Consider the following 57,671-nt stretch of genomic DNA (forward strand, 5'->3'; position numbering starts at 1 on the left):
AGCCCTGCTTTGCAGGGCTTTTTTTATATGCATTTTCTATTTGTTTGCTCACCGCTATACTGGGCTATTTACCGTTTCGCCAAAGGAAACCATATGACCTGTGTGAACGCTCAGCAACTGCTTGAGCAATACCCTTTACTCAAGCAACTTATAGCACTGCAAGAAACCAGTTGGTTCAATCCTAACATTACCAACGCTGAGCAAGGCCTACCTCATGTGGGGCTAAACGAAGCAGACCTATTAGATGCCCAAGCTCGACTTACAAGGTTTGCCCCTTATCTTGCAAAGGTGTTTCCTGAAACGGCTAAAGATCATGGGCTTATTGAGTCAGACTTAGTGCCCATTAGTGCTCTTCAAGAAGCATTAAGCGATCAATACCAAACCCCATTAGCAGGTAAACTCCTTCTGAAAAAAGACAGTCATCTACCCATTTCTGGCTCAATTAAAGCGCGAGGCGGCATTTATGAAGTGCTTGCTCACGCTGAGAAGCTGGCCTTAAATGCAGGCTTAATCAAGCTAACAGACGACTATAGCCAACTTGATCTGCCGTCCTGCCGAACCTTATTCCAACAACATAGTATTGCTGTTGGGTCGACGGGTAATTTGGGCTTATCCATTGGAATAATGAGTGCCAAGTTAGGCTTTAAAGTGAGCGTGCATATGTCTGCTGACGCTCGACAATGGAAAAAAGACAAGTTGAAGGAGCATGGAGTACAAGTAATAGAGTATCCACAAGACTATGGTGTGGCCGTTGCTGAAGGGCGCAAAGAAGCTGAATCTGACCCTCGCTGTTTTTTCATTGACGATGAAAATTCAACAACGCTATTTTTAGGCTATGCCGTCGCCGGCTTACGCTTAAAAGACCAGCTAGAGCAACAAGACATTCAAGTAAACGAAGAGCATCCATTATTTGTCTATTTACCTTGCGGTGTAGGCGGTGGCCCTGGTGGTGTGGCCTTTGGCCTCAAAATCGCCTTTGGCGATCATGTGCATTGTATTTTTGCCGAGCCAACTCACTCTCCTTGCATGTTACTTGGTGTACACACAGGACTACATGATGACATTTGTGTTCAAGATTTAGGTATAGATAACATCACCGCAGCGGATGGCCTTGCAGTAGGACGCGCCTCTGGATTTGTTGGCCGAGCAATGCAAAGGCTAATTGATGGCTATTACACCATCAGTGATGATCATATGTACCAATTGCTGGCAAGCATGGCAGAAATAGAAAAAGTACACCTAGAACCCTCCGCCCTAGCTGGCTTGTATGGGCCTTTTGTCTTACAACAACAGTCAGAGTATCTTACTAGAATGGCCTTAACGGCCAGTAAAATGCAGCAGGCTAGCCACATAGTTTGGGCAACGGGTGGTGGCATGGTTCCCGAGCAAGTCATGTCAGAATACTTAAATAAAGCCAGCCAAGAAGTACTTTAGCGACCATATAAAATATCGTCTCCTAAGGCTTTGCCAATGCTAATCGCACAATGGGCATCGTTAGCAGCATAGCGGATTTGACGCTCAGACAGAGGGTAACGCCCCCAGTTTGAGCGCTGTTCCGCTTTTGACAGACGTTTATTTAAAACCATTGCCACCCCAGCACGAGCGCCAATTGGGTTTCGATCACGAGCCAGCCGTTTCAATAATAATGACAAGTCCAACGCATTATTTAATTCAATTTGAAAACGCGATAGAGACTGGCGATCCCCTTTTAAGCCAAAGCCTAGCTTAACTAAGTCAGGATCAGACAGTAATGATTGCGCCACCCTAATCGCAGCGCCAAATTGAGTGGGTAATAAATACACCCTATCTTGGCTCGCAATCTGAATCAGTTTCGGCCCACCTGAACGCTGACCTTTTTCAAATACCGGTTTGCTTTCTGTATCAAAACCGACTAACTCTTGAGCGTGTAAATAACTCAGTGCGGCTTCGACCTGTGACTGAGCCTCAACAATATGAATATTCTCAAGGCTTACCCCTTCATAGGGAGAAAGTTGATTAATCTCATCCTTACTTGGACGACGCATTGGTTACCTCAGACACTCAAACAAAAAAACCAGTATAGGACTATACTGGTTTTGGGTCTCTGGGCATAAAGCTTTTAGCAGATTATAGTGTTTTTAATAGCTCAACCACTTCTGCAGGTTCTTGACGAGCCGTGTAGTCAGCGTCAACAAAAGCGCCTGCTATTTTACCGTCTTGAGCAATCACGAAAGTGGCCGCCAATGGCAAATCAAATTGCCCGCTACCATTATGCTGCTCCACATCGATACCAAAAGATAAGTAAATTGGGCGAAGTTCTTCTGGCAAAGAGAAAACCAAGCCTAGATCACGTGCATAGTTTGCACCTTCATCTGTTAACACCTGAAACTCTAAGGCATTTTTCTCAGCCGTTGAAAGAGAAGCATCAGGTAACTCTGGAGTAATAGCAACCAGGCTGGCATTGCTCGCTTTAATATTAGCAAGCTGATCTTGGTAAGCTTTTAGCTCAAGGTTGCAATATGGGCACCAGCCACCACGGTAAAAAGTCAGTACTACTGGCCCTTTGGCAAGTAAGTCAGCTAGCTCAACTTGGTCGCCATTTTGGTTCGGTAAAGAGAATGCTGGAAGCTCCTCACCAACTTTCGGCGCTTTATCGACAATACCAGATTCAGCTAGATTCTGAGTAGCCTGTTTCATTAGAGCCTGTACTTCTTGTGGTGCTTTTTGCACGAAACCCGCTTTGTAATCTGCAATTTGATCTTGTAATGACATGGTAAACCTCTTCGTTAATAAATACACAATACGTGCATTTAAGCAGAGCATGAACGATCGTTCAACCCCCATTTTGAACGATCGATCAAAAAAAGTATGCCCCCCCCTCTCAACCCAATAAAAATAAGGCTTAAGAAAAGTTTGCAATAATTAGGGAAGAGCAATGTGGGGGAACTTCCCCCCACATCACAGAGGCAAGTTAATGGCTTAAAGAAGGAAGATAGCTAGCGGGAGCCGGCAGAGTATCAATGAGCCCTTGGGCATGCATAAATTTCGCGTAATCCCTGTAGCGCTTTCTATCCAATGCACTTGGGCGCAAGGCAAAGCGGCGTAAGGTATCTTGCCAAGCACGTTTGTTAAGCTCATTATCAAGCGTATCTGGCGCGTATTGAACAAACTGCAACCAAGACTCTTGCGGGTGGTTTAGAATATAGGTTACTCCCTTTTCAATAGCTTGGTTAAACGCTTGTAGGGTACCTTTATCGTAAGATTGACTGTTGGCAACAAACACCAGCTCATCATAAATCGGTACTTGATGCTCCTCAGGGAAGTAGGCCTTTGCTTTAATCCCTTCTAGCTCTAACTGATTGGCTTCGAAGTTACGAAAACCGCCCCAAGTTGCGTCTACTCGTCCAGAGGCCAGTGAACTTGACAGCGCCCAACCAATATTAATTACGGTGACTTCATCGTACGCAACACCGTGGGCTTTCAGCATGGTACCCACTATGGCTTCTTCATTTCCCGAAACCGAGATACCAATTGTCTTACCGCGCAAATCAGCAATGCTGTTAATTTTGCCATTATCCAACACGGTTAGAGTATTCAGCGGTGTAGCAATCAGTGTTGCCGCACGAATCAACGGTAAACCTGCTGCGACGTCCATAATCAAATTAGGTTGGTAGGAAACAGCCAAATCCACTTTGCCAGCAGCCACTAGTTTAGCAGGCGTACTTGGGTCAGATGGCTCTTGTATCACCAGATCGATACCTTGTTCAGCAAAATAACCTTGTTGCTGAGCTATAATAATGGGTCCATGGTTAGGGTTAACGAACCAATCTAGCATCAGAGTCATTTCGTTCTCTTGTGCTTGTATATTGGCACTCATCAAGCCCATGACGGTAACCAGCGCAGCATACCATTTAGTGATCTTCATTGTGTTTCCTTTAGTTTAAGACTCCCAAGTGAGTCGTTTTTTGATGATAAAATCTGTTAAGAAGTACAAGCCAACCGTTATGCAGGAGAGCACAGTGAGTGCTGCAAACATTAAGTCAATTTGCATACGCGCATTCGCTTGTAACATCAGATAGCCTAAGCCTTCACTAGACCCAACCCATTCCCCAACCACAGCGCCAATAGGAGCAACCACAACTGCTACTCGTAACCCCGACGCTAAAGCAGGTAAGGCTTGCATAAGCCGAACATGCCTAAGCTCTTGCCAGCGAGTCGCTCCTAATGTTCGAGCTAAGTCAAGATAACCTTGTGGGGTTTGACGTAAGCCATCGAAGAAACAAGTCGTAATGGGGAAGAAAATAATAATGGCCGCCATGACCACTTTTGATGCCATACCATAACCCAGCCACAGCATAAAAATCGGAGCCAAGGCGAACACCGGAATCGCTTGACTGGCAATCAGCAAAGGCAACAGCCAACGCCTTAAAGGTGCAAATAGTGCCATTTGCAAAGCAAAGAGAACCCCAAAGACAAGGCCAAGCAACAACCCCAATAGAATCTCTTGTAGGGTAACTAGCGTATGCTTGAACAATATATGTACATCATTCATTAAGACATTCAAGACCCGTAAGGGGGACGGCAAAATGTAATTGGGCAATCCAAAAACACTCACTATGCTGTGCCAAGCAAGAGCAAAAACCACCAAAGTACAGGCTAGGCGAACAAGCTTTGAGTCGAGACATTTCTTTAGCTTGTTGACACTCAACCATGAACCAGAAGGAGACTGAACACTCATGGGTACCCCCCTTCAAGGTCGTCTTGCAGTACCGACAAAATATGCTCATAACAAAGAGCCGTTGTGGCATCCTGTGTTCGCGGGGGGGGACTAATAGGCACCTCAACCTTACGAGCACAACTGGGATTGCCAGATAAAATGTAAACTGTATCGGCAAGGCGTACCGCTTCTTGTGGGTCATGAGTAATCAGGACGACAGCTTTATGCTTGAGCATCTGATGAGCCAAAGATTGTAAGTGGTGGCGGGTAATGGCATCTAACGCCGAAAAAGGCTCATCCATTAAAATAATTGGCTTATCTTGCAGCAAGGTTCTAGCAAGAGCAGCACGTTGCCGCATTCCGCCAGACAACTGTTGAGGATAATAGCTTGCGTATTGTGCTAGTCCGACGGCTTTTAGTACCTCTCGTGCGGGTTCAGAAAAGGCTTTCGTTTTGGACTGTTTACCCCCTTTAAAACGCTCTGCTATGCACACATTCTCCATGACGGTTAGCCAAGGATAGAGTAAATCTTGCTGAGCCATATAAGCAATTTTACCAGAGAAATATTCAGCAAAGGCGTGCTTATTTGGCTGTCCGCGAACCGTCACTTGGGTATTCAGTAAACCCGCCAAGTAACGCAACAAACTACTTTTACCACAACCACTACGCCCAAGAATGCAGGTCCAGCCATGCTGTTTTATGGTCATGGATAAGCCATCGATAACGGGACGCTCAGTGCCGTTATAAAGCAAACTAAATTGCTCTAACTGAAAGTCCACGCTTGCGAGTTCTTGTTTAAGAGAGGTCATACTGATGGCCAGCATAGAAATGATGTACAGGCCCGTGCCCCTGCCCAACAGATAATCGATCAGCGTGTTGCAAAGCGTTAGAAATGTAACCTTTTGCGGCCTGAACTGAACCTGCTAGCGAGTGACCTTGGGCTAAGAAAGAAGCAATAGCCGCAGATAAAGTGCAGCCTGTTCCGTGCGTATTCTTAGTAGACACCCTTGGTGCGCTAAAGGTTTGCACCTTATCAGCCAATATTAAAAAGTCGCTACTCAGTGGCTCTTGGTCAAAGTGTCCTCCTTTCAACAGCACGGCTTTGGCGGGCAATAAACGCAACTGTTCTTGTAATAAGACCAATTCAGAAGCACTTTTTGGCATAACCTCTCCCACTAAAGCCACCGCTTCGGGTAAGTTAGGGGTGATTAGATCAGCAAGGTGAAAGAGTTCATTTTTTAAGGTCTGGATGGCCGTCTCGGGAAGCAATAAATCTCCGCTAGTAGCCACCATAACAGGGTCTATTACCACAAAGGGAGGCTGATATTGACACAATTTTTTCGCTACCAGACGGATAATTTCTGGGTCAGCTAACATGCCAATTTTGACTGCAGCAATATTGAGATCACTGAACACAGCATCTAATTGCTGCTCCACAAACTCAAGTGGAATAGCAAAAATGCCTGATACGCCTAAGGTATTTTGAGCCGTGACAGCGGTAATCACAGAGCAGGCATAACCACCTGTTGCACTAATCGCTTTAATATCTGCTTGAATACCAGCACCACCACCACTGTCAGAACCGGCAATGGTTAGCACAATAGGGCAAGAAGGTTGAGAGGTTGGTGACGCCAAGTTTGACATAGTAGCTCCATAGCGAGCGTAAAAAACTACATCAATTCGCGCGATGCGAAACCTTGGGTGTATAAAGCTACAAACAAGAAGAATAGTTCCCTACGCCAGTGTTAACTGAATCAGGTTCAACGGGTCTGCAACTTTGTGCACTCTCAGCCAATATTAGGCCCCCCGACTATATGCCAACATAGTAGCAAGTCTTGCTTAAAGATCAACTGCTTATAAAATGAAAAAGCCGCCTTTGTTGCTTCAACAAAGGCGGCTTTAGTATGTTTTTAACGCTAGCGGTACAAACGCGCCTCAAGTAAACGAGTTTGTTTCAGCCCAGCAAGCCCTTTTGCGCCAGCAAGTACAGCCAGATCTAAAACGGGCTCAATTAGCACCACGCTTAGGTAGGCTAAACCAAAACTGGCCACTGCCGTTAGGTTTTCCGCTGAGAAGCCTTGACCATAAAACGCCCAAAATGCCACCCAAGCGATAATGCCACCTTGGTAAGTTAGCGACAGTTTTAGAGCCTGTTGGTAAGATAAATCTACATAGGCTGTGTGCGCAGGAATAATGCGGCGGGCAACTATTCCCATTGCGAATAAAGGTAACAGCAAGGTGGTGACGTTCATGCCGTACTGAGGCAGATCAAAAGGCGCGAACAGAATGCCTTGTAATAAAAGTCCCATCAGCAAGCCAATTGATGCAGCCCCTGCGCCAAACAGTAAAAACAAGGTGGATCCTAAGATGAAGTGGACTTCTGACACCCCCACCCCATGATGTGGCATCACTTCAAAGAAGAAAAATACCAGTAAACTGGTGAGCACACTTCGCCCAACAAGCGAGCCTAAGCCTGACTCTTTAATGGTTTCCACACTTGCTTTGGCAGCAAGTCCAAAGCCTGCTACAGCGGTAGCGTAACTTAAAATAATCTTGGCGCCGTCTACGACACCGGGTTCAATATGCATAATAATTTCCCTAATGAGCCTCACACCACCCGTATGAGTCTAATTAACCAATATAAGCAAGCTTATATTATCTAATATGAAGGCCGGTCTCCGGGCTGATTTACACTTAGGTAAACTTACCGTTGCGGGGGCAGCATAGGTTTTGTTTGCACATACCTATTTCCCAGTTTCACCAGTTACTACTGACACCTTCATAGCCTGTGTTCAGAGCGTCTACTCTGAACCTCGAGAATACGTTCAGATACGACTGAACGCAATCTCAAAAATATCAATTACGCATGGTTTATAGTCACTTTGGCTAACAAGCCGCTACGACTTGTTGATGCAAAAAGAGCACATCATCGCCACTCAATTGATGTAAATCTTGCCCGCTCTTTATTAAAGTGGTGATTTCATAAAGTGAATGTACTTGGCTGTTAAATAAGACCACAACAAGCTCATCTCCTGGGGCCAATGCATGCTGCTCTCCATAGTCCGTATAACGAGCCGCACCAACCGACAACAAAATTTCCTGAGGGTAATTTGCCTGGGCCAAAAGCGCGGTAAAGTCATGCAGAACCCCTTGCTCTGTTTGCTCCATCATCTGTGATACAGACCAGGCTAACAAGTCTTCATAGAAGACACTGTAGTCGGCAATAGACACACTCTCAGTGCAGGCAAGCCACTGCTTATTGCGACAATGGAAACCACACAGCTGATAATGCGCTAAGCTATTAGCACGGTCGAATGAGGGCAGTTCAAGGTCCTTTACTGCCAAGCCTTTACTGGCTGGGCCCCAATTCTTTTTCTGGGCAAGCTTATCAACAATGGCATTACGATAAGAGGCATCATTTACCAGAGTCATCGCATAGGGGTGCATGACAATCAAACGCTGTTGCTGGTCATATCGTAGAGTGGCTTTTAATGCCAATTCTGGCTCCATTTGCACCTTGGGCTGTGCCTCTTGTGTCAACTGAGGTAACACAAGATGCGTACTGGAATAAGGGTTAACGGCCAAATAGGCGTCTTTCGCTTGCGGTACATAAAATGGAAAAATCGCTTGTGGGCCCTCTCCTGAAGGACTAGCAAAAGCTTGAATTTCTCCCGTTTGCTCCAAATGACCCGCTGAGTTTCCACCAATACCTAAACCAAACATGGGCTCATCAAGTTGTTTTTGCTTTAATTTCATGCGTTTAATCATGCTTACAAAGCAGTCTAGCGCCATCGCGACATCGGCTGTTTCAACCTTCTCTTTCGGGTTGTGGCTGATGCCCTTCTCACACCTTACAAACAACATTCCGATGTCTGCAATATTAGCAATCACCATGGCATCATGCCCTGCCCCACTCGATAACGATAAAGCGGCCTTGGCTGTGTGTTGCTCCACCACCTTAGACCAATCCTGCTGCAAAGCCCCATTACAAGGGACGGCTTTCGCTTGATAAAGCGTTTCTGCTTGAAACCCCATGTTACGCTGCCCTGCGATGTTTTCTAACTCTACTAACATGTCATCACAGGCTTGTTCTAAGCGATCTTGGTCTTGGCTGCGAATATCTATTGTAAAGGCCACTTGACCAGGAATAACGTTCACAGCCCCAGGACCAACCTGACACTTCCCAACTGTTGCGACAATCGACCGAGATTGAGCATGCTGCTCAATGGCCAACATCATTTGTGCTGCACACATTAGGGCATCTTGTCTTAATGCCATTGGTACCGTGCCCGCATGGCCAGCCATGCCAGTCAAACTCACTTGATAGCGCTTAGCTCCGGCGATGCCAGTAACCACGCCGACAGCTAGATCTTTGCTTTCTAACACTGGCCCTTGCTCTATATGGACTTCTAGATACGCAAGCAGATCTTTTGCTAACCGATGATCCTTACCGGCTTTGTCAGGATCTAAACCAAACTCTTGCATGGCTTGGGCCATGGTAATACCTTGGCTGTCTTGAACCGACAACCAGTTAGGATCAAAGTCTCCAGACACGGCACTCGATCCAATTAACGTGGTGTTAAAACGAGTACCCTCTTCATCGGCAAAAGCGACCACATCAATATGAAAAGGAAAGTCTTCATTTTTTAATTCTGCTAATGCTTGAATGGCTAACAATACTCCCAAGGTGCCATCGTATTTGCCTGCATTCACCACGGTATCACTGTGGGAGCCTAACAATAGACTGGGCATAGAAGGGGACTTAGCCACCTTACGCCCCCATTGATTACCCACACTGTCTTGCCATACTTCCAGCCCTGCTTGTTTCATCCAGACAGCAATTTGTTGATGAGCGGCCTTGTGCTCTGGAGTAAGATAAGCACGGCTCACGCCGTAATCTATATCAGAAAAGGTCGCCAGCACTTCTGCTTGCGCCATAATTTGCATTGCGCTTTTGTGACTTATCATAGGGTGACTTGTCATATTGAATGGCTCCTTATTTTGCATAAAAAGCCATCGCCGCAGGCACTGCCTGTCCTACTGAAATAGGTGCTTTATGTTTAAGTAAAATCGCTTCTAGAGCTGCTAAGGTGGTTAATACACATTCTTGTCGAGCGTTATAGCCCATTGTACCAATGCGCCAAACTAGGCCATGCAAAGGCCCAAATGACGTCCCTATTTCAATACCAAAGGCATTCAATAACTCACCACGCACCTGGTCTCCGTTCACACCCTCAGGAATGTAAATTCCCACCACGTTATTCATTTTATAGGCTTGGTCTCCGTATAGAGTTAACCCCATGGCCTCTAAGCCTGCGGCCATCGCATCTCCTGCCTGTTTATGACGAGCAATGGTTTCTTCTATACCTTCTTCCAAGAATATACGGGCACACTCGCGGGCAGCATAGAGCATGCTAGTGGCTTCGGTATGGTGGTTAAGTCGCTCTTCTCCCCAATAATCCATGATCATGGCTAGATCAAAATAATTTGAGCGAATCATGGGTTCTTCACCCGAAGTATGATGGGCTGATTTAATACCCGCCTCGATGTGTTTACGACGATTAATCAGTGCCACGGCTTTTTCGCTGAGGGTAATTGGCGAGCTGCCGGATGGTCCACCTAAACATTTTTGTAAGCCGGCTGAAACAGCATCTAGTTGCCATTCATCTACTTGCAGTCGATTGCCCGCAATCGATGCGGTAGCATCACAATAAAATAACACCCCTAAACGCTGACAAACTTCGCCAATGTCCGCTAAAGGTTGATTCATGGTAGTGGACGTGTCCCCTTGTACCGTTGCTACCAGCTTTGGTTGAAAGGCTTTTATTTCCTCTTCAACACGTTCAGCTGGACACACTTGTCCCCATTCAATATCAATGGTTTTGACCTTGGCCCCTACCCGATGGGCAATTTCACACAACAAATGACCAAAGCGCCCAATAACGGGAATCAGCACTTTATCTCCAGGTTGTAATAAGGAGACTAACACCGCTTCAATGCCTGACCGTGCTGTACCATCTATTAATAAGGTCTGCGTGTTCGAGGTCTCAAAAACTTGGCGATACAAACACTGCACTTGGTTCATATACTCCGTCATGGCCGGATCATATTGACCAATAAGAGCCGCAGATAATGCTTGATGCACCCGTGGATACGCATTAATTGGCCCAGGTCCCATTAATAAACGCGCTGGCGGGTTTAAGGTTTCAAAAGTATTAAAAGAGCTCATTAATCTGTTTCCCCTATATAGGCTGCACCATCGCTTCTTGGGTCACTTGCTGCGTTGGTCGTATGATTAGGATGAAGCACAATGGCGCCAGCATGGCCCATTAGCTCGTTTTGATCAGCAACACGGGTAAGCTCATGACCTAGCTCCTCTAGTTGTTGCCGGTGTTGATCGTATAAAGAAGATTCAATTTGTAAGCTGTCAATGCTATCACCCCAAGTTCTACCCAACAGCCATCTAGGCAAACGAATGGCTTGGCTGATGTCTTTGCCTTGGTATAAATAGCGGCTCATCAAACAGGCTTGGGTTTGCGGTTGCCCTTCTCCTCCCATAGTACCGTATACCATGCGGCGTCCATCTGACAGTTCGGCATAGGCTGGGTTGAGAGTATGAAAAGGTTTTTTCCCTGGCGCTAAAGCATTATGGTGTTGAGGGTCTAAGGTGAAACTTTTTGCGCGAATATTCCATAACACACCACTGCTTGGCAGCATGACACCAGAGCCAAACTCCCAATACACACTTTGAATAAAGCTCACCATGGTGCCATCTTGGTCACACGCTCCCATCCAAATAGTGTCACCAGGTTTGCCCTTATGAGGCCAAGGTTTGGCCTGTTGCAAATCAATCTTAGCGGCTGCCTGATTAATCCAGTTTTGGTTTAAATAACTTTGCAAAGGCTGTGCTAAGTAAGCTTCATCCGTCACCACTTGATCTCGTAAAATAAATGCTTGTTTGGTGGCTTCAACCAGTAAGTGGATATGTTCAAGCTCTGTATTGGCTTGCCCTGCAAGCTTGTCGTAGATAGCCAAAATCAATAATGACGCAACGCCTTGAGTCGGTGCCCCAAAGTTATAAAGTTGACCTTGCGAAAAAGGCACCTGCAAAGCTGGCATAACCTTAGCTTGGTGTTGCTGAAAATCATTTTCACGGATAGGACTACCCGCTTGCTCCAATTCGCGAGCCATGCTTTTGGCAAGCTCACCCTGGTAAAAATCGTCTAAGCCCGCTTGAGCTAAACGTTCTAATGTCTTGGCTAAGGCAGGATTGCGGACAATGTCCCCTACTTGCAATGTAGCAGCTTGTTTTAAATATATGTCAGCAAAATGCTTAGACTGTTTTAATCGCGTGAAGGTTTTTTCACTGGCATTAACCAAACTTTGTGTCACGGTTATGCCTTCACGGGCGGCATCCGCCGCGGGTTGTAACAACCGCGAAAGCGACAAACCACTGTTGTTACTCTCTAATGCTTGTTGCCATCCGGCCACGGTGCCTGCCATGGTAATGGCGGATTCACCACCCGATTCGGGTAACTCTTGGTAGTTGTTTCGGTAGTAATCTAGATCAAGGTTATGGCTGGCTGCACCACATGCATCAATAGCGATTGGCGCTTCACCTGGCTTACAAATCAACCAGAAACCGTCCCCTCCTAAACCATTCATATGTGGATACTGTACGGCGATCATGGCTGCTGCGGCCACCATAGCCTCACTGGCAGTACCACCTGCCAACAAGATGTCACGACCGATTTTGGCTGCTTCAGAATGAGGGGCGGTAAAGGCAACTTGCTGACTCATAAGTGTGCTCCTTGCAGCAAACTTTGCGCTGTTTCAAGTAGCGCCAATTCTTGATTTGGCCCTAAGATTAGAGAAATACCACAGGGTCCTTGAGCTAATCCAGACATGGGTAAATGCAGCTGCGGCACACCTGCAAGACCTGCTAAGCTGGTCAGCCCCATTAATGACGTACGATAACTAGCTAGCTCTTCACCCGCCATATCTAATTTAGGTGGACCCGCTGGAGTAGTGGGAATGACCATAGGGCCATTAAGACCTTGTAAATGCTTGAGCAACCTTTGGATTAATTCCGCTTGGGCTTGTTGAGCATTTAAATAGCGCTCCTTGGTTATGGTTTGCGCCCATTCCACACGAGCTAAAATAGCAGGGTCTAAGCTGTCGCCATATTGCTCAAGCCAGTCTTGATGTTCCGTGACCAGCTCATAGCCTTGGATGGTTCGGAATAATAAACTGAGTTCTTCAAATTGGTACTGATACTCCCCAATAAAGTTCGTTTGGGTAAGCTCTATACCAGCTTGATCACACCAGTTTTTGAGTTGTGCAAGACGATCTGGATCCAGCCATTGCGCAAAGCTTTGCTCCATATATAAGGTGCTAGCGGATGAATGACTCTGCTCCACTTGCTTTGCTAGTTGTTTAAAAACACAGCTCAGCACGCCTAGGTCTTTGGCAAAAACTCCGGCAGTATCAAAGCTTTTAGACAGGGTAAATGAGTGGCTTAAGTCAATCTGCCCCAAGGTGGGCCTTAAACCATATACCCCGCAGTAGCTGGCTGGCACTCGTATTGAGCCTCCGGTGTCTGTGCCAATGGAAAAATCCACCATGCCATTTGCGACACACACGACACTGCCACTGGAAGACCCGCCTGGTAGTGAGTCTGGGGCCACAGGGTTAACTGGCGTACCATAGTGAATGTTTTGACCATTCAGACTGTAAGCCAGCTCATCGGTTTGTACTCGGCCTTCACACGCAGCCCCGGCTTCCAACAAGGTCATGATGATTGGCGAGCTCTGTTCAGCAATGCTGTGGCTAGCAAGCCACTTGGGGTTGCCTGCTCCTGTCACATAGCCTTGTACATCAAATAAATCTTTAAATACAAAGCTGAGGCCGGAAAGAGGTCCATTTTGTATAGGCTCAATGCTCTCTGGACCTTGTTGACAGAAGATACGCGTATCACTCTTTAATGTATTAGACATGCCAATCCCCCCTAGCTTTCTGAGGCCGTGGCTTTGGCAGCATATTTATTTGCCAATACCGCACAGTAAAAAATTTGAATGGGGTGATACAGCATTATTGGCAGAAGAATCATGCCTAAGTTTGGATCAGCAACAAAAATGAGCTTAGCCATTGGAATACCGGCCGCTAAGGTTTTCTTAGTACCGCAAAACACCACCGCAGCTTCGTCTGCAGCTGAGAAACGTGTTTTGTTGGCCACCCATTTTAGGGTGTGCACTACAAACAACAAAATGACCACACAAATTACGATGCTAAGAGCCAATATCTCGATTGAGAAGTCACTCCAGATACGATTAAAAATAGAGTCACAAAATGCGTTATAGACAATCAGAATAATCACGTATTTATCAATTTTACCGATGACTGCTTTGTGCTTTTTGGCAAAAGCGGACAAGAATGGACGCGCTAGTTGACCCGCAATCATTGGAATCACCAACAATAGAAAAATCGACTTCACTGACGCCATGTAATCCAACTCTACGCCTTCAAATTTCATAAAAACCTGAATCAATAAAGGAGTGATAAACACCCCTAGAATACTGGATAAAGAAGCGTTAAAAATGGCACCGGGAACGTTACCTTTAGCCACGCCAGTCATGGTAACCGATGAAGAGATTGTACTGGGCAACACCAGCAAATAACAAAAACCAAACGCTAGCGCACTGGGCATAATGGAAAGGAAAACATCATCAAAAATCAGCCACAGAAGTGGATAAAAAACAAAAGTGGCCGATTGAATGAACACATGCAGTCGCCAATTCGTCACACCGGCTTTAATATCTTTTGGCGACAGCCCAAGACCATGTAAAAAGAAGACGATACCAACACCGACTCCCACTATAATATCTAGGCTTAATATGCCTCCTGAGCGTCCTACTTCAGAGGAAAACGTCGCCAAGATAATGGCCAATGCCATTCCTACCAAAAACCATTCTTTCTTCAACTTATTTATTAGCATTTTTCTTCTCGATTAAGTTACTCAATTTCATTTAACTTTGTATAAACATCACTGATTCCACCACTGCGCTTTTGCGCTTGCTCGCCCAGTGTTAAATACACCTGGTTGGCCAAATAGCCAAGCAAGCTCATAGGCGCGGCGTAGCTGTCTAGTGGCCTCACATTATTCATCTGACATAAAATAAAATGCTCGGCATAGTGACTCAATTTTTGACCGGATTGATCTGTGATTAGTAAACAACGCTCTTTTTTAAGATGACTCATTATTTTGGCAAAGTGGTTGACCCGTCGTCTTATACCGATAACAACAACAAAGTCCTCATCATTAAGATTGACTAAATCTTCACCTATGCTTTGGCCTGGTACAGGCAGTAACTCAACTTGAGCCCGACACTGCATAAGCTGTTGACGAAAATGCAAGGCTAACGGGTAGCTATTACGATAACCAATTACTTTAATGCGGCGGCTATGAGCCAGTTTATCAATCAGTGGAGATAAGTCATGTTGCTCCAAAAAGTGCCATAACTGCTCAAGAGAACCAAGTTCTTGCTGAAACTCCGAGGTTTCTATTGGGTTCACCAGAATAGGATTTCCCTGATCTCTTGCCGCCATCAGCTCGTTTCGCAAGGCCTGATGGTCCTCATACCCTAGCTTACGAATAAAACGACTCACACTCGTTTTGGACACCCCACAAGCCTCAGCTATTTCATTGGTAGACAGAATGAGCACCTTGTCAGGGTGTTGCTGCAAATAGTCTGCCAAACGCTGATTCACTTGGGTAAATTGAGCGTATTGTTGGCGAATACGCTCTGTTAGAGAGACAAAGCCTTTCTGCATATGACCCCTTATTAAATAAAAATTAAGCCCATTAAAGCTTCATCATATAACAGCAGATAAAAAACTTTTTAGTTCAGTTGTTTGAGGATTTGCAAACACCTCATCGCTTGGGCCGCTTTCCCATATTTTCCCTTGGTTCATAAAAATTACCCTATCCCCTACATTGCGAGCAAAGTTCATTTCATGAGTCACTAAGATCAAGGTCATACCTTCTTTTTTTAACTGCTCAAGCACTTTTAACACTTCTTCAACCAGTTCAGGGTCAAGGGCTGAGGTAATCTCATCACAAAGCAAGACCTTTGGCGACATAGCCAAAGAACGAGCAATGGCTACACGCTGCTGCTGTCCACCTGATAAATTACCAGGGTAGGCATCAAACTTGTCTGCCAAACCCACTTTTTCGAGCAATGCTTTTGCACTTTCTCGGCATGCTTCAGGTGATTTTTTCAACACCAATTTAGGCGCTAGCATCACGTTTTCCCCTACCGTTTTATGAGGAAACAGATTAAAACTTTGAAACACCATGCCAACACTTTGACTGAGCTGGCGCAATTTAAATTCGTCGTCTTCAACCGCTTGATTGTCGACCACAATCGCACCCTCTTGAAATACTTCTAGACCGTTCATACAGCGTAACAAGGTGCTTTTTCCTGAGCCGCTTCGACCAATAATAGAAATTACTTCTCCAGCTTCTACTTTTAAATCAATGCCTTTTAAAACATGGTTTTCACCATAGTATTTATGCACCTGATCGACACTAACGACTGACATGATTTTTTCTCTCCAGATAACGCGCCATTACAGACAGCGGGAAACACATTAGAAAATACAAAATTGCCACTATGGCAAAGACTTTAAAAGGCTGAAACGTTGCATTATTTAGCATGGTGCCAGCTTTGGTAAGCTCTACAAAGCCTATAATGGATGCCAAGGCAGTCCCCTTTACAATCTGCACCGAGAAGCCTACCGTCGGCGCAATGGCGATTTTTACCGCCTGTGGGATAATGACTTCTCGCATGGTTTGTAAGTAAGTGAACCCTAAAGTACGACAAGCTTCCCATTGGCCTTTGGGTAATGCATCGATACAACCACGCCATATTTCATGCAAAAAAGCACTGCTGAATAGAGTGAGTGATAAAATAGCCGCAGTCCATGCGTCCACTTCCAAGCCCAGCAAAGACAATCCAAAAAAGGTCAAAAACAGTTGCATCAGCAATGGTATGCCTTGAAAAAGCTCCACATATAAAGCCACCAGCTTACTCAACAAACTGATTCGCATACTTCGTAATAAAGTCAGCAATAAGCCAACTAAGCCGCCACCAATAAAGGCAAGTAGAGACAATAGTAGTGTCCAGCGTGCGGCTAGTAACAAATTTCTTAAAATATCCCAATCGGAAAAATAGGCCATAACGACTCCCTAGACACTCGTGGACTTAAACAAAATACGTTTTATTAAAGCGAACGCTTTACGCATTAAAATGGCCAACAGTAAATACACTAGAGCCGTCACCATATAAGACTCAAAACTTAAGAAGCTTCTTGATTGCACAAAGTTAGCGGCAAAGGTGAGCTCCGCAACTGAAATCTGCGACACGACCGCAGACCCCAACATAACAATAATGCACTGACTGACTAGTGCTGGATAAACCTTAATGTAGGCAGGAGGTAAAATTACATGATGATAAATTTGCCAACGACTCAAGCCCAGTGTTTTTCCAGCTTCCCACTGTCCTTTAGGCGAAGCTTCAATACCTGCACGAATGATTTCTGCACTGTACGCCCCAAGATTAAGTACAAGAGCAAGAAGACCTGCTTGCCAAGCGGTAAACTTAAGGCCAAGCACAGGCAAGCCAAAAAAAATAAAAAATAACTGAATAATGAAAGGTGTATTACGAATCACCTCAACATACACTGCACACATGCCAGTTAACAACTTAGGTTGGGACATACGCCCAATTGCGCAGTAAGTGCCCACCACTAACCCTAGAAAGGTAGAGATGACGGTGAGTTGCACCGTCATCAGTAACCCGTCAATAAAGTTTGGTAGGTAGGGTAGCAGTCCTGCAAAGTTCAGACTGTAGCTCATCTAACCGTCCTTATTAACAGCTATTCTTATAAGTCTGCTGGGAAAGCAGCTTTCAGCCAAGTTTGTGATAAGCCTTCCAGAACACCTGTTGACTTAGCCTTAGCAACTAGGCTGTTTACTTTTGCTAATAGCTCAGTGTCACCCTTCATGACACCTATGTAACAAGGTGAATTTTTCAATAAGAACTTGGTCTCTGGGGCTTTATTAGGAAAACGTGTAGCTATTTCAGTCACTACAAGGTTACCTGTTGCGATCAAGCTAACTTGTGAAGACAAATAAGCAGACAAAGTAGCATTATTGTCTTCATAACGTTGAATCGTCGCTGACTCAGGGGCTAATTTACTTAGCTCAAGATCTTCTACTGAACCACGGGTTACGGCCACTGTTTTGCCCGCTAAATCGTCAACAGCCGTAACTTTTTCATCTGCATTACCAAACACCCCAAGGAAGAAAGGCGCATAGGCGTCACTGAAATCTATGGCTTTTTCACGAGTTGGGTTTTTACCCAAGCTTGAAATAACAAGGTCAACTTTACGCGTTTGTAGGTAAGGGATACGGTTTGCGCTGGTAACAGGTACAAGCTCTAACTTCACATCGAGTTCTTTCGCCAAGTATTTGGCCATATCAATGTCATAGCCTTGAGGATGAAAATCGGAACCAACGGAGCCAAATGGCGGAAAATCTTGTGGTACCGCAACCTTCAAGACACCCGCATCTTGAATGGCTTCCAGTTGATTAGCTTGTGAGTTTAGAGAAACAAAAGAGAGGCATGCCACCATGGCACACGTTAATAGTTTTTTAATGCTCATTTTTCCTGCCTTTGAACTAATTTGAAACAATTGAACCAATATAAAACATTTAGCAACAATCGAACCAATTTGACCAATTTGACCAAATATTTTTTTAATTCAATACAATCAATAAGTTATATAATAATTAAGCAGTCTAATAAAACATCAACAGCGTGGTCCGTATGAACCAGCTCGGGGCAGGAGAAAAAAAACGCCCCAAATCGGTCAGTAAGACAGTCCGATATGAAGGGGCATTGTCATATGAAGTGCTTTTTAAGCGACGGATAACACTATTTAAAAAGTCGGTCTGCCCAAACGGTCAATCCCGATGCCACACTACCAAAGTGGTCTCCATCTAACACGGGAATATTGCCTATCGCTTGTTGCACAGCTGCGCGAATAATGGGGGATTTGGCTGACCCTCCTGTTATATAAATACAGTCTGGGCCGCAACCAGCTTGCTTAATTGCCTCTTGCATCAACACTAACATCCTGCTTAGCTGTGGCTGTATGGATTGACTCACCTCCTCTCGAATCAAGGTTTGGCTTAGAGCCGACTCAATATAATCCAGTGTAAGCTGATGCGTTTGACTATCAGACAAGGCAATTTTCCCTTGTTCAGCGTCTCGTACTATTCGGTAATTTAGCTTTTCCTTTCTTACTCGGCTAAAGCGCTCTACTAGCTTTGGCTCTTTCGCATCCAATCTAAGCTGCTCTAACTGGTCAGCTGTTGCCAAGCTGTTAAAATCGGCCAGCGCTGTAACATCATTGGTGGTAATCGCATTCCAATAGATTTGCGTGGGCATAGGTAAGCCAGTCTTGAGCTCAGACTCCATTCCTAATAACGGCATCAAATGCTTTCCTGCTATGCGAATATCTAGGTCATTTCCCCCAATACGTTCACCTGTATGACCTAGAAAATCTTCTGTGCGATCAAGCTTGTTAACAAAGCTTGGGCCCATTTGAACCATGGCGCAATCGGTGGTCCCACCACCTATATCGACCACTAATACAATCTGGTCTTGTTGTAGCTCTTGCTCAAAATGCAACCCTGCTGCAATAGGTTCATAGAGAAACTCAACCTCTTTAAAACCCACCCGATGGGCGGCGCAGGTCAGAATTTGCAAGGCTTGCTGATTGCTCGTTTGAGCATTGACACCTTGGAAATTAACCGGCCTGCCGATTACAGCATGCGTCAAAGGAGTGGCTAAATGCTGTTGAGCTCGCTGTTTAACATTCAGCATCATAGCGGCCACTACATCTTCAAAAAAAGCTATGTGCTCAGTACGCAAACCACTTCCGCCAAGAAACGACTTAGGGGATTTTACAAAATAGCCCTCATCAGGCCACTGATAGTATTCAGAAAATGCTTGGCGACCGTAAAAAAGAGTCTTATCCTGCGCCTGAATATCTTCTTCACGACGAAAGCGCTGAGCCCTTGACAGCACGGCCCTGCGACTAGCAACATATTCTTGGCGAGTGGCGTCACCTTGAATGGATTGAGCCACCGCTTCTGTAATAAAGTCTCTATCTAAGGCATAAAGTGCAGATGGCAAAAAACACTTGTTTTCTTCCAGTGTTAATAAATTAACCTGCCCTGCTGACATTACGCCTAAGGCGCAATTTGAAGTGCCGTAATCAAAGCCACAATTCATGTTTTTACTCTGCCGCTAAAAGTGTCATGTAAATAGATAACGAGGAAATAGAACGCTTATAGAATAATCGGGGAAACGCCTATCACGCGTTCATGTAATACGAAAGCAATTCCACCCCAAGCCACGATGGCAAAAGAGAGAGCCAGTAAATTCGCCTGCCATGAAATAACAGAATTCGTTGTTTTAGAGTGCAAACGGTCACGGCGACGATACACCACAAAACACAGTGTTGACCAAGCTAAGAAACTCGCAAATAAGATCACATCGCCCAATGTGCCATTAGTAATCAGGTGCGCAAAAGCCCACACCTTAGTAGCAAGCAACATAGGGTAACCCAACTTAGCTTTGATGAAAGAGTTAGGGCTCATGGCACTGCCGACACAGAACAAAGCGACTAACATAAGCAACCAAGCAAGATGATAGGTCCAAATAGGTGGATACCAAAGCCAGATCGGATCCAATCTCATTTGGACAAAACCATTCACAATTAAGCCTAATGCTAAGACTGAGATCATGCCAAAACGAAACTTCCAACTAATCAAGCCCCTCTTGGTCTGAGCCATTGTTTGCCAATTGGGCAACACTAAACGTATTGAGTGAGAAACGAAAAAAATACCTAGCCCGAGCAGCAACATCCACATACTATTTTCCTATGACCTTATGACTGATTTTGTCTGAGCGGTGCATTTTAGTGCCCCTTTGTAATATCTCAAGGAATATTATTTTCACTCTTACGAAATGTCATCATAAAGGGTCATATTGAGCTAGATTTAGACTAGAAATAGCCTACTGCTTTGCCTAGAATACACGCCTTTCAAACTCGGACTCGTTGCCATGATTCAAACGCCTTATTACCTTATAGATAAAGCCAGTTTGCTTAACAATCTGGAAAAAATTGCTACTGTTAGACGCGAGTCTGGAGCTAAGTCGTTACTTGCCCTGAAGTGCTTTGCGACTTGGTCCGTGTTTGATCTCATGCAAGACTATATGGATGGCACCACGTCATCTTCTTTATATGAGGTAAAACTCGGCAAGCAAACGTTTCAAGGGGAAACCCATGCTTACAGCGTTGCCTATGCTGATAATGAAATCGAAGAAGTGTTGGCTCATTCTGATAAAATCATTTTCAACTCTATTGGCCAGCTCGAGCGTTTTGCCCAGCAGAGTGAAGGTAAAACACGTGGTTTACGGGTCAACCCGCAAGTCAGCACGTCTGAGTTTATTATTGCTGACCCTGCGCGACCTTTTAGTCGCTTAGGTGAATGGGACCCTGAAAAAATTGCTGGCGTAATGGAGCAGATTTCAGGCTTCATGTTCCACAACAACTGTGAAAACGATAACTTTGACCGCTTCGACGAAATGCTCACTCACATAGAGTCTCGATTTGGCCACCTTATAAAGCAGGTTAGCTGGGTCAGTTTAGGTGGTGGCATTCACTTTACCGGCGAAAACTACCCACTAGAACGCTTTTGCCAACGCCTCAAACAATTTGCAGACACATACCAGGTGCAGGTGTATTTAGAGCCTGGCGAAGCCGCTATTACGAATAGTACTAGCTTGGAGGTGACTGTTTTAGACACACTTTACAATGGTAAAGAATTGGCCATAGTAGACAGTTCTATTGAAGCCCATATGCTCGATCTACTGATTTATCGGGAACAGGCAAAAATGTCTCCATCCAATGGCCAATACCCTTATATGATTTGCGGAAAATCATGTTTAGCAGGTGATATTTTTGGTGAATTTCATTTTGACAAACCATTGCAAGTTGGGGATCGCCTGTCTTTCCAAGATGCGGCTGGCTACACTATGGTGAAGAAAAACTGGTTCAATGGTGTCAAGATGCCATCCATTGCGATCAAACAGCTAGATGGAACAATAGAACTCGTCCGTGAGTTTGATTACAGCGACTTTAAGTCCAACTTATCTTAGATACTCATATCAACTGGAGATTTAAATCTTATGAAAAAAAATGTACTCATCATTGGAGGCGGGGGTGTGGCTCGCGTAGTAGCTCACAAATGCGCCCAACACAATGACACACTGGGCAATATTGCCATTGCTTCGCGTAGTGTTTCGAAATGCGACGATATTGTAGCCAGTGTCTTAGAAAAAGGCAGTTTAAAAGTTGAGGGTCGCATTCAAGCATACGCCCTAGATGCATTAGATGTTGCTGCCACAGTTCAACTTATTAATGAAACAGACTCCCAAATCGTTATTAATGTTGGCTCGGCCTTTATTAACATGTCGGTCCTTGAAGCCTGTATTGAAACTGGCGCGGCTTACCTAGACACAGCCATTCATGAAGACCCAACCAAAATTTGTGAAACACCACCTTGGTACGCCAACTACGAATGGAAACGCCGTGATCGTTGTAAAGAAAAAGGCATCACCGCCATTCTTGGAGTGGGCTTTGATCCAGGTGTGGTAAATGCCTATGCGGCCCTTGCGTACAACGACTACTTTGACTCTGTAAGTGATATCGACATCATTGATATTAACGCGGGCAGTCACGGTAAATATTTTGCCACTAACTTTGACCCTGAGATCAACTTCCGCGAATTTACTGGCCGCGTCTACTCTTGGCAAAACCGTGCTTGGCAAGAGAACAAGATGTTTGAAATTAGCCGTACTGACGACCTACCTGTTGTGGGTAAACAAACGGCTTACATGACAGGCCATGACGAAATTCACTCCATCTCACAGAACCTTGATGTTCCGAATGTTCGTTTCTGGATGGGGTTTGGTGAGCACTACATTAATGTTTTCACTGTTCTTAAAAACCTTGGCCTACTCTCTGAACAGCCAGTGAAGACCGCTGAAGGCCTAGAAGTTGTGCCTCTTAAAGTAGTGAAAGCGGTTCTACCTGATCCATCTTCATTAGCCCCTGAATACACAGGTAAAACCTGTATTGGTGATGTTGTTAAAGGCATAAAAGACGGTGAGGAAAAAGAAGTCTTCATCTACAATGTCGCGGACCACAAAGACGCTTATAACGAAGTAGGTAGTCAAGGTATCTCCTATACCGCTGGGGTTCCTCCAGTGGCGGCGGCCTTGTTAGTTGCCAACGGCACTTGGGATAGCCAAGAAATGCGCAATGTTGAACAGCTTGATCCTAAGCCGTTCCTAGCTTTGCTAAACGACATGGGGCTACCGACCCGTATTAAAGACGAAACGGGCGACCGTCCTTTCACGCTTTAATCAGCACGTTATCTATTAAAAATCTGCAGTTTGGTCACAGGCTGCAGATTTTTTCATTTTTAGAATCCCTCCTTATTCTTTTTACTTTGCTGAACCTGTACTGACTCAATCTTTGCTTGGATTTCTTTATCATAGCTGAACCGATTATAAACAGCAGAGAGATTCCATTAATGGACTTATTAAGACACTCTAATTCCACAAAATCTTGGTTACACAAACATGCCAGTACCTTGTGTGCCTCTTTTTTAGTGAGCGCAGGCTCTTACACGAGTGCCCTATATGCCGCAGAGGACAGCGCAACCACTTTGCTAGATAAGCCAGTCGAACTAGAGCAAGCTCGCTATGCTTTTAATCATCAGTATGTTGTTGAGCTTGCCGAGCAACTGGCGCAAAAACCCATGCAAGCCGCGGATAAAGCCCCACAAGCCCTAATAGATATGGACTACAGCACTTACCGCAAAATTAACTTTGAACAAAACCAGGCAGTTTGGGGCAATACACCTACCAAATTCTCCGTACAGCTGTTTGCACCTGGGTTTCTTTTCAAGGACCTAGTTTCCATCAATGTGGTTGAAAATGGTCAAGCGTTTCCTCTCACCATGTCAGCCGATTCATTTTCTACTCCCGACGAAAGCATTGCCCAATTGATCTCGAAGGTGGGTAAATATGCTGGCTTGCGTTTGCATTACCCAATTAACCGAGAAGATTACAATGATGAATTTATTGTTTTCCAAGGTGCTAGCTACTTTAGAGCCGTTTCAAAAGGTCAAAACTATGGCCTCTCTGCTCGCGGTTTGGCAGTCAATGTTGCCCAGCCAAAAGGAGAAGAGTTTCCTATGTTTAAACAGTTTTGGATTGAACGCCCTTCTTCTTCACAAGAAGCGATTGTTGTCCACGCATTGTTAGACAGCAACAGTGTCACGGGGGCTTACCGATTCGGTATTTACCCTGGCAAACCAACCCGAGTGGAAGTGAAGTCCACCCTTTTTCCTAGAGTCGATCTAGACCATGTAGGAGTCGCTCCACTCACATCTATGTTCATGCACAATAACGCACTTGATCTCTCAGACATTCCAGACTATCGTCCTGCGGTACACGACTCAGAAGGGTTGCAGATTCTAACCGGACAAGGAGAAATGCTCTGGCGCCCTCTTAACAACCCTCAAAACCTTCAAGTGAGTGCATTTTCAGACCAATCGCCAAAAGGCTTTGGCCTCATTCAGCGACAAAGATCTTTTTACGATTATCAAGACCTAGAAGCCCGTTATGAATCTAGACCTTCCGCTTGGATCAAACCATTAAATGATTGGGGCAATGGTCACGTCGAATTAGTTGAGATCCCATCAGACGCCGAATCAAACGATAATATTGTAGCCTTTTGGCAACCTAAAGATGGCTTCAAGCAAGGCCAGTCTTATCATTATGATTACCTGATGACTTGGTCAAACGACACTCCCGTAGAATTAAACAAACCTAAAATTGTCCGCTCTGCAAAGGGGACAAAGCTATTTGGTCAGCATCCTGAGGTCGTTATCGATATCAATAAGCTTGCAAACATTAACCCCCAAGAGGTTGCAGTAGAAGCAAACATCAACCAAGGCAAAATTTTAGAAACACTGGTCGTTAAGCACCCTTTTAACCAAGGTCTACGGGTGTATCTCACCTTTGACCCTGAAGGTGCGGATGTTTCTGAACTTAGGATGCAGTTAAAACATAAGGGCAAGAAGATTGCGCCTACATGGCTGTACCGCTGGTTGAAGGAGGAATAATGACATTGCCTCACCTAAACAAGGCTTATGCTCTTCCTAAAACAGCCCCCTTAGCCATGCCCAGACATGAAGTAAATGAACCTCGTCAGGCTTCGAACGCTTCTAGCATTAAGGTGTCTACTTTACTTGCGCGTATCTGGATTGTCATGATGTCTGTTGGTCTGACTTACTATGGCGCAAGAGAAATGTACTTGGTGCTCAGCACAAACAGTATTTCATCATTACAATGGCTCTTTTGGTTGCTGTTCTGTTTGAATTTTAGCTGGATAGCCTTTGCTTTTTCACAAGCCACGCTTGGTATGCTGTATCAACTTTGGCCATTTAAAGCCAAGTATAAAGAACAAGAAGCCGACGGCGTAACCGCTATTTTACTGCCCGTGTACAATGAAGACCCTACTCGGATCCGGGCCAGTATAGAAGCCATGCATTCAGACCTAGTCGCTAAGGCAGCAGGAAAGTTTGCCTTTTTCATTCTAAGCGATACTAACCAAGCCGATGCTTGGTTAGCAGAGGAAGAAACGTTTTACCCTTTAGTCAATCACGATAAGCAAGCTTGCCCTATTTATTATCGACGTAGGCACAACAACCAAGAAAGAAAAGCGGGCAACATTGCTGATTGGGTAACCCGCTTTGGTGGCGATTACGACTGCATGATTGTACTTGATGCTGACAGTTTGATGAGCGCAGAAAGCCTATTAACGTTAAGCCGCAGAATGGCTGCTACCCCCTCACTGGGCTTGATTCAAACCTTACCCACCTTAATCCGAGCCAACACCTTATATGGGCGCATTCAGCAATTTGCTAATCATTGTTTTGGACCGATTTATGCAGCGGGCTTAGCCGCTTGGCATGGGGAAGCCTCAAACTTTTGGGGGCACAACGCCATCATTCGTACTCAGGCTTTCGCTCAGGCCTGTGGCCTACCTATTTTAAAAGGCAAGGCTCCCTTTGGTGGGCACGTGATGAGTCATGACTTTATGGAAGCCGCCTTATTGCGTAGAGCTGGTTGGGGGGTGCGTTTTGACCTTGATATTCAGACCTCGTATGAAGAAGCGCCACCGTCGTTGATTGATGTCATTGTGCGAGATCGCCGCTGGTGCCAGGGAAACTTACAGCATAAGGCGTTTGTCACTGCCCAAGGTTTTCACTTTGCGAGCCGTATTCACTTGCTTTCGGGCATTATGTCGTACTTAAGTGCGGTTTTCTGGTTTATGCTCATTCTCGTTGGCTTTACCCTCGCCATCCAAGCTTATTTTGTGCGTCCAGAATATTTTGCCAATCCATCTTTATTCCCTACTTGGCCGGTGTTTGATTTTGAAAGAGCACGAGCCCTTTTTGCATTATCAATGTTTTTGGTACTCGCGCCTAAGCTTTATGGTTGGCTCAATGCGTTATTAAAAATCAGACTTTGTAAGGCATTTGGGGGCCCCATTCTATTAACTCTTAGCACTTTAGCCGAAGTAGTACTCTCTGCTTTGTACGCTCCAATCATGATGCTTTCACAATTTCAAGTTGTGTGTGACATTTTACGGGGACAAGACAGCGGCTGGCGGCCACAGTCTCGGGATGACGGTGCAAATTCATGGTTGACCGTGTGGCAAGCACACCGTAATCATACTTTGCTCGGTATCGCCCTGGCTTTAGGCACGTTAACGCTAAGTACCGAGCTTTTTTATTGGTCTTTACCCATTACCTTTGGCTTAATGCTATCCATGCCGTTGTCTTGGTTAAGTGGTGGGAGTAAACGAGGTAACCTGATTGCTAAGCTTGGCCTTTTAAGAGCCCCTGAAGAAAAGCATTCATCGACTATTGTTAGCCTATTAAATAGGTTCAGTGACTCTGCGCCACCGCCAAAAACGCTACCAGCAATAGAAAGGCTTACTCAAAATAAGACCTTATACGGATGGCATTTAGCACAGCTGAACCCTGCGTCTTCTCTCGCAAGAAACAACCAACCGAATAGGTCATGGGTCTACTCAGATTGGCAAATTCGTCATAATGACAAAGTGATTGAATTACAAACTCAGTTATTGGAACAGGATGCACTGACCATTTTAGAACATCACACTTTGGTCAGTGCGCTGGGTAAGTACCTTGAAAAAGACACCTCAGCCCAAACTGCTTAAGGTTATTAAAAACATTTAACACTATGGGGAATAAGCCCGCTTAATTGGCTTACGCCCCATTTTATTAGCCAACCAACAAGTGTCCTAATAGAGCAAGTACCGGCAAGCATACCAATGTTCTTAATATAAAGACTATGAAAAGCTGTTTTAGATTGAGAGAGATATTCGATTTTAAAATCAATACACCCACCTCAGACATGTAAATCAGTTGAGTCACTGAGATACCAGCTATGACAAATCGAGTCAATTCAGACTCTATGCCTTTACCTATAACAGCCGGTAAAAACATATCTGCAAAGCCTACGATCATTGCAGGTGCAGCGGCTGTTGCTTCAGGCAATTGCAACACTTCTAGAATGAAAATGAACGGATAAGACAACCACTGAAAAATGGCTGTGAACTCATTAACCATCAGCGCCACTGTGCCGATGGCCATTACTGCAGGAAATAACCCCATCCAGATATCCACGACATTCAGGCAAGCAGTTTTAAATTGCGCAGCCAAACTCGGTGCCTGCGCAGCTCGTTTACAGGCTTTATTTAAAGCAATCTCAAAACGTTTCCCCTTCTCAGGCTCAATCGTTTCTGCAAAATTTTGATTGTTATAGTACGCCATTGGAATTTTTGACAAAGGCGGCAAACGGGGCACGATAATAGCCGCAATGATTCCCGCCACGCACACACTGATGTAATACGGAATAAATAAGTGCTCAATATTCACAAATTTTGCAATGACCAAGCAAAAGGCGACAGAAACAATAGAAAAGTTAGTTGCCACTACCGCGGCTTCTCTCTGACTGTAGTAGCCTTTATCATATTGAGAAGACGTAATGAGTACGCCCACTGTACCTGCTCCCATCCACGATGCGAGTACATCAACAGCCGAACGCCCTGGTAATCGAAACACTTTTTGAAAGATCTTTTGCAGAAAAGTACCCACGAACTCCATGAGACCATAATCTGTTAGCACAGGTAGAAAAAATACCGAGACTGCCAAATAAATAAAAATAGTTGGCGCTAACTCAGTCAGTATCACGCCTCCCGTATAGGCATTAAATACCCAATCGATACCGACTTTGTGAAAAGTCATTACTGCGAAAATACCACCGATAAAGCGTATTAATGTCCAAGTCCAATTGACCTGAAAAATGGCCAGAAGTTTATTTTGAGCCCCATTATCTTGATGCCCGATAAACAACTTAACCAGTAAGGTAACCACACCAGCAAGTAAAGTTAAGTAGGTAATGAATGGAACCAAAACACTGGAGAGTAAGACTTTAATCGTATCTGCAAGCCAACCAATTCCGATAGTGATATTTCCTTCCACTGTGATAGGGATCAGAAACATCAATACCCCAACCAAAGATGGAATAATAAATCGCCAAGCAGACCTTTCCTCTTCTTGCTTCCCATGACTATTAGACGAATGTTCTTGTGCCATTGTACCCCCCTATTATGATATTGTTTTTGATTTAGAGCTGAGACAAGGCTTTAGCGCCTTGAATTAACGTAGTTTCATCACGAGCAAAGGATAAACGAATGCATCTATGATCCGTGCCGTCGCGATAGAAAGAAGAAAGCGGTATTGCAGCGACTTTGTGATCGGTGATCAGACGCTGAACAAAATCACTGTCTTTTTCATCAGAGATGTTTGAATAGTTTGCCAATACAAAAAATGAGCCTTGCGACGGGTAAAGTGTCAAATTAGAACCAGACAAATGGGTTAACAAGGTGTCTCTTTTATTTTGGTAGAATTTGGCTAGATGCAAATAAGTATCTGCATCCTTCATGTAATCGGCCAACGCGTATTGCATTGGCGTATCAGCAGAGAACATTAAAAACTGATGTACTTTTCGAAGTTCGCTCATGATTTCCTGTGGGGCAATACAATGACCAATTCGCCAACCCGTTACATGAAAAGTCTTCCCAAATGAGCCTACTACTACGCTACGCTCTGCCAACTCTGGGAAGCGTGACATACTTAAATGCTCACGCTGATCGAACACCACATGCTCATAAACTTCGTCGGAGAGTATAATAATATCGGTGTCCTTGACTAAGGCAGTAAGCTCTTCAATGTCTTTATGATCTAATACTTGCCCTGTTGGGTTATGAGGCGTATTAATAATAATCATACGAGTCTTACTGTTCAGAGCGGCCCCTACTCTTTGCCAGTCGATACGAAAATCAACGGGGTTTAGAGGGATTCCTATGGCTTTCGCTCCTTGCAACTCAACTACTGGCGCATAGCTATCAAATGCAGGCTCAATATAAATAACTTCATCGCCTGGATGAACCAAAGCAGAAATACTGGCGTAAAGAGCTTCACTGGCACTAGCGGTAATAGTGACTTCTTTTTCAATGTCGTATTCACGCCCGTATAAAGCAAACACTTTGTGAGCGACTTGTTCCCGTAAAGCTTTCAAGCCTATCATGGGCGCATACTGATTATGTCCTGCTTGCATAGCTAAATGAGTTTTATCTACAAGCTCTTTTGAACAAGCAAAGTTAGGCGCCCCATTTGCTAAATTAATAGGGTTGTGCTGATCGATTTTATCGGCAATCACTGAGAAAATTGTTGTGCCTACCGTGGGCAATTTACTTTTTATAACGACCGGCATAGTCTCATCCTAATGCAAAATAATGTTTCATTTCACACCAGACACTAAAATTAAAGTAGAGAAATATTTTCATAGGACCTATGATAAAAACGCATAGCTAATTTTAAATAAAAGCAATCATCGAATGAAACGACTACCGCCTCTTAACACTTTAAAATCGTTTGTTGTCACAGCACGCCAGCCTAGTTTTACGCATGCTGCGAAAGAATTGCACCTTTCACAAGGTGCAATCAGTCGACAAATATCTGCTCTTGAAGACTATTTAGGTTTTGCTTTATTCCAACGCCATGCCAGAGGGTTACGTTTGACCAAGAAAGGGGGTACTCTTTTACCCCTTATCGAAAAGAACTTACAAGATTTAGAAGCCACCTTGAGTACGTCTATTGAGTTATCAGGCCCTCTTAGACTCAAAATTCCTACTTGCACTATGAGCTGGTTTTTCCATTCTTTTAGTCAATTCAAACAACAATTTCCTCAACACAAGATAGAAATAACAACGACTTTCAGCAATAAAGTGGATTTTAGCCGCGACCCATTTGATGCCGCCATTGTTTATGATGAACAGGTTAATTTTAAAAACCAAAGTTGTTTAATTATTGAGAAGTTAGTACCGGTTTGCTCTCCTAACTTAAATAACCTTACAGAACTTACACTAACGAATTTAGCCAATTATCGCTGGCTACACCCAACGTTTGATCAAAGAGATTGGGATTGTTGGTTAGGCCATAAAGACAATGAAGCAGCACCAAGCAGCGATCAACCAACCAAAAATCAACACTTTGAGTCCATGGATCTCGCCATTCAAGCCGCTATTAATAGCCAAGGAATTGCCATGGCCGATGTCACCTTAATTCAGCAAGAACTAAAGGAGGGAAAGCTCACCATACCATTCGATACTCAGGTTGCAACAGGCCTAAGTTTTTTCTTGGTCGCCCCCGATAATCAACAACCCCACCCAGCCCTTAGAGACCTTACAGACTGGTTAAAGCAACTAGCAACCTGTTAAAAGCAAGGCAATTCTTGCTGCCCACACCCTTATTAAACACTGAAATAGAACACGTTAAAGGTGACGAATGAGTCACTTTATTTTCAATTATATTTAATTAAAACCATCCAATAATACATAATTATATAAAAAATAATTAAAGGTTTTTTGCCTGTCCGCTTATTTATCCTCCCTTTCAAATCGCCTAAATTAACAATCATACATTCACAGATCTAAGGGAGTTACATTATGACTTATCAAGCACTCGTAAGAGCACAAAGCTTAGCGCTTCCTTCCCGCGAAGCCATGCTTTACCGTGAGCCATCAGTTCAACATTTTTGGGTTTCGAATCAAGAGTTACTCACGCAAGCATGGCAAGAGTGGGAAACCCAGCAAGAAAACAATTTCAGCAACATCAACACATCACTGCTCGATCCCAAATTGCGTAAAGCAGTTGAGATGGCTTGGCAAGATCCCAGTAAAGAAAGCCACGTTCGGGATTTATGGGAAGAAGTCGTTCCAGATGTGTATCAAGCTCAGTTTTTTGATGTGGAACGACTCTCAGAGCTAAGGGATTATTTAGAGAGCGTTTGGAATGCAAACATTCCATTGCGACCTCCTTACGGCATTGCCTTAAACCGCCGTGGTGCGATGCTAGACAAACGCTCAGAAGGTTATCTGGCTGCCCCTAGCTTTCAAGCACTTTATCAAAGCCTTTTAAACGACTATATGCGCCCGATTGCTCGTCTATTATTTCCAGAAATAATGGGCTATGACACTCAGACATTTGGTTTTTCTATTAACTATAAGCCGACAACGGATACTTCACTTCGCCCTCATACGGATGCCTCGTCGGTCACCTTAAATATTAATATCAATCTCCCAGATGAGCTGTTTACTGGATCGGCTGTAGACTTTTACGAGAGCCGCACAGGTCATATGAAAAGCATCGACTTTACACCGGGTAGCGCCATGATACACAGAGGTAATGTTGCCCATGCGGCTCGTCCAATTACCAGTGGAGAAAGAACCAACTTGGTACTTTGGCTGTATGGTGATCGAGGTGTCATTCCAATGCCAGGAACTCCCAGAGAGCCTCTTGACGCGAAAATACGTTGGCAAACGCCTGCTGTTATCAGTGATCATACCGCGCCTTTTTAAGGTGCCTAAAAAGTATGAGGTTTTTACCAACCTCATACTTTTCTACTATCCAAAATTATCCGCCCCCCTATAAAGCCTTATTATTTTTCCCCGTAAACACTTGATTTAAAACAACTTATTTCAAGTTACAAAAAATTACACATAATTAAGTAGTATTGTATGATATATTAATTTTGTTCTTAGTTTTTACACAATTAAGACGTTTATCTAACAATAAATATAAAAATGAGGAAATCTCAATGAAAGCTACCAAGCTTGTTACTGCATTTGGACTAACAGCAATTGCTGCAGCCGTATCCACCTCTTCTTATGCTCTTGATCTTGTTAAAACAGACGATCTTACCCTCAACATGAACGGTGATATCGACTTAAAAATCCTTCACAATTCAGGAAATGATCAGCGGACAGAAGTTGAAGCAAATTTTGACGACCTTGACTTTGATTTTAAATGGAAAATCGACGATACAGTCACTTTCATTGCAGCCACCGACTGGACTGTAGAGAGCGATAAAGGGAATGATGTCAAAAATGATCAAACTTGGGTGGGAGTTAAAATTGGCGATTTCATGGCTCGCGCAGGCTACCAAGAAGACGCTATTGATCCATTGGGTATTGATACCTTCGAGATTGCGGCTCTAGGGCGAGCCTCTGGCGAACAAGACGGCAGTGGTACAAAGTTTGCTGAATCCTTGGTTTTAGGCTATGACCATGACGACTTTGATCTTCTTGCTTCTTATGCAATTGCATCTGAAAGTGAAGGCACTTCGGATGAGGACGACTATGAAGGTGAGGTTCCTAAACGCCTTGCCTTATATGGTAAAACCAAGATTGGAGACTTTCAGTTCGAAGCAGGAATAGGGCAAGAAGAAAACTTCGAACAAGAAACTAAAGTTAACTTTTGGCAAGCTCAAGTCGAATATTTTGCAGGCCCAGCCACTTTAGGAGCTTTATACAGCTCAATGAGTGTTGATCAAGTTGACCCTAGTGATACAGATTTTGACTCCACAGGCTTAGAGTTTAACGTATCTTATAAAGTTAACGATAAATTAAACGTTTATGCCGGTTATGAAACTATCGACAATGGCGTTGCAGGTGAAGAAAAATATGTTGGTAAAGGCGTTGGCGCTTCTTATGCCTTTAGTAAGCTAGTGAAACTCTATGTTGAGGCAGGTACAGAGAAAGGAACCTATATTTCTGGTAAGAGTACTGGTCCTAAAACCTCAACAAAGGAAGAGCAAAGTGTTGCAGGTATGCTACTTAGCGTAGATTTCTAGGTATTTACCAGCAATAAATAACGGCGGAACATCATTTAATTTATCCCCTTTTCTTAAATGATGTTCCGACCTTTATTCTCTTTCATCTTAGGCTCTGCACTCCCTCATTTTTTATTACTCTATCCCTCCTTGTGAACCCGTTACCAGAGCGGTATGGTTAAGCAAAATAACTGTGCTCAGGAAGTCTCAAACATGGACATTGGCGAAGTAGCAAAATCGGCAAACATACCGGTATCTACCATCCGTTATTATGAGGAAAAGCAACTCAATACGCCCTTAGGACGCAAAGGGTTGCGACGGTATTTTTCTCCTAAGGTTGTTGATAGGCTTGCATTGATTGCTTTAGGTCGCAGCGCCGGCCTATCCCTTGATGAAATACGTGGCATGCTACTGACCAATAACGTCGATATTGACCGCAAGTTATTGTTAGAGAAAGCAGATGAGTTAGATAAACAAATTACTCAGATGTTGGCCGTCAGAGATGGTTTAAGGAACGTTGCAGCTTGCGAGGCGCCAAGTCATTTAGAATGTTCAAAATTTCAACGCTTAATGAAACTAGCAAGTAAAAGGTGGCCTCGTAAAAAACACCAAGTTTAGCTGAAGGTACAAAAAACCCTCAACCAAAAATGGTTGAGGGTTTGCTTTGTCGTTAGGGTCAATCAGACTATTGTTGAACACCCTGCTGATTAATGAAAACTTGAGTCGAATACTCTTCCATTGGCAACTTGTCGATCGTTCCCACATGCTGAATGTAATCAACAAAGCTTTGCGCGTAATCTAAGTAAGTGTCTACATAGCGGCCTTCGTTAAAGACAACACCAAAGGTGGCATAACCGTCTTTACCGCGAGCAATGTAGTCATTGGTAGCCACTTTATAAGAAGTGGTTGGTTCAATTGCAGTCCAAGCCTCACCTTTTTTCATTACCTCAAGATCATAGAAGCGACTACCTTTAGGCTGTGAAGCATCTACTTTCCAGCGTAACCCGGAAGCATATGGATATGCTCCTGTCGATCCGCCTTCACCAATAGCGTAGTCAAGCGCTTCTTCAAGCACTGCTTGAATTTCAGCTCCTGTCATGTCTAATTCAACGATGGTGTTTGAGAAAGGTAATAAAGTATAAGCATCACCAATGGTCAACTCACCTTCAGCGATATCCACACGAACGCCACCGCCATTTTGAATGGCAATATCAGAGGTTTTACTCATATCACGAAAAGCTTTGGCAACGATATTAGAGATATCCGCACCGTGGCTAGCTGTCATAGAACGATCACACAGTTTAGAGCGACCTTGACCAGGAATACGCTCTAAACATAGGTTGGCAGCAGAACGACCAATCACCTGGCCTTTCATTTCATCCACCTTCTCAGCGAATTTAGCCAATGTTGCCTCAGCCGCTGGATCTGCTTCTACAATACTTAGCTTAGGCATGTGCTGTTTCACATCTGCGTATACGGCATCACGAGCTGCACCCGTTAACTCAACACGCTTACCGTCAGCATTTTTACGCTTGAAGCTATCTGCTAGCATTAGGTGCGGCGTACCGACACAGCTGGTGACAACACCGTCTTTATCCCAAGACACATCCAGCTCACCAACTACCGCAGAATATTGCCATGCTTGTGCAACACACACCTGATTACCAGCAGCGTCAGTCACCTTAGTAGGGTATGGTCCGGCAGCATCTAACCCAACCGCCGAGAAATCACCCAATAAGGTGTGTGAATCGCCACCAATAATCACATCTGCACCGGTTAACTTAGCAGCCAAAGCCACATCATTTTGATATTGGTAATGGGTGACTAGAACGATTTTATTCACGCCCATCGCTTCTAGCTGATCAATATACTGTTGTGCTGTTTCGGCTTCATCTAAGAAAACAGTTGTTTCATCTGGACTAGAAGAGTTTTTGGTTTTATTCGCAATATCAATACCAATAAAGCCTACTTTTACACCATTGTATTCTTTGATTGTGTAAGGGGTGAAATAGTCATCAGCACTGTTAAGAGCCAAGGGTGACACCCCCACTTCAGGCTTCACATTGGCAGAGATCACATCGGTAGAACAATTCGGATCAGACTTTAACCAGTCAAGGAATTGGGCAAGTCCAGCATCGCCTGCGTCAAACTCATGGTTACCTAAAGTAAAGACATCAAAACAGGCTTGGTTCATAAGAGCCGCATCTGCTTCCCCTTTAAATAAAGTATAAAATAGATCTCCTGTAATAGCATCACCAGCATGTACTTTTACAACAGGTTCAGATGTATTAGTGAGCTGTTTAATTTTTGCCACGGTTGCAGGAAAGCCTCCAACTGCCACACGAGTTCTTTCGCCTGCTAATTGCAGATCTATGCCTGTATCTGCAGATAAGTGCGAGTGGTGGTCATTAACATGGACAATTTTAAGGTCCAGTGGCTGTGATGAATCAGAGGCCGTTGTTAGTGATTGGCACCCTGTCAAAAACAACGCAGCTGATGCGGCGGTGGCAAAAGATCTTTTGAGCATGAACAACTCCTTGCAAAGTGTTTAATGAATTTTTGGCATCTGTGCAAATAAATAGCAAAGCCAATCTACTATCATTATCATTTATTGACTAAACATCAAATAAATAAATTACTTTTTGTCATATTTATATAATTTTTTCCCCAAGAAGTATGATTCCTCTAGGAGCCTCTTTGACAAACAAGGGGTTATCCGAAGACATAAGGTTAGAATTTAAGATGTGAAGTTCCACCGGGAAGTGTCAGGCTAAACTTATGAGGTTAACCTGACTCAACTCTTAAGAAGAATTTTTTAGGCTAACTTAAGCCCCACAATACCACTTAAAAGTAACAATAAACTGATGGATTTTATTAAATTAATCGGCTCATTGAACACTATGATGCCGACAATGGCTGTGCCGATCATCCCTATTCCCACCCACACCGCATACGCAGTGCCAATGGGTAAAGTGCGAAGTGCCACACTCAATAAGAATAGACTGATGGCCATTGCAATAACGGTCACCGTACTTGGCCAAAACCGACTAAAGCCATCTGTGTATTTTAGCCCTATCGCCCAAACAACCTCTAATAACCCTGCTATCACAAGGATTCCCCAACTCATAATATACCTCGGTTTGGGGCCGTCCCCTGCTGAAAAACTGAGCGGTGAGGTCGTCCTCACGTCATTACATGAAACGGTGCAATATTAGCAGAATTGGCGCCCCTCGGCGACTCCAAGCCTTACAGGACACATTAACCGTCTTGCCAATATTCGTCGATAATGAGCGCCTCACTGGCGCTATGAAATGTCACAGTAAACCAATCTTCTTGAACGCCTGCCAATGGGTAATGCCAAGTGTTTTCCGGCACGATATCCCAATGGGGCTTATCTTTCGACTGACTATCTGGGCTGGCAATAGAAAACCCTTGAAAGTTTCTATCAATCCCACCTGGTTTGGCTGAAAAGATGCTACCTTCCCCTGAATACGATACTAGGCGCTGGATACTATTACGATGAATCTCAGGACGAGGCATTTTACAACCTGCTCGTAGAATAAATACGCGGCACAGGCCGATTTTTCCACTTTGATCTGCCGTTAACTTTTGCAAAAAGGATTCGATAGGTAAATTAAACGAAGCGTAAGGTAGTTCATAGTCTGGCTGCTCAAATATCGCTAACGCAGACTGAAAACCCTCTTCAATAAGAGCTTTAGTAGCTTGATCCTCAAATACCAAGTGATGTAATTGCTTAATTAACAAAGCGTCTGACGTACTGACTTGTGGCACAACCTTCTCCAAAAATACAATTTTTCGTAACAACTATGACTTATCGTTTTACTTTACCATTTATTTCTTAGCACAATAAAGACACCTGAAATCACCAAAGCAATCGCAACACTTTCATACAGACTAGGGAATCGCCAATCCGCCAAGTAGCCATAGAACAAGCTCGATAAGGTTTCAAATACCAATAACTGACCGCATAGAGCTATGGGAAGATTACGAGAGGCACGATTCCATAATAGTGCCGCCCACCAGGAAACTACCACTCCAAGAAACACACTGAGTAACAAAAAAACTCCAACACTTTTTACCGATAAAGCGTTGAAGTCATGATGCCAATCGGTGAGCGTAAACACAAAAGGCAGTACCATAATACTCTGTACTAAACAGCCGACCCCAATGGCTAACGCCCAAGTATTTGAGTTAATGCCATCGTTTTGCTTTAAAAAGCGAGCATTCGCAACACCAAAATACGTCCACATTGCCAAAGCCATAAACGCTAAAATCGCGCCAAGGGCCAGTTGCCCTTGTAGACCATCTCCTTTCCCATGACCATTTGCCAACACCAACATGCCAAGAAGAATTAGAACAATGGGAAACACTAAACGCCGAAACTCGATACTAGGCTCAATCATGTTTCCAACCACCAATAAAGCAACTGGCAAAATACCTATGATCAAGCTGGTCGTCACTATGCTCCCTATTTGCACACTACTGGCCATTAGCAGGTAGTATCCAAAATTTCCCGTGAAGGAGAATACAAAAGCATACCACCACTGTTTCTTGGTCAGCCCTTGCCAGTGTTTACGGCCAAAAACGATGATACCTAAAGACAATAATCCATAAGAAAAATATCGACCTAACGCGATAAATACAGAAGACACTTCTGGCAACACATAGGGGATTAGAAACGCAGTTCCCCAAATGCAATTCACAAGGACACCCAACGAGATGTAAAATTTAAGACCCACTTTTTATCCCTTTAACAACTTTCCTGTGGTCAATACTGCCTGTAAGGCATATCGTCTTTTACCCCTTCCATCAAATGGATCATGACTCATCATTATTGATTTTCCCAGTTACTAACTAAGCCGCTCTTTCCATCGACCATTATTTTCAAGCAAGCAGCTCTCTTCACTATCAAATTGAATGTGTTTATTGACATGCTTAAAGGTAATCTGGATTTTCTTTAGCGCCTGTTCAATGAGTTGGATCAAATGCTCTTGGCGAGCTTTAGTCATATCTTGGTTCGTATCAAAAATACAAATAATGTTTAAAGAGTTAGGGAAGTCTTGATAATCCACTCTGTGAGTTAACCAACAGAACCCAGGTACTTGATCCAAGGCTTGATTACACACCTGATTGAGCACTTCAATAATAGCCTTGTCTAACTTTTTATCGGTTTTTCGCATTCCAACTTCTCTAACTGAATTTACTGCTTACCAAAGGCTAAAGTTACCACATATCCTTTGTTATGAATCATCCTTCATTTAAAGGCTATTTATACTTGGTAAACGCACTAATAAATCTGTGACACCTATATCTATCTGTATTTGGCTCAGCAGCGTTGAGACCTGCCCTCTATGATGAGTTTGATGATTAAAAAAGTGTAATAACAGATGCCCCATTTTTTTACTGTATAAAGCACCTTGCGTATTATGATACTCAAGTGACGATTCAAGTTGCTGCTCCGTGACTTCCTCAATAAAGCTTACTATTGCCTTATCGAGAGTTTGCCGGAGTGCTTGCAGTGGCACTATATCATCGGCTATCCAAGCATCTAGTTGAGTAGGAGCTGGGTAGTTTTTCATTACTTCTAGGGAAGAAAATGGTTCGGGACATTGCGCAAATCGGTGTAACCAAATAAGGTCGCCCACAGTGATATGATTTAACACCCCAAGTATCGACCCAAAAAAAGCACCTCGATCTTTTTTAAGATCATCCTGACTGAGTGTCGAAGCGGCCTGATAAATATTGTTGTTCATCCACTGGTTGTATTCAGCCATTAGTTGAAATTGAGACTTCATTGTCATATTTTCCCCTTACTGTTCCGTCTTTACTATCTGCTGTTGAAGTTTCTTCATGTCGTTTAATGATTGAATCACATACAATTCTTTCCCTTGAGCTTGCTCGGTGATTGCTTCCATAAACTTTTGATTCCAAAACTTAGGGCATAACCGCAATGTTTTATAGCTGGCTAAGGTGCCTTTTAATAAAGATGCGTGTGCAGGCCAACCTTCCGGCTTTTTAAATATCCCTTTAATAAATCGTTTTGTCACAAGCCAATAGGTTAAAGAGTAGGGAAAGTCGATATAAATGAGCGTATCAGCCTTGCTAAGTCTCTCGTAAAACGAAGGAATCGCCGAAAAAGGAGCAAATCCTTCTATGATCCAAGTTGGCTGGTTTAGTATGTCATTATGGATGGACTGATATTCGTTTAAGGGGATTTCATTCCCATTCGGCTGGTACAAAATTGTATCAAGAGCATACAAAGGAAGGTTCAACTCTGTTGCCAACTGCTGACTCAAGGTCGATTTTCCACTACCAGGTTTGCCAAAGACTGCTATTTTCTTCATTTAAATTACTCCTTTAAAAGCCCTGGCAGGAATAATAAAAAACCCGCCACAAGGGCGGGTTGATGTATTTACGTATAACGTACCCCACCACTCTAGAGAGTGATGATAATTCGTGTAGTTAATAGCGTAAAAGTTAAATAAGTCATACTGGTATAGTGCTCACTACTTAATATTTAGTCAAGCTCATTTAGCTTGCTCTACTTCCTTTAATAACCAGGCTCTAAACAAATCTGAATGTGGATGCCTACGATTAATCGTAATGTGCCATTGGATGCGCAGCGCCCATATTCCTCTCCATTGGGACTTTTCGCCGCCAAATCGTAGGGCGCCGTTAGGCCGGAGGCCGTAATGCGCCGTTGGGTGCGCAGCGCCCATGACTCCATTAAAATCCACCCTGCATACACGAGGGCTGCGCCCTCGGCGTCAGATTCGCTGCGTGAATCCTGACCTACGCATTAACAATAAATTTATTTAAAATCTTGAGCGATCACATCAAATCGTGATGCCTGCCGGCACAAAATCTATGTCAAAACGCCTTCCGCACGTTTTTTATTCGTCTTTTTTACTTTTTATTCCCACTTAAAAAGTGCAAATAAAAAGACTCTAAACTCTTTTTGAATGCATATTTTCATTATTTCACCCTTAATTAAAATAATAATGGTGGGGTAAGCATTCTTCTTACCTGCTATTTGAATCTTTCTTCCTTATTTGTTTAATCCTTAAACTTTCCTTATGAAATAGAACGATTTTACGCATTTTATCGATTATACGAATCAAAAAGGGAAGCGCCTCTCAAGCTCTTTTTATTTAAATTTAAAAAGCTATTATACATTCCATCGAAAGCAAACATGCTTAATAAACTAAATCTAATCGGAAATTATATTCCGAAATATGAGGGGAAATATTATGAACACATTTAAAAAATCTGCCATCGCTCTTTTTGCTACAGCTGTTATGACTTCTGGTGCATTTGCAAACACAGACGACAGCCCGATCGAACAAGTACGTACTGCTAAAGCAGGTGTTGATGCGCTAGCCAAAACTCTTGAACTTCAAGGCGTAGCGGTAGATGCCAGCGTTAACCTAAACGGTGCACACACTTTCGCAGAAAAAGAAGCGGCTTACCAAGCTAAATATGCTGAGCTTCAAGCACAGTTTAACAACCTAGCGTCATAAGCTAGTTTGGCACCAAAATAAAGGCCGAATGTGATTCACATTCGGCCTTTTTTGTTATCCACGTGTTAAGACAGAATGCGCTGTTGGGTGCGCAGCGCCAATCACTATAAAATGCGAGCTATAGAAGAGGCCTGCTTCTTGAAATGTGTAACTAAGTTTTTAGTTAAAATTTCAATTTGCTCATAGTTATCACTTTCCACTAATTTAGTTGCAAAAATATAGTATTTTGGAAGCTCAGAAGTTTGTACCCAGGACGTATCCTTTAATTGAATCCAATATTTTTTTTGTACCTGTTTAGTACAACCAAGTAACCAAAGTTCAAATTGGACAAGTGAGTGGTTGAGCACCAAAGCAAACTTCAAGTGGCGTTCTTGTAACAAAGGGCTCTGTAAATAAAAATAGCTGTAGTCTAGGTAGCCATGTTGAACACTACCAAGCGAGTATGGATGAGATTCGTCTTTTTTTAAGATAGTGCGCGTATTTTGTAAGATTTTAACTAAGTCTTGATAGGTTCTCTGTAGCTCACCGCTGGCAAGTTTTTTTCGGTAAAGAATAATTCGCTGACTTAAACTTTGTTCCATCATCACACAGCTCCTTGTTACTTACTAGAATCTGAAAGTATAGTCGCAATGAATGAATTTTATGGTGGTGTGAACTACCCTCCCATATTCATAAGAGGGTAATTACGGTATTAATTAACGGTGAGCAAAAGCCGTTTTGGTACAATCTGAATCAATTTTTGATTTTTCTTCTTCAAGAATGTCATCAGTAAATTGCCCCATGAAGCAACAGCAAACCCCTTCACCTATCATGGTTCTTGGCCCCATAGGATGACCGATATGTTTATACACTCCATGAGAATGCCCATGATGGTGGTCATGTGAATGGCCATGATGGTGGTCATGTGAATGGCCATGATGGTGGTCATGTGAATGCCCATGATGGTGGTCGTGTGAATGCCCGTGATGGTGATCAGCTTGTGAAGCACCCTGAGTATCATCTTCTGGATCAACATACTCAGCATGATGGTGATGCACATCCACTTCACCTGCCGCCAATCGTCGCTTAAAGGAGTTCATTAAGGTTTCTTCCGTATTACGGCTGTAGTCTCCAGCCATAATTTCCTCAACGCGGTTTTGGAAAGCATCGATTACTTTGGGATGATCATTTAAATAAGGAGTCTGGATAAACTCTACATGGCTGTTCTCTTGAGCAACTTTATCAACATAGCCTTGTATACGCTTGATAAGCCGTCCAGTAAATAAGAAGTACGGAGCTACTACAATACGTTTGAAACCAAGTTTCAGTAGCTTCTCTAAACCGACACCAACAGATGGGTATGTCACTCCGGAGTACACTGTGTCTGCCCAGCCAAATCCCATATTTTCATTTACAATTCGAGTTAATTTTGCGGCTTCTGCATTAGCAGAGGTATCAGATGTTCCACGGCCAACAACGACCAACATGGTGTCATACAGGTTTTCCGGTGGGTTTTCAGGGTCTAACCCAAGGGACTCATAAATACGAGCTTGAAACGCATTTATCATGTCGTCTTGCAGTCCCAATTCTCTGCCATAGGTTACGGTTAAGCCGGGGTGTTTTTCTTCATAAGTAGTGAGAACGGAAGGGATATCGTTTTTCGCGTGAGTGGCAGCAAATAACATTCCTGGAATGGCATATATTTCTTCTACGCCCTTGTCCACTAGGCGGTTAAGGCCCATGTGTATATTTGGGGCAGAAAACTCTAAAAAACCATACTCTACAGGTAAATCAGGATAACGTGCTCGCAACCCTTCGGCCACTAAACCAAACTCCCGTTCTGCGTCTTTATCTCGGCTACCATGCCCGCAAATCATAATGCCTTTTTTACTTTGAGTTATATTGCTCATTCTCTCTCTCTGTTTATTGTCTCTTACGACGCTATTTTAACCTTCTATGGCTTTTTTTACAGCGACCTTCTGCCCAAGATCACTGCCCTTGCTCTTGTTGCTGATCAAGATCAAGCAATAGAGATTGAATCTGTTCTTGGTAGCCTTTCTCATCCTGCCACATACCTCTTTGGATGGCTTCCAATAGACGCTCGCCCATTTCTTCTAACGCATGTGGGTTGTTATCACGCATGAAGGCTTGATTGTCTGGGTCCAACAGCAACCGGTCTGTCACTTGCTCATACTGATAATCTGCCACTAGATCGGTTGTTGCATCATAGGCAAACAAGTAATCCACTGTGGCTGTCATTTCAAAGGCCCCTTTGTAACCATGAGTTTGCATGGCATCAATCCATTTAGGGTTCAGTACTCGGGAGCGTACCACCCGGTTCAACTCTTCTTTTAAAGTACGAACTTTTGGCACACTTGGGTTGGAGTGATCACTATGATAAACAGTTGGAGCTTGACCACTCAGTTCGCTTACTGCATTGGTCATGCCTCCTTGAAACTGATAGTAGTCGTCAGAGTCTAGAATATCGTGTTCACGATTATCTTGATTTTGAACCACGGTATCGAGCTTAACTAAACGTGCTACAAAAGCAGATTTAGCTTCTACTCCATCGCCAGAAGCACCATCGTAAGCATAGCCTCCCCAGTTAATATAAGCTTGCGCTAAATCCCCTTGGGAGTCCCAGCAACGCTCGTCAATTAATCCTTGTAAGCCAGCCCCGTAAGCTCCTGGCTTGGAGCCAAAAACACGATAAGAGGCTTGCCGAGAAGCCTGTTCAGGAGCAACGCCTTGCTGAATAAGCGCCTGTTTTTGAGCATCAACATTAGCACGAATCACATTGCCCACACCGGGCTCCTCAAATTCGGCAATGGCTTGAACAGCAGAGTCAAACAAGCGCATTACGTTTGCAAAGGCATCTCTAAAAAAGCCCGACACTCGTAATGTTACGTCCACCCTAGGCCGCCCTAGCTGCATACAAGACAGCACCTCAAAATCAGTCACCCGATTTGAACCTGGAGCCCAGATAGGACGCACTCCCATCAGTGCGAAAGCTTGCGCAATGTCATCGCCACCGGTTCGCATAGTGGCAGTTCCCCATACGGAAAGACCGAGGTTCTTCGGGTAATCACCTTCTTCCTGCAAATGCCGATCAATTAACGCCTGAGCCGACTTTTGCCCAATAGCCCAAGCAGCAGGAGACGGAATCGCGCGATTATCAACTGAAAAGAAGTTTCGCCCTGTTGGCAAGGTATCTAATCGTCCGCGTGTAGGTGCGCCACTTGGACCAGGTGGTACAAAGCCACCAGCTAACCCTAAGATGAGGGACTCAACCTCATTGTTAGCGCTTTGTTCTAACGCCTTGAGAACATGCGCTTTAGCATAGCTCAATAATTGTGCGGTTAAGGGTAATGGCTGTGCGAGTTCTGCTAAATCAGCATGTTCTAATAAAAAGGTTTTCACTAAACCGGCGGCTAGGGTTTCCAACCTCTCCTTAGTATCTGCCTGGGTTCGCCAACTCGCATCCGAAACTCTGACTAACATGCTAGGCCTTGGACCTTGCCATGGGGTTGCCAGACTCTCCATAGGATTAAAATCATCAGGGCCTGAAAATAAGGCGAGATCGACACTAATGGCATGCAAGATTCCTAGACCGCTGGGTGAGGTACTCCTTGGTAGACGCAGTAATGCAACCAGCGTATCTGCCAATTTATCATGATCAGGTAGCTCTCCAAGCCGGTGCAGTCCGTGACGAATTTGCGCTTCTTTTATTTCACACAAATACGTATCAAGCCCTTCTAACACGGACTCTTCATCCCCTTCTTTTACACCAGACAACTCCTCAATAAGATGCGAGCTCTGTACCTTTTCCAGTATTTGTTCTTTAAGCCAAGTTTCGCGACGTACATCCATTCCCATCGCTTGATAAAACTCGTCCACCAAGCTCTCCAATTCAGCCATTTCTCCATAGCTTTCTGCTCGTGTCATAGGAGGCATAAGGTGGTCAATAATAGTCGCTTGAGTCCGGCGCTTAGCCTGTGCGCCTTCACCTGGGTCATTAACGATGAAAGGATAAAAATTGGGCATTGGCCCTAGGATAACATCAGGCCAGCAGGTACTAGATAAAGCGGTTCCTTTGCCTGGTAGCCATTCAAGATTACCGTGCTTACCCACATGAACAAAGGCATCAACTTGATACACATGGCGCAACCAAAAATAAAACGCCAAATAGCTGTGAGGCGGTACAAGGTCGGGGTCGTGATAATTGGCTTGTAAATCTAAGTTAAAGCCACGGGCAGGTTGAACCCCGACAAAAGTCTCCCCAAGGCGGATGCCAGCGACCATAAGGCGTCGCTCTAATTGCCCGCTTCGTTGGATAGTGCGGCATTTATGGTCGTCCTCGGGCGCTCCCCAGCGTTCCCAAATGGCCTGTTGAGCCACCAAAGGCAATTGATAAAAATACGTTAAGTAATCTTCTAAGGCTAGGCTTTGCCAACAGTCTCTTTCATGAAGCGTGTTAGGGTTGTTGGTAACAGTCCCCAATAACGTTTCAATTAGCTCATTTCCTGTTTGCGGAATCTCTTCAATTGAATAGCCAGCTTCTTTTAATGCAGTCAATAAGGTAACCGTGGACGTCGGCGTATCCAAACCCACACCATTACCAATACGACCGTCTTTAGTTGGGTAATTTGCCAATACAAAAGCCACCCGTTTGTGGGCATTTGGCTTAGCAGCAAGCACAGCATACCGCTTTGCTAATTGACCAACAAAATTAGCCCGCTCTGGGTGAAGTTGATAGCGAATAAGATCAACCTGAGCATCTTGGTGATAATGACTTAAGGCTTTAAAACTTATGGACCGAGTAATAATACGGCCATCCATTTCAGGCAACACCACCTGCATGGCTATATCTCTATTTCGCAGGCCCTGGGTTTGCTCTTGCCAATCGTCTTGTGTACTTGTCGATAAGATCAACTGTAAGACAGGCAGATTCAATGCAAAACTGGATGAAAAGTCTGTAGGCTGGGAAGCTAAGTCTGGGCTGTCTACTCGATTTGCAGCAAAGCCAGTGGTATTCAAAATTAGGCTAACTGTGCATTGTTCACTAAGATCCTCAATTAAAGACACCGCCATACTGTCTTTTAAAGAATTGACCGCGACGGCAATGGGGACCAGTTCAAGCTTTTCCAATATTGCAAGTAGCTGGTCGAACATGCCGGTATTGCCGCTCTGCAGATGAGAGCGATAAAATGTGACCATAACGACAGGCCAATCAGCCTGCAATGCATCTTTAAAATCTTCCCGCCATTGTTTAACACTGGCGATTTTTCCCTTTGAGTAGATCAATGCCGAAGGTAGCACACTGGGTTCTTGCCAAGAGTAAGATTGACCAAAATACTGGTGCGCTAAAAAATAAAACAGTTGTTTGGTGTTGTTAGCGCCACTCTCTCGAAGGTAGCGCCATACACGGTGAGCGGTTTCTATCGTACAGCTTGACGCCGCCATTAAAGCGCTATCAGGAGTATCATCCCCAGGCACCACAATCAATTGACGATTAGGCTTAGCGGCCTGCCAAGCTTGTAAACGTTCGAAACCGTAAGCCCAGTAATGCTCGCCACCAAGTAAAGATAAGACCACCAACTGAGTGTCTTCTAGTACCTTGTCTTCGTAGAGGTCATAAGCTGCTGGCTTGAGCAACTGCATCCAGTTAGCCAAACGCACTGTTGGCAGGGTAAATTCTGAGTTAGGCTCAGCGGCAATTTCATCTAAGCCTTGCGCCAAGGCTCCAATTAGGCTGTCCGCTGCAGCTAATACTAGAATGTCCGCAGGAGTTTGACCAAGATCAACAATGCCTTCGTCATCTACAAATCCGCCCGGTTTTGCCGCCAATAAATGCACGAGTTTACTTTACCTTCTTTATACGCTGAGAGCGTCATTAAGGGCGTCTTCAATCTGCTGTTTTTGAATCCCTTTGCCAATGAATACTAATTGGGTGCGGCGTATTTCATCACTTTGCCATAGTCGGTCAAAATATCTGTCTACTCGCATACCGACTACCTGAAACACTTGTCTCATAGGTTTACCATTAACCGCGGCAAAACCTTTCACACGATAAATATTATGAGCTTCAACTAATTGACTCAGAGCTTGTTGTAACAGCTCAGACTCAACTTCGCCAAGCTTAATCACAAAAGAATCAAAATGATCATGGGCATGATCGTGTTCTTCACCATGAGCATGGTGGTGGTCATGATGATTATGAATCTGATCGATTCTTTCTTCACTGGCAGCATCAATGCCCAGTAGCATGTCTAATGCAGCTTCGCCATTTTCAATATAGGTAGTTTTAACTCTAGCCGGTACTTGGTGACCGATCACCTGCTGTACTGTCTCTCTTTCAGCTGAGTCCAATAGATCATTCTTACTGACCACGACAAGGTCGGCGGCACTGAGTTGATCGTCCAGCAATTCTTGCAAGCTAGGGTCATGATCTAGGCTATCATCGGCGAGACGCTGTTGTTGTACTTGTTCTTCATTATTAGCAAAGCGACCCGCCGCTACGGCAGGACCGTCCACCACTGTAATCACAGCATCTACTGTGCAGTGCTCTTTAATACCAGGCCAATTAAACGCTTGTACTAAGGGCTTGGGCAAAGCTAGGCCACTGGTTTCAATAAGAATATGGTCAATGTCATGACGACGGGCCACCAGCTGTTCCATCACAGGTAAAAACTCTTCTTCTACTGTGCAACAAATACACCCATTAGCCAGTTCATAAAATCCATCATCAGAGCGTTGTACGTCGTCTTGGCCATCTTCACAATCTAGTGGGCAGGAACGTAACAAATCAGAGTCTATGTCTAATTCACCAAACTCATTCACTATTACAGCGATGCGCTTTCCAGCGGCTTGCTTTAATACGTTAGATAACAAGGTGGTTTTACCACTGCCTAAGAATCCAGTGACTATGGTTGTCGGAATTTTATTTAATTGCATGATGAGTCCTTGTTGATCTTATGAATAGGTCGAAAGATATGAGCTTGAGACTTATCGTATAAATAAGAATCTGCAAACTCGTCTGTGTTAAGCACCTGGCCGACTAAAATTAAGCTGGTACGCGTAAACTTCTTAGCGCGCACTTTTTCGACTATGTCAGCCAGTGTGCCTGTCACGTAGTCTTGATCAGGCCAACTGGTGCGATAACACACCGCCACGGGGCAATCGGCGCCATAAAATGGCAAGAGTTCTTCGACTATTTTATGAATTCGTGTCACACCAAGGTGGATTGCTAAGGTTGCTCCACTTTGCGCAAGAGCTGGTAAACGCTCCCGCTCTGGGAAAGGGGTTTTCCCTTCATAGCGTGTCATAATAACGGTTTGCGACACCCCTGATAAGGTCAACTCTTTTTTTAACAAGGCTGCCGATGCCGCAACAGCGCTGACTCCGGGAATCACTTGATAATCAATGTCTAGTGTTTCTAAACGACGAATTTGCTCGCCAATTGCACCGTATAGTGCTGGATCACCACATTGCAGCCTAGCCACGTCATGGCCATCTTGGTGGGCTTTAGCAATGACCGCCGTGGTCTCATCTAAGTTCATTTTGGCCGTATCATAAATGGCTATCGCTGTGTCTCTAACACTGTCGATTACCTGTGTCGGAATTAATGAGCCAGCGTATAAAACAACGGGACATTTTTTCATTGTTTTCACCGCTTTGACTGTCATCAAGTCAGGATCACCAGGCCCTGCACCAATAAAGTAAACTGTCATGTCCGCCTCTTAGAGTTTTTTCGAATAGCCACGTGGTGTATAGATCCACTCTTTTGCACCATTCAGAATATGCTTGCTGTCACTGTTACCAACACTCACCATGGTGAACATATCCACATCCTTTGCGTCCAAAGCCCCTAGCGTTGTGAAGGTGATGTCTTCTTCTGGGCGTGTTAATTGACGACCAATCATGACAGGCGTAGTAGCTGGGCGGTATTGCAATAAGACGTCCCTAGCATGGTTAAGTTGCCAATCCCGTTTTTTAGAAACAGGGTTATAAAAAGACACAACAAAATCCCCTGCCCCGCAAGCATGAAGGCGTTTATCTATTGTTTCCCATGGGGTAAGTAAGTCAGACAATGAAATGGTACAAAAATCATGACCTAACATGGCACCAACTCGGCTTGCTCCTGCTTGCATGGCCGAAATACCAGGGATAACGTCTATCTCAACATCAAGCCATTCAGGGTGCTTCTCTTTACCCTGCAATTGTAAATCCAACAATTCAAACACCAAGGTTGCCATCGCGTAAATGCCAATGTCGCCACTTGAAATTAATGCTGTGGTCTTGCCTTGTGCGGCCAAATCCAAGGCCAGCCTTGCTCGGCTAATTTCTTCGCCAAGGGGTAAATTATGAAAATTCTTTCCTTGGCTTAGCTCACCTAATAACTCTAGATAGTAGCCATATGCAACCCAATCACTGCAAGCTGCAAGTGCTTTAGTGGCTTTGGGCGCAACCAACTCAAGGTCACCAGGCCCCATGCCCATTACGAATAACTTGCTCATTTTCTCTCTACATAAATTGTGCGCATCAGTGCGCGAATGGGCGTATTGTACACTTAATATAAGTATTACGGAGTCAAAAGCCTCACGTTAAATTGAAGATTGTTCAGCTAATAAAGCAAAAAACATGAAAACCTATTTTTTTACACTCAAGCTTTTGACACCTTAGGATAAAAACACGTATATTCTCCCCCATCGGAAAATTCCGATTTCGTTCTCGGGGCGGGGTGAAATTCCCCACCGGCGGTAAGGAAATATATTTCTAAGCCCGCGAGCGCCTACCAACACACCCTTGGTAGGGTCTAGCAGATCTGGTGTGATTCCAGAGCCGACGGTTATAGTCCGGATGATAGAGAGCGTGTCAGACAAGACCTCCAATCGGGTTAGTACTTCTGTGCTTACTCGTGCTATAGGTATGCCAGTGTATTCTGGTGTATTTGCCTGTCCGTTCGCCCTGATTCACCTTTTGATATTTAGGAAGTTAACATGAATCAGAGCTCAACGAATTTTACTCCTGCTACTAAACGCGTTGCATTTCTTCACGCAACTTGGCATGAAGACATTGTTTTAAACTGTTTAGAGGGATTTAAAAAAGAGTTACTTTCACGCGGCTATCAAGCCGATCAAATTGATGTCATTTCTGTGCCTGGAGCATATGAAATTCCATTACAAGCCAAACTGTTAGCCAAAAGTGGCCAATATGATGCCATTGCTGGTAGCGCCTTGGTGGTTGATGGCGGCATCTACCGTCACGATTTTGTTGCCCAAACTGTATGTAACGCGCTGATGCAAGTACAGCTTGAGACAGAAGTACCGGTATTAACGGCTGTTCTAACCCCTCACAATTTCCATGAACACGACGAGCACAAAGATTACTTTACTCGTCATTTTGTGAAAAAAGGTTTAGAACTGGCTAATGCTTGTGACCAAGCAATTCGCTTAACAGAGGCGGCCAAAGCCCTATAGGCCCAAAGCAAAAGCCGCTTTACAAAGCGGCTTTTGCTAACATTATGAGTATCTTGCTTGAAGTTGCGTCAACAACTCCTGGTCATTGCCGTTTTTTATGTCACAAATACTGATCATATCTTCAACAAAGTAGCTCAAGGCCCGTTGCTCTATGGCCTTAATTCCCTCCTGTAGATCACTCTTTAAGTGAGCGTATTTAGACGCCGCGCCAAAATCACCAAATAAAATATGACAAGTCTCGGGATCAATCAGCACATTGTGGGCGTACAAATCCCCATGACTCACAGCACGTTCCGCAAAGTGTGCTACCAGACCTTCCATTTGTTCAATAATGTCATGCACCTGCTCAACACTGAAGCGTTGCCCTTGAGTAAAGGTATCACGAGTACAGCTGGCTAAACTGGGTGGTTGCCCCAAATTGATATAATGAGGTGGGATCAACTCCATGACCAAAGCCGCTCCTTCTTCTTGGCCTATTTTTGCTAATGGCGTCACCAAATTTGGATGACTACCCGTTGCCAAACATGCATCAAGCTCATCTTCAGGAAATCCATCGCTAGTCAACTCGCCTTTAAACACCTTCACTGCTACTTGCTCAGGAAAGTTCAGACTATTATTTACCCAACTTGCCTGAGAGATCACCCCCGAAGCTCCTTGTCCTAAAACTTGTTGCAACTGTAAATCTGATCTCTTAACTTTTACAAAGTCATCGTGTTGGTCTCTAGGGGCACAAAAAGGGTTACCAGAGAAAGCAAACCAGGCTAACTTTGGCAGTTTCAATACTACTTCAGGAAAAGTAGCCAACTGGTTGGCTGACAGTCGAATCAGTTCCAGATTATGACAGTTTGCTAAGCTAGCAGGTAAAGAAACCAGTCGATTACCCGCTAGGGCAAGTTTTTGAAGACGCCGACACTTACCAATGTCACTCGGTAGTTCATTTATCTGATTATCCGTAAGAATCAACCAGCGAGTTTGCTCAGGTATGGAGTCGCTACTGACCTTGCGAATCTGGTTCGCCTTAAAACCAATCATTTCTAATTTAGGACATTTACCAAGCACTTTTGGTAAGTGAGTAAACTGGTTATTAGAACAAAACAGAATGCGTAAATTCTTCAACCTATCTAGGTCATCAGGCAGTGACGCTAATTGGTTATTCGACAAATCTAGAATTTCTAGCGAATCCGCCAAATCATAAATAGCCGACGGAAAGTGATTGAGGTTTTCTGCAAGCTGCAAACGAGTAACACCTTGTAATTCACCATTCTGTAAGGCTTCTAATGTATGCACTGAGTACCCTTATTGTAAAAGGGCGAGATTATAACCTGCTAACTTATGCCTGTTCTACCAGGCGCGCTATCAAGGCTCAATAAAATCAATTAACTCGTTCCCTCATTGCTTGTTTTTGTTAAGATGACTTTTTAGTCAATTATCCATACAGAGACAACATGCAAGACAAGCTACGAAATTCTGACCTTTTTATTTATCGAGCTCTTTTAATCCAGGTCCCTATTTTACTATTCAGTGGCTTGCTAGGCCCTAAACTCATTGGCTTTTCTTTAATTAGCGCTTTAATGCTCTTTATTCTGACCCAAGCTTCCTACTCGCTGTGCAAAGGCCGCCCTATTTTTTCTGTTTTAGCAGCCATCATTATGATGCTGTATTCATCCGCATTAATTCAAAGCCAGCTTGGCATGATCGAAATGCACTTTCACGTATTTGTTGGCATGGCGCTGTTTCTAGTTTACCAAAGATGGCAACCCTTCCTAGCCGCACTACTGACCACAGCGATTTACCACATTAGCTTTATGTACTTGCAAATGGCGCAAGTTAGTCTGTTCGATATTCCGCTAATGGTGTTTTCTGGTCCTCATCATATGGGGGTTATGCTTGTACATTGTGCTTTTGCAGGAGCAGAAGCCATTGTTCTTATGTATATGGCCCAGCAAATGAAGAAAGAGTCATCCGCCAACTTAAATATTGCTAACACCATTCAGCAAGTATCCACAACGAAACAATTGTCTTTACGCATTAGCGACCCTAAATCAAGTGCTGAACAGGCCCTAAACACCTTATTAAATGACTTAGCGGCACTATTTGCTGACTTTCACAAAATTGCAGACACACTAACTAACACCAGCCAAAAAGTTGGTAAGATCAGTCAGCTAACCCAACAGCATGTGGAATCAAACCACGTAAGCTCAAGAGCTGCGATTCATTCCGCCGAACAAGTCACCTCCTCTATTAAAACCGTGGCTGAGCACAGTCTAACCTCTGCTACGAATATTAAAACTCTTGAACAAGCAACATTAGAAGATAGTCTGCAAGCCCATGAAATTATGAAGGATATGCAGCTGTTGGCCGATGACACTCAAGCCATCTCCAATTCTCTTAGCACTCTTACTTCCGATGTAGACAGCATTAACCTATTACTACAATCCATTCGTGATATTTCTGAACAAACCAATTTACTTGCTCTAAATGCCGCTATTGAGGCAGCACGAGCAGGTGAATCTGGACGCGGCTTTGCGGTAGTGGCAGATGAAGTAAGGACCTTAGCTCAGCGTTCAAGCGCCTCCACAGATGAAATTGAAAAAGTATTGGCAGACCTAAATAACAGCGTACAAAAAACTGTTGAATCCATTCAATCAGGCACACAAAGAACAGAAGTCAGTGTTGAGCATACCCACACCATTTCAGATGACCTAAAGAAAAGAGCCCAGGATGTAAGCGGCATTGCCAGCTCCAGCCAACACATCGCCACCGAAACCCAAGAGCAAGCTAGCCACGTTGAAGATATCAGCAATAAATTGAACGACAACGCTGATACCATAACGGAGCTACAGGACCTTATGCGCCAATTAAGTCAAGATTGCATAGACATCCAACAAGTAACAGAAGAATACAGCCACAAAGCCAGTACATTTAAACACTAGATACAATAACCGAAGGGGGCTGCTTTGGCTTACTTTGCGCTCCCTTTGACTAAGCTCTTTTGCTCTAACTTATTACGATAATCCGCCAATACAATTTCTAACGCCGTCACAGCTGTCTCTTCGTCAATATCATTAGTTTCTAGCAGTTCAATTAGATCTACCGCCAGTTGAATGTGTTTAGGGGCGTTCTCAAGCATCATTTTATTGTCAAATCCCAGTCAAAGAAATGCAGTATTATTGTGTCATTATGTAGTTTAAGCCTTGTAAAAGATGGTTTTTACAATCGTTAATGGCACAATATTATCTGTTTTAAACCCTTTGTAGATCAAGCTCCTGTCGAAGTTTGATAAGGTTCATTTTCTGTTTTCGAGGTCTTCTGTGGTAACAAATGATTTCTGGTTAGATCGCTGGCAAACGGGTCGCATTGGTTTTCATCAAGACGGCGTGAACCCAAAATTAATTGAGTTTTGGCCTTCATTTCCCCGTGGTACACGTGTGCTGGTTCCGTTATGCGGTAAATCCCATGACTTAGTCTGGCTAGCAGAGCAAGGCTATGAGGTAACAGGTGTTGAGCTGTCTCCCTTAGCTGTGGTGCAGTTTTTGGGGGATAACGATTTTTCTTATGAAACCCTCCAGCAAGACAACTTAAAAATTCATCAAGTTGAAGGGTTACCACTGCGCATTGTAGAAGGGGATTATTTTCAATTTACAGAAAATGATTTTGATGCCTGCTACGACCGCGCTGCCATGGTTGCCATGCCGAGTAGCAAAAGAGCCGATTACGTCAAACACACCCTTGCGCGCTTAGGGAGTAATGCATTTACATTACTCATTTCGTTGCATCATGATGGTGATGTGAACACCCCTCCTTTCTCTGTAAGTGAACAAGACATTCCAACACTTTGGGGCAATAAAATACGCAAGGTCGCCAGTGAAGATCTGGCTCAAAGCCAACATGATTATCAAGAACGAGGCTTTAACTGCTTTGAGGAAAGTGTGTGGCACCTCAAGGCTGACACATAATACTTAACGCCTGTTTTAGTTATTCCTGTATACCCTGGGTGTTTTCTGGGATAATAACCTATTCAATAATAACTTGTGGTAACAAGTTAGTATTTTAGCTTAGGCGAACCCCAAGAGAGCACCATGATAAAACGACACAAAACTGCTAAACACCTTTTCTCCTACCCACAGTATTGGGCTGAGTGCTATGGTGTGTCCCCTTTTCTCCCTACCACTCGCGAGGAAATGGACCAACTTGGTTGGGACAGTTGTGACGTTATCTTGGTAACCGGTGACGCCTATGTAGATCACCCAAGTTTTGGTATGGCTGTCATGGGCCGCCTGCTAGAGGCACAAGGTTATCGTGTTGGCATTATTGACCAACCAAACTGGCGTAATGTGGACGATTTTCAGCGCCTAGGACGACCCAACCTTTATTTTGGCGTCACTGCTGGCAACATGGACTCCATGATCAATCGTTATACGGCGGATTTGAAAGTTCGTAACGACGATGCTTATACTCCCTACGGTGCTGGCGGAAAACGCCCTGACCGAGCAGTCATTGTGTATTCTCAGCGCTGTAAAGAAGCCTTCCAAGATGTACCTGTCATGATTGGCGGTATCGAAGCCAGTTTGCGTCGAATTGCTCAATATGACTATTGGAGCGACGAAGTTAGACGTTCAGTACTTATCGATTCCACAGCAGACATTCTATTATACGGCAATGCCGAGCGTGCCATTGTTGAAGTGACCCATCAGTTGGCAATGGGCAAAACTATGGCCCAATTGACGAATATTCGAGGCACTACGATTGTCCGTGATACGCCACCTGGTGGTTTTTCTGAATTGGATTCAACCCGAGTCGACTGGCCTGGAAAAATAGATAAGATCTACAGCCCTTATGAATATATTCCGGAAGGAAAATGTCAAACAGATAATGGCAAAGAAGACGATGGCGTGATGCCAATTCGCGTGATACCTGCACCGTTACGCCGTGGCGAAAAGCTTATTCCTGAAAAGACTTATATTCGCTTACCTTCGTTTGAAAAAGTTTCAAAAGATCCTGTTCTTTACGCCCATACGTCACGTATTTTGCACCTGGAATCTAACCCTCATAATGCCCGTGCATTAATTCAAAAACACGGAAAAAAAGAAATTTGGGTCAACCCACCACCAATCCCATTAGAAACCGAAGAAATGGATGGGGTGTTTGATTTAACCTATGCCAGAGTACCTCACCCTAAATACCAGAAAGCCCGTATTCCTGCTTACGACATGATAAAAACGTCGATCAATATCATGCGCGGTTGTTTTGGTGGCTGCACCTTTTGCTCAATTACAGAACATGAAGGTCGTGTTATTCAATCACGTTCCCATGAATCTATTCTCAATGAAATAGAAGACATCAAAGCAAAAGTACCAGGTTTTACCGGTCATATTTCTGACCTAGGCGGCCCTACTTCCAACATGTACACACTTAACTGTAAAGATGATGAGATCCAAGCCTCGTGCCGTAAGCTCTCATGTGTGTACCCAACAATTTGTAGCAATCTGAATACCGACCATAGTCCAACCACTCAGCTGTACCGTAAAGCCCGCGCTATAGAAGGCATTCACACTGTGTCGATTGCCTCAGGTTTACGCTATGACCTAGCGGTAGAAGACCCAGAATATGTTCGCGAATTAGTGACCTACCATGTAGGTGGCCTCCTCAAAATTGCACCCGAGCACTCAGAAAAAGACACTTTATCAAAAATGATGAAGCCTGGTATGGGTACCTATGACCGCTTCAAGAAAATGTTCGACAAATATTCTAAAGAAGCAGGTAAAAAACAGCACTTGATCCCTTACTTCATCGCGGCTCACCCGGGAAGTTCCGATGAAGACATGATGAACCTTGCTCTATGGTTAAAGAACAATGATTTTAAGCCGGATCAGGTACAGACTTTTTATCCATCGCCTATGTCTTTAGCGACCGCCATGTACCACTCAGGGAAAAATCCTCTTAAGCCTGTTTCTTATAAGAGTGAAGAGGTTTATACGCCGAAAGATTATAAGCAACGCACCGTACAAAAAGGCTTTTTACGCTATCACGATGCTAGCAACTGGAAAGACCTGCGTAATACCCTAATAACCATGGGCAGAGCGGACCTTATTGGCCACGGCTTAAACAAACTTGTTCCACCAGAAGAAAAAGATAAACAACAACCACGTCGGCCAAGAAAAGCCAAGCCTGGCCAGCGTACTGGCGCATCCCACAGTTCTAATCGCCCAACTAAAGACAACATTAGTCAGGCTCAAAAAACGAGACGTAAAAGCAGTAATGCCAATAGCACAATCAATGGTATGAATAAGAAAAGAAAAACAAAAGCAACTCGCTAAGCCTTGGCGCACCTTTTAGAACAAAAAAAGCCCCAAGAGCTATCCACTCTTGGGGCTTTAAAGTCTGAGATAGCTGCTAAACGTGTAAACGATTATACAAGGCTGCTCTTCTTTGTTCCGCTGCAAGCTGTTTCTGGCTAGCAAAACAAAACACTAGAACTTCTGTGGCCGCAATCAACACCAAGGTGTAGCCCAAAGTTTCCACCCCTTCCTCAACGATATTTTTTACCACACGTACGTAGTTGTCTCCCATTACTGCTTGCCAAAAAACACCGCGACCTAGTAAACGGGAAAAAGCCAAAACCACTAACATACCTGTTAGCAAACTACCAAAACTAGGCTGCAAGGAATATGCCTTCAGGGAAGCATAAATCTGTTTGAACTCACCGCGTAAAGAAATCAAAGTGGAAGCAATAATAAGCAGAACCAATCCCTGCCACGCACCATCAAACATGTAGGTATCAAGCACTGCGTCAAATTCGCGTACGAACATCATAGCTAATAAAGCAGTAACCAGTTTCATGGCAACTTTAAGTTCGTCATTTAACTTAGAGGCATAGTAAAACATGATAAAGCCGACAAACAATAAACTGCTCTGCAAGTATTCAGTCATTGAGTGTTCACTATATTGGGCGCTAGTAAGCTGATTAAATCCTTCGAAAGTTACCATTTGAGCAACGACAGCCACTAAAATTAAATATAAAAAAGAACGCACAATAAACATAATCATCTCCTACGATAAGTGCAGGAGATTATAAACTTAGCTTAATTCAAAAACGATATATCATGACAAAATGACACCTTCATTACAGGTTTAGTTCTTTTTTTATACCTTTTGTAAAGAAATATGTAAGGAGTGTGAACGCATATTGAGAATGATTGTCTTTTAAAAAGAAAAATACTAAAAAGAAAATCTAATAAATACGAAGTCAAAAAACCGTGTTGCTATGAATTAAGAGCAACACAGTTTTTTTAGAGAAGCGCTACTTTTTAGGCGCAAAAGGGTTTTCTGAAGAGTTAAACTCAAAACTAATTGGCGTACCCGTAATATTCAAAACGGTTCGAAATTTATTTTCCAAATAGCGCTTATAACTACCAGGTAATGCGTGTGTTTGATTACCATGCACAACGATACGCGGTGGATTTGATCCTCCCTGGTGAGCATAACGTAATTTAATACG

Annotated in this window: 52 protein-coding genes and 3 riboswitches (1 of these 55 running past the window's edge); of the genes, 14 read left to right on the forward strand and 38 right to left on the reverse strand. The window is 43.9% G+C overall.

From position 1 onward, the window contains the following. Positions 1–93 precede the first annotated feature (93 nt). A complete protein-coding gene (locus ACYVGZ_RS11100) occupies positions 94–1,434 on the forward strand; it encodes a D-serine ammonia-lyase (protein ID WP_460755345.1) in 1,341 nt (446 codons plus the stop codon). Here the strand turns inward: ACYVGZ_RS11100 and ACYVGZ_RS11105 are convergent. The 19 genes from ACYVGZ_RS11105 to ACYVGZ_RS11195 form a co-directional block, all read right to left on the reverse strand. After that, positions 1,431–2,024: a 3'-5' exonuclease gene (locus tag ACYVGZ_RS11105; RefSeq protein WP_460755348.1), complete on the reverse strand. Its 594-nt coding sequence runs from the start codon at positions 2,022–2,024 to the stop codon at positions 1,431–1,433. The two genes, ACYVGZ_RS11100 and ACYVGZ_RS11105, sit on opposite strands and share 4 nt — an antisense overlap. A gap of 82 nt (positions 2,025–2,106) precedes the next feature. Further along, complete coding sequence (locus ACYVGZ_RS11110) at positions 2,107–2,751, reverse strand: peroxiredoxin-like family protein (protein WP_460755350.1); 645 nt, start codon at positions 2,749–2,751, stop codon at positions 2,107–2,109. Between the two features lie 199 nt (positions 2,752–2,950). Further along, positions 2,951–3,904, reverse strand: coding sequence for an ABC transporter substrate-binding protein (locus tag ACYVGZ_RS11115; protein WP_460755353.1), 954 nt, complete (start codon positions 3,902–3,904; stop codon positions 2,951–2,953). Between the two features lie 15 nt (positions 3,905–3,919). Continuing rightward, positions 3,920–4,717, reverse strand: coding sequence for an ABC transporter permease (locus ACYVGZ_RS11120; protein ID WP_460755355.1), 798 nt, complete (start codon positions 4,715–4,717; stop codon positions 3,920–3,922). Further along, entirely contained in the window at positions 4,714–5,505 is a 792-nt protein-coding gene (locus ACYVGZ_RS11125) for an ABC transporter ATP-binding protein (protein ID WP_460755358.1), read from the reverse strand. Before ACYVGZ_RS11125 ends, ACYVGZ_RS11120 begins: the two co-directional genes overlap by 4 nt. Next, positions 5,492–6,340: a bifunctional hydroxymethylpyrimidine kinase/phosphomethylpyrimidine kinase gene (thiD, locus tag ACYVGZ_RS11130; RefSeq protein WP_460755361.1), complete on the reverse strand. Its 849-nt coding sequence runs from the start codon at positions 6,338–6,340 to the stop codon at positions 5,492–5,494. Before thiD ends, ACYVGZ_RS11125 begins: the two co-directional genes overlap by 14 nt. 70 nt (positions 6,341–6,410) lie before the next feature. Then, positions 6,411–6,515, reverse strand: a riboswitch (TPP riboswitch). Between the two features lie 97 nt (positions 6,516–6,612). Then, positions 6,613–7,284, reverse strand: coding sequence for an energy-coupling factor ABC transporter permease (locus ACYVGZ_RS11135; protein ID WP_460755364.1), 672 nt, complete (start codon positions 7,282–7,284; stop codon positions 6,613–6,615). A gap of 64 nt (positions 7,285–7,348) precedes the next feature. Further along, positions 7,349–7,492, reverse strand: a riboswitch (cobalamin riboswitch). Between the two features lie 90 nt (positions 7,493–7,582). Next, positions 7,583–9,679: an allantoate amidohydrolase gene (locus ACYVGZ_RS11140; RefSeq protein ID WP_460755366.1), complete on the reverse strand. Its 2,097-nt coding sequence runs from the start codon at positions 9,677–9,679 to the stop codon at positions 7,583–7,585. 13 nt (positions 9,680–9,692) lie between these two features. Continuing rightward, a complete protein-coding gene (locus ACYVGZ_RS11145; protein WP_460755369.1) occupies positions 9,693–10,925 on the reverse strand; it encodes a pyridoxal-phosphate-dependent aminotransferase family protein in 1,233 nt (410 codons plus the stop codon). Further along, complete coding sequence (locus ACYVGZ_RS11150; protein WP_460755372.1) at positions 10,925–12,496, reverse strand: gamma-glutamyltransferase family protein; 1,572 nt, start codon at positions 12,494–12,496, stop codon at positions 10,925–10,927. Before ACYVGZ_RS11150 ends, ACYVGZ_RS11145 begins: the two co-directional genes overlap by 1 nt. Continuing rightward, on the reverse strand, positions 12,493–13,692 hold the full coding sequence (locus ACYVGZ_RS11155; protein ID WP_460755375.1) for an amidase: 1,200 nt from the start codon (positions 13,690–13,692) through the stop codon (positions 12,493–12,495). The genes ACYVGZ_RS11150 and ACYVGZ_RS11155 overlap by 4 nt, the downstream gene beginning before the upstream one ends. 11 nt (positions 13,693–13,703) lie before the next feature. Beyond that, positions 13,704–14,690 (reverse strand): bile acid:sodium symporter family protein, encoded by a 987-nt coding sequence (locus tag ACYVGZ_RS11160; protein WP_460755378.1) that lies wholly within the window; start codon positions 14,688–14,690, stop codon positions 13,704–13,706. Between the two features lie 17 nt (positions 14,691–14,707). Next, positions 14,708–15,526, reverse strand: a complete 819-nt coding sequence (locus ACYVGZ_RS11165; protein WP_460755381.1) for a MurR/RpiR family transcriptional regulator — start codon at positions 15,524–15,526, stop codon at positions 14,708–14,710. A 42-nt stretch (positions 15,527–15,568) separates the two neighbouring features. Further along, on the reverse strand, positions 15,569–16,297 hold the full coding sequence (locus ACYVGZ_RS11170) for an amino acid ABC transporter ATP-binding protein (RefSeq protein ID WP_460755384.1): 729 nt from the start codon (positions 16,295–16,297) through the stop codon (positions 15,569–15,571). Then, entirely contained in the window at positions 16,284–16,934 is a 651-nt protein-coding gene (locus ACYVGZ_RS11175; protein ID WP_460755386.1) for an amino acid ABC transporter permease, read from the reverse strand. Before ACYVGZ_RS11175 ends, ACYVGZ_RS11170 begins: the two co-directional genes overlap by 14 nt. A gap of 9 nt (positions 16,935–16,943) precedes the next feature. Beyond that, a complete protein-coding gene (locus tag ACYVGZ_RS11180; protein ID WP_460755389.1) occupies positions 16,944–17,612 on the reverse strand; it encodes an amino acid ABC transporter permease in 669 nt (222 codons plus the stop codon). 26 nt (positions 17,613–17,638) lie between these two features. Further along, positions 17,639–18,421 carry a transporter substrate-binding domain-containing protein gene (locus ACYVGZ_RS11185; RefSeq protein ID WP_460755392.1) on the reverse strand — a complete coding sequence of 261 codons (783 nt, stop codon included), beginning with the start codon at positions 18,419–18,421 and terminating at the stop codon, positions 17,639–17,641. 272 nt (positions 18,422–18,693) lie between these two features. Further along, positions 18,694–20,058 (reverse strand): molecular chaperone, encoded by a 1,365-nt coding sequence (gene yegD, locus ACYVGZ_RS11190; RefSeq protein WP_460755395.1) that lies wholly within the window; start codon positions 20,056–20,058, stop codon positions 18,694–18,696. 56 nt (positions 20,059–20,114) lie between these two features. Further along, positions 20,115–20,699, reverse strand: coding sequence for an NnrU family protein (locus ACYVGZ_RS11195; RefSeq protein ID WP_460755398.1), 585 nt, complete (start codon positions 20,697–20,699; stop codon positions 20,115–20,117). A gap of 193 nt (positions 20,700–20,892) precedes the next feature. Here ACYVGZ_RS11195 and nspC point away from each other — a divergent pair, with 193 nt between their 5' ends. The 4 genes from nspC to mdoH all read left to right on the forward strand — a co-directional run bounded on the left by nspC (position 20,893) and on the right by mdoH (position 27,154). Next, positions 20,893–21,990 carry a carboxynorspermidine decarboxylase gene (gene nspC / locus ACYVGZ_RS11200; protein WP_460755401.1) on the forward strand — a complete coding sequence of 366 codons (1,098 nt, stop codon included), beginning with the start codon at positions 20,893–20,895 and terminating at the stop codon, positions 21,988–21,990. A 30-nt stretch (positions 21,991–22,020) separates the two neighbouring features. Further along, positions 22,021–23,259, forward strand: coding sequence for a saccharopine dehydrogenase family protein (locus ACYVGZ_RS11205; RefSeq protein ID WP_460755404.1), 1,239 nt, complete (start codon positions 22,021–22,023; stop codon positions 23,257–23,259). Positions 23,260–23,429: 170 nt separating this feature from the next. Then, positions 23,430–25,028 carry a glucan biosynthesis protein G gene (locus tag ACYVGZ_RS11210; protein ID WP_460755406.1) on the forward strand — a complete coding sequence of 533 codons (1,599 nt, stop codon included), beginning with the start codon at positions 23,430–23,432 and terminating at the stop codon, positions 25,026–25,028. Continuing rightward, positions 25,028–27,154: a glucans biosynthesis glucosyltransferase MdoH gene (gene mdoH, locus ACYVGZ_RS11215; RefSeq protein WP_460755409.1), complete on the forward strand. Its 2,127-nt coding sequence runs from the start codon at positions 25,028–25,030 to the stop codon at positions 27,152–27,154. Before ACYVGZ_RS11210 ends, mdoH begins: the two co-directional genes overlap by 1 nt. Before the next feature lie 64 nt (positions 27,155–27,218). On the opposite strand, the gene ACYVGZ_RS11220 is transcribed toward mdoH, so the two are convergent. Then, complete coding sequence (locus tag ACYVGZ_RS11220; RefSeq protein ID WP_460755412.1) at positions 27,219–28,595, reverse strand: YjiH family protein; 1,377 nt, start codon at positions 28,593–28,595, stop codon at positions 27,219–27,221. Positions 28,596–28,626: 31 nt separating this feature from the next. Beyond that, positions 28,627–29,775 (reverse strand): methionine aminotransferase, encoded by a 1,149-nt coding sequence (locus ACYVGZ_RS11225; protein WP_460755414.1) that lies wholly within the window; start codon positions 29,773–29,775, stop codon positions 28,627–28,629. Positions 29,776–29,899: 124 nt separating this feature from the next. On the opposite strand from ACYVGZ_RS11225, the gene ACYVGZ_RS11230 reads away from it, so the two are divergent. From ACYVGZ_RS11230 to ACYVGZ_RS11245, 4 genes are all read left to right on the forward strand, one after another. Beyond that, entirely contained in the window at positions 29,900–30,781 is an 882-nt protein-coding gene (locus ACYVGZ_RS11230) for a LysR substrate-binding domain-containing protein (RefSeq protein ID WP_460755417.1), read from the forward strand. A gap of 228 nt (positions 30,782–31,009) precedes the next feature. Continuing rightward, positions 31,010–31,921: a 2OG-Fe(II) oxygenase gene (locus ACYVGZ_RS11235; RefSeq protein ID WP_460755419.1), complete on the forward strand. Its 912-nt coding sequence runs from the start codon at positions 31,010–31,012 to the stop codon at positions 31,919–31,921. Positions 31,922–32,160: 239 nt separating this feature from the next. Beyond that, positions 32,161–33,195, forward strand: a complete 1,035-nt coding sequence (locus ACYVGZ_RS11240; protein WP_460755422.1) for a porin — start codon at positions 32,161–32,163, stop codon at positions 33,193–33,195. Positions 33,196–33,348: 153 nt separating this feature from the next. Beyond that, positions 33,349–33,792 carry a helix-turn-helix domain-containing protein gene (locus ACYVGZ_RS11245; RefSeq protein WP_460755424.1) on the forward strand — a complete coding sequence of 148 codons (444 nt, stop codon included), beginning with the start codon at positions 33,349–33,351 and terminating at the stop codon, positions 33,790–33,792. A gap of 67 nt (positions 33,793–33,859) precedes the next feature. Here ACYVGZ_RS11245 and nadN read toward each other — a convergent pair whose 3' ends face one another. The 7 genes from nadN to ACYVGZ_RS11280 all read right to left on the reverse strand — a co-directional run bounded on the left by nadN (position 33,860) and on the right by ACYVGZ_RS11280 (position 39,539). After that, on the reverse strand, positions 33,860–35,701 hold the full coding sequence (gene nadN, locus ACYVGZ_RS11250; protein WP_460755427.1) for an NAD nucleotidase: 1,842 nt from the start codon (positions 35,699–35,701) through the stop codon (positions 33,860–33,862). A 288-nt stretch (positions 35,702–35,989) separates the two neighbouring features. After that, on the reverse strand, positions 35,990–36,301 hold the full coding sequence (gene sugE, locus ACYVGZ_RS11255; protein ID WP_460755430.1) for a quaternary ammonium compound efflux SMR transporter SugE: 312 nt from the start codon (positions 36,299–36,301) through the stop codon (positions 35,990–35,992). A gap of 131 nt (positions 36,302–36,432) precedes the next feature. Then, positions 36,433–36,966, reverse strand: a complete 534-nt coding sequence (locus ACYVGZ_RS11260; RefSeq protein WP_460755433.1) for a hypothetical protein — start codon at positions 36,964–36,966, stop codon at positions 36,433–36,435. Positions 36,967–37,019: 53 nt separating this feature from the next. After that, on the reverse strand, positions 37,020–37,934 hold the full coding sequence (locus ACYVGZ_RS11265) for a DMT family transporter (RefSeq protein WP_460755435.1): 915 nt from the start codon (positions 37,932–37,934) through the stop codon (positions 37,020–37,022). Positions 37,935–38,045: 111 nt separating this feature from the next. After that, the gene (locus ACYVGZ_RS11270; protein WP_460755438.1) at positions 38,046–38,375 is read right to left on the reverse strand and encodes a Fis family transcriptional regulator; all 330 of its coding nucleotides are present in this window, start codon (positions 38,373–38,375) and stop codon (positions 38,046–38,048) included. A gap of 78 nt (positions 38,376–38,453) precedes the next feature. Then, positions 38,454–38,996, reverse strand: a complete 543-nt coding sequence (locus ACYVGZ_RS11275) for a DinB family protein (protein ID WP_460755441.1) — start codon at positions 38,994–38,996, stop codon at positions 38,454–38,456. A gap of 9 nt (positions 38,997–39,005) precedes the next feature. Next, positions 39,006–39,539, reverse strand: a complete 534-nt coding sequence (locus tag ACYVGZ_RS11280; RefSeq protein ID WP_460755444.1) for a P-loop NTPase family protein — start codon at positions 39,537–39,539, stop codon at positions 39,006–39,008. A 906-nt stretch (positions 39,540–40,445) separates the two neighbouring features. Between ACYVGZ_RS11280 and ACYVGZ_RS11285 the strand changes: the two genes are divergently transcribed. Beyond that, positions 40,446–40,715: a hypothetical protein gene (locus ACYVGZ_RS11285; protein ID WP_460755447.1), complete on the forward strand. Its 270-nt coding sequence runs from the start codon at positions 40,446–40,448 to the stop codon at positions 40,713–40,715. Positions 40,716–40,819: 104 nt separating this feature from the next. Here the strand turns inward: ACYVGZ_RS11285 and ACYVGZ_RS11290 are convergent, their stop codons facing one another. The 6 genes from ACYVGZ_RS11290 to cobJ all read right to left on the reverse strand — a co-directional run bounded on the left by ACYVGZ_RS11290 (position 40,820) and on the right by cobJ (position 49,210). Beyond that, complete coding sequence (locus ACYVGZ_RS11290) at positions 40,820–41,299, reverse strand: DUF7000 family protein (RefSeq protein WP_460755449.1); 480 nt, start codon at positions 41,297–41,299, stop codon at positions 40,820–40,822. Positions 41,300–41,410: 111 nt separating this feature from the next. After that, complete coding sequence (locus tag ACYVGZ_RS11295; RefSeq protein WP_460755451.1) at positions 41,411–42,604, reverse strand: sirohydrochlorin chelatase; 1,194 nt, start codon at positions 42,602–42,604, stop codon at positions 41,411–41,413. Positions 42,605–42,683: 79 nt separating this feature from the next. Further along, positions 42,684–46,550 carry a cobaltochelatase subunit CobN gene (gene cobN, locus ACYVGZ_RS11300; RefSeq protein ID WP_460755454.1) on the reverse strand — a complete coding sequence of 1,289 codons (3,867 nt, stop codon included), beginning with the start codon at positions 46,548–46,550 and terminating at the stop codon, positions 42,684–42,686. A gap of 18 nt (positions 46,551–46,568) precedes the next feature. Beyond that, entirely contained in the window at positions 46,569–47,648 is a 1,080-nt protein-coding gene (gene cobW / locus ACYVGZ_RS11305) for a cobalamin biosynthesis protein CobW (RefSeq protein ID WP_460755457.1), read from the reverse strand. Continuing rightward, the gene (cobM, locus tag ACYVGZ_RS11310) at positions 47,639–48,424 is read right to left on the reverse strand and encodes a precorrin-4 C(11)-methyltransferase (RefSeq protein ID WP_460755460.1); all 786 of its coding nucleotides are present in this window, start codon (positions 48,422–48,424) and stop codon (positions 47,639–47,641) included. The genes cobW and cobM overlap by 10 nt, the downstream gene beginning before the upstream one ends. A gap of 9 nt (positions 48,425–48,433) precedes the next feature. After that, positions 48,434–49,210, reverse strand: a complete 777-nt coding sequence (cobJ, locus tag ACYVGZ_RS11315; protein ID WP_460755463.1) for a precorrin-3B C(17)-methyltransferase — start codon at positions 49,208–49,210, stop codon at positions 48,434–48,436. A gap of 206 nt (positions 49,211–49,416) precedes the next feature. Beyond that, a riboswitch (FMN riboswitch) is annotated at positions 49,417–49,569 on the forward strand. Between the two features lie 124 nt (positions 49,570–49,693). Between cobJ and ACYVGZ_RS11320 the strand changes: the two genes are divergently transcribed. Continuing rightward, positions 49,694–50,173 (forward strand): 6,7-dimethyl-8-ribityllumazine synthase, encoded by a 480-nt coding sequence (locus ACYVGZ_RS11320; protein ID WP_460755466.1) that lies wholly within the window; start codon positions 49,694–49,696, stop codon positions 50,171–50,173. Positions 50,174–50,215: 42 nt separating this feature from the next. Here ACYVGZ_RS11320 and ACYVGZ_RS11325 read toward each other — a convergent pair whose 3' ends face one another. Beyond that, complete coding sequence (locus ACYVGZ_RS11325) at positions 50,216–51,460, reverse strand: leucine-rich repeat domain-containing protein (protein ID WP_460755469.1); 1,245 nt, start codon at positions 51,458–51,460, stop codon at positions 50,216–50,218. Between the two features lie 158 nt (positions 51,461–51,618). Here ACYVGZ_RS11325 and ACYVGZ_RS11330 point away from each other — a divergent pair, with 158 nt between their 5' ends. Continuing rightward, positions 51,619–53,106: a methyl-accepting chemotaxis protein gene (locus tag ACYVGZ_RS11330; RefSeq protein ID WP_460755471.1), complete on the forward strand. Its 1,488-nt coding sequence runs from the start codon at positions 51,619–51,621 to the stop codon at positions 53,104–53,106. Between the two features lie 29 nt (positions 53,107–53,135). On the opposite strand, the gene ACYVGZ_RS11335 is transcribed toward ACYVGZ_RS11330, so the two are convergent. Further along, positions 53,136–53,306, reverse strand: coding sequence for a DUF2496 domain-containing protein (locus ACYVGZ_RS11335; protein WP_460755474.1), 171 nt, complete (start codon positions 53,304–53,306; stop codon positions 53,136–53,138). 178 nt (positions 53,307–53,484) lie between these two features. On the opposite strand from ACYVGZ_RS11335, the gene ACYVGZ_RS11340 reads away from it, so the two are divergent. Next, on the forward strand, positions 53,485–54,129 hold the full coding sequence (locus ACYVGZ_RS11340) for a class I SAM-dependent methyltransferase (RefSeq protein WP_460755476.1): 645 nt from the start codon (positions 53,485–53,487) through the stop codon (positions 54,127–54,129). Positions 54,130–54,252: 123 nt separating this feature from the next. Next, positions 54,253–56,490, forward strand: a complete 2,238-nt coding sequence (locus ACYVGZ_RS11345) for a YgiQ family radical SAM protein (protein ID WP_460755479.1) — start codon at positions 54,253–54,255, stop codon at positions 56,488–56,490. Between the two features lie 76 nt (positions 56,491–56,566). Here ACYVGZ_RS11345 and ACYVGZ_RS11350 read toward each other — a convergent pair whose 3' ends face one another. Further along, positions 56,567–57,214 (reverse strand): hypothetical protein, encoded by a 648-nt coding sequence (locus tag ACYVGZ_RS11350; protein ID WP_460755482.1) that lies wholly within the window; start codon positions 57,212–57,214, stop codon positions 56,567–56,569. 259 nt (positions 57,215–57,473) lie between these two features. Then, positions 57,474–57,671: the end of a ribosome biogenesis GTPase Der gene (der, locus tag ACYVGZ_RS11355; protein WP_460755485.1), read on the reverse strand. It continues 1,140 nt past the right edge of the window; the window shows 198 of its 1,338 coding nt (coding positions 1,141–1,338); the start codon falls outside the window, past its right edge — the gene reads right to left on this strand; it ends in the stop codon at positions 57,474–57,476.

The sequence above is a fragment of the Marinomonas epiphytica genome (assembly GCF_054780655.1).

Bases quoted from the DNA above. Each gene is read 5' to 3' on its own strand.
- ACYVGZ_RS11100 (WP_460755345.1), top strand. From the start codon at position 94: ATGACCTGTGTGAACGCTCAGCAACTGCTTGAGCAATACCCTTTACTC.
- ACYVGZ_RS11105 (WP_460755348.1), bottom strand. From the start codon at position 2,024: ATGCGTCGTCCAAGTAAGGATGAGATTAATCAACTTTCTCCCTATGAA.
- ACYVGZ_RS11110 (WP_460755350.1), bottom strand. From the start codon at position 2,751: ATGTCATTACAAGATCAAATTGCAGATTACAAAGCGGGTTTCGTGCAA.
- ACYVGZ_RS11115 (WP_460755353.1), bottom strand. From the start codon at position 3,904: ATGAAGATCACTAAATGGTATGCTGCGCTGGTTACCGTCATGGGCTTG.
- ACYVGZ_RS11120 (WP_460755355.1), bottom strand. From the start codon at position 4,717: ATGAGTGTTCAGTCTCCTTCTGGTTCATGGTTGAGTGTCAACAAGCTA.
- ACYVGZ_RS11125 (WP_460755358.1), bottom strand. From the start codon at position 5,505: ATGACCTCTCTTAAACAAGAACTCGCAAGCGTGGACTTTCAGTTAGAG.
- thiD (WP_460755361.1), bottom strand. From the start codon at position 6,340: ATGTCAAACTTGGCGTCACCAACCTCTCAACCTTCTTGCCCTATTGTG.
- ACYVGZ_RS11135 (WP_460755364.1), bottom strand. From the start codon at position 7,284: ATGCATATTGAACCCGGTGTCGTAGACGGCGCCAAGATTATTTTAAGT.
- ACYVGZ_RS11140 (WP_460755366.1), bottom strand. From the start codon at position 9,679: ATGACAAGTCACCCTATGATAAGTCACAAAAGCGCAATGCAAATTATG.
- ACYVGZ_RS11145 (WP_460755369.1), bottom strand. From the start codon at position 10,925: ATGAGCTCTTTTAATACTTTTGAAACCTTAAACCCGCCAGCGCGTTTA.
- ACYVGZ_RS11150 (WP_460755372.1), bottom strand. From the start codon at position 12,496: ATGAGTCAGCAAGTTGCCTTTACCGCCCCTCATTCTGAAGCAGCCAAA.
- ACYVGZ_RS11155 (WP_460755375.1), bottom strand. From the start codon at position 13,692: ATGTCTAATACATTAAAGAGTGATACGCGTATCTTCTGTCAACAAGGT.
- ACYVGZ_RS11160 (WP_460755378.1), bottom strand. From the start codon at position 14,690: ATGCTAATAAATAAGTTGAAGAAAGAATGGTTTTTGGTAGGAATGGCA.
- ACYVGZ_RS11165 (WP_460755381.1), bottom strand. From the start codon at position 15,526: ATGCAGAAAGGCTTTGTCTCTCTAACAGAGCGTATTCGCCAACAATAC.
- ACYVGZ_RS11170 (WP_460755384.1), bottom strand. From the start codon at position 16,297: ATGTCAGTCGTTAGTGTCGATCAGGTGCATAAATACTATGGTGAAAAC.
- ACYVGZ_RS11175 (WP_460755386.1), bottom strand. From the start codon at position 16,934: ATGGCCTATTTTTCCGATTGGGATATTTTAAGAAATTTGTTACTAGCC.
- ACYVGZ_RS11180 (WP_460755389.1), bottom strand. From the start codon at position 17,612: ATGAGCTACAGTCTGAACTTTGCAGGACTGCTACCCTACCTACCAAAC.
- ACYVGZ_RS11185 (WP_460755392.1), bottom strand. From the start codon at position 18,421: ATGAGCATTAAAAAACTATTAACGTGTGCCATGGTGGCATGCCTCTCT.
- yegD (WP_460755395.1), bottom strand. From the start codon at position 20,058: ATGAATTGTGGCTTTGATTACGGCACTTCAAATTGCGCCTTAGGCGTA.
- ACYVGZ_RS11195 (WP_460755398.1), bottom strand. From the start codon at position 20,699: ATGTGGATGTTGCTGCTCGGGCTAGGTATTTTTTTCGTTTCTCACTCA.
- nspC (WP_460755401.1), top strand. From the start codon at position 20,893: ATGATTCAAACGCCTTATTACCTTATAGATAAAGCCAGTTTGCTTAAC.
- ACYVGZ_RS11205 (WP_460755404.1), top strand. From the start codon at position 22,021: ATGAAAAAAAATGTACTCATCATTGGAGGCGGGGGTGTGGCTCGCGTA.
- ACYVGZ_RS11210 (WP_460755406.1), top strand. From the start codon at position 23,430: ATGGACTTATTAAGACACTCTAATTCCACAAAATCTTGGTTACACAAA.
- mdoH (WP_460755409.1), top strand. From the start codon at position 25,028: ATGACATTGCCTCACCTAAACAAGGCTTATGCTCTTCCTAAAACAGCC.
- ACYVGZ_RS11220 (WP_460755412.1), bottom strand. From the start codon at position 28,595: ATGGCACAAGAACATTCGTCTAATAGTCATGGGAAGCAAGAAGAGGAA.
- ACYVGZ_RS11225 (WP_460755414.1), bottom strand. From the start codon at position 29,775: ATGCCGGTCGTTATAAAAAGTAAATTGCCCACGGTAGGCACAACAATT.
- ACYVGZ_RS11230 (WP_460755417.1), top strand. From the start codon at position 29,900: ATGAAACGACTACCGCCTCTTAACACTTTAAAATCGTTTGTTGTCACA.
- ACYVGZ_RS11235 (WP_460755419.1), top strand. From the start codon at position 31,010: ATGACTTATCAAGCACTCGTAAGAGCACAAAGCTTAGCGCTTCCTTCC.
- ACYVGZ_RS11240 (WP_460755422.1), top strand. From the start codon at position 32,161: ATGAAAGCTACCAAGCTTGTTACTGCATTTGGACTAACAGCAATTGCT.
- ACYVGZ_RS11245 (WP_460755424.1), top strand. From the start codon at position 33,349: ATGGTTAAGCAAAATAACTGTGCTCAGGAAGTCTCAAACATGGACATT.
- nadN (WP_460755427.1), bottom strand. From the start codon at position 35,701: ATGCTCAAAAGATCTTTTGCCACCGCCGCATCAGCTGCGTTGTTTTTG.
- sugE (WP_460755430.1), bottom strand. From the start codon at position 36,301: ATGAGTTGGGGAATCCTTGTGATAGCAGGGTTATTAGAGGTTGTTTGG.
- ACYVGZ_RS11270 (WP_460755438.1), bottom strand. From the start codon at position 38,375: ATGCGAAAAACCGATAAAAAGTTAGACAAGGCTATTATTGAAGTGCTC.
- ACYVGZ_RS11275 (WP_460755441.1), bottom strand. From the start codon at position 38,996: ATGACAATGAAGTCTCAATTTCAACTAATGGCTGAATACAACCAGTGG.
- ACYVGZ_RS11280 (WP_460755444.1), bottom strand. From the start codon at position 39,539: ATGAAGAAAATAGCAGTCTTTGGCAAACCTGGTAGTGGAAAATCGACC.
- ACYVGZ_RS11285 (WP_460755447.1), top strand. From the start codon at position 40,446: ATGAACACATTTAAAAAATCTGCCATCGCTCTTTTTGCTACAGCTGTT.
- ACYVGZ_RS11290 (WP_460755449.1), bottom strand. From the start codon at position 41,299: ATGATGGAACAAAGTTTAAGTCAGCGAATTATTCTTTACCGAAAAAAA.
- ACYVGZ_RS11295 (WP_460755451.1), bottom strand. From the start codon at position 42,604: ATGAGCAATATAACTCAAAGTAAAAAAGGCATTATGATTTGCGGGCAT.
- cobW (WP_460755457.1), bottom strand. From the start codon at position 47,648: ATGCAATTAAATAAAATTCCGACAACCATAGTCACTGGATTCTTAGGC.
- cobM (WP_460755460.1), bottom strand. From the start codon at position 48,424: ATGACAGTTTACTTTATTGGTGCAGGGCCTGGTGATCCTGACTTGATG.
- cobJ (WP_460755463.1), bottom strand. From the start codon at position 49,210: ATGAGCAAGTTATTCGTAATGGGCATGGGGCCTGGTGACCTTGAGTTG.
- ACYVGZ_RS11320 (WP_460755466.1), top strand. From the start codon at position 49,694: ATGAATCAGAGCTCAACGAATTTTACTCCTGCTACTAAACGCGTTGCA.
- ACYVGZ_RS11330 (WP_460755471.1), top strand. From the start codon at position 51,619: ATGCAAGACAAGCTACGAAATTCTGACCTTTTTATTTATCGAGCTCTT.
- ACYVGZ_RS11335 (WP_460755474.1), bottom strand. From the start codon at position 53,306: ATGATGCTTGAGAACGCCCCTAAACACATTCAACTGGCGGTAGATCTA.
- ACYVGZ_RS11345 (WP_460755479.1), top strand. From the start codon at position 54,253: ATGATAAAACGACACAAAACTGCTAAACACCTTTTCTCCTACCCACAG.
- ACYVGZ_RS11350 (WP_460755482.1), bottom strand. From the start codon at position 57,214: ATGTTTATTGTGCGTTCTTTTTTATATTTAATTTTAGTGGCTGTCGTT.